The following is a 55,474-nucleotide window of genomic DNA, read 5'->3' as shown; positions in this document are numbered from 1 at the left end:
CCCCACCTTGCGCGAGCATTCAACTGGGTGTTTGGTGGCGCGTACACAAAGGCCAACCCGTTTTTGGTTGACAGGAAGGACCTGCGCGGTTTGGACAAGCCTGACGAGCCATTTCATGAGTGGGCCTAAGCTACGTTACCGCCCCATTGCCTGCGATGCAGAGTCATGGTTTGGATATCTCCTCCGTCTGGCCAACGAGAACGCCATCGGCGGTGTCACCATCCTGGCGACGATGCTTGACCTAACGCCTGATCGCCTCTTCAGGGCACCGCCTGCCTCCATTCTTGAGCGCCTTTTCAGTTCCACTGAAGAGTTCGGGGGTGAGCTTCAAGCAGGGTATCGCGGCTACTTCAAGATGCGCAGTAGGGTCTGTCCAGAGTGCCTTCGCACAGACCAAACGCCGTATATGCGCGCTGCTTGGGATAGCCCTTCGGTCCTTCTGTGCAGCATACACAACGTCATCCTGAATGACAGGTGTCCCAGCTGTGTAAGGCCCTTGAAATACGGCCGTCCGAGCCTGGCAAGCTGCAAGTGCGGGCGCGCGCTAGGCTCTTGGCCAAGTCGGCGGGCTCCGCCATGGATGCATGAGATGTATGAGCTCATGGGCTGCAGTGAGCTCCTCCACGAGCATCGCGCGGTGTTTGACACGCTTCACCCCAAGGACAACGCCTGTGCCGGAGCTCTCCATCGGCTATGCAGGTTGGCGCCATCCAAAACTGGGCCCGGAAGAGTGCCTCGGTACAAGTACCTGTCGAGTGAGGACATGCCCGCCCTTGAGCGAGTCTTTGGGGATGGGAAAACCTCTCTGTTCCAGCGCCTTGTGGCGCTCCAATCAGCGGGCGTTCGCTCCGAAGATGCCGGGGTACTTGAAGACTCGGAGGTCGCGCTTGTCTGGAAACAGATCCGCCGCGACCGCGTACAGGCACGCACGCTGGGGAGAAGCCGATTGCCCACCAGCGCTAGTCAAGAGCATGTCTCTAAGCGCTTCATCATGCGAGCGACCAGGCTTCATCCAACTGCGATTGACTATCTGGTCTCTTCGGGATTGCTCAAGGGAGCAATGACCAACAAGCGACTTCCTCAGTTTCCCAACGCTGTTCTCGTCCCGCGAGGCGAGTTCCAAGGACTACTCGCCTTGTTGAGCAGCACGATGACCATTAAGGAGGCCTCTGAGTTCGCGCAAACAGATACCCTCACCATCCGAGCTTTGGGAAGAGTCGGCGCCTTCCGTGTCTTTCGGCTAGGTCGCGCTGAGTACGTGTTTCGGGTTCACACCAGCGACTTGGCCAGCCTGATCAGGAGGTTGACTCACGTGGCAGTGCGCAGAAGAAAAGTAGCGGGCGAATTGCTGGAGTTTGCTGTCGCTATCGCTCTATGCCGAAAGCGAGCTCCGGCGAAGCTCCCGCAGTTGCTAGAAGACCTTCTCTCCGGCCGGTTAGAGGCTCAAGTCGTGCAGAGTAACGCCATCTTTCTCGGCGACGTTTTCGTATCCGCGGCAGACCTCGCGGCATGGTTGGAAGTCTCTTAGGCGCTGAAGCATGCTCGGGACCACGCGCTTTCTGGTGAGGCCCCCACCGCTTCCCGGCGAGTCTTTATCCTCATGGCGGCAACGCTTGGGGTGGGCGAATGGATATCGCCTGTATCCCGTCAAGGATGAACGAACGAGGCGTACAGACCCAGACCTCCAGGTCAGTGAGGCTGAAGCAGCGTGGCTTGAAAACCTGTCCATGACCAGTCGAGACAGGATTCAGGGCCTGACTTTACGAGGCGCCACCCTCGTGCCTGCAGGTCGGGCGCGCCATCCGATCTGGGTGATCCCATGTCGAACCCAGAAGACGGGTAGGTGGGGGTCGGGCGTGTGCCCCGCCTGCCTGGACAATGACGAGGTCCCCTACATGCGTCTTCAATGGCGCCTTGGCTATGTGATCGCCTGTCCACGACATGGTCAGTGGCTTCTTGACGCTTGCCCAAACTGCAGGAGAGCCATCTGGCCCACGGGCTATGGAGTAGCTAGTACCCTGCACGCAAGTCACACTTCTCATGCCCACTGTTGGGCATGCGGATTCGACCTTCGTCTTGCTACCCTACCAAGACCGAACGCCGCTGGGTTCGCAGAGAGCACATTACTGACACTGCGATCCCGTTTAGGTGCGGCAGTCGACACTGCCACAAGCGATGAAGCTCTTCTGAAGGGACTTCATGAGTTGTGTCAGTTGGTGATTCGGCTAAACAAAGATGACCGGGGTCAAAAGGAGCACATGGTCGAATTGATGCCGATCGAAGACCGGCGCGCAGCCATTACAAGCGCTCTTGATTGGCTCAAAGACTTCCCGAATGGTCTGCAGGCCGCTGCAAAAGAGTACGGATTCAGCCGTACGAACTTCAACGGTAGGTATGGTTTCTTGCCAGGATGGCTGAGAAAGGTCGTCGATCACGACTTAGCCAAGCAAAAGCGAAGCTCCGCAGGAGCCTGATCGGTTTAGTCCGGCCGATGCCTCAGGAGACGGATCCACAGATTGGGCCTTGAAGGCCCTAACGTGACCACGAGCCAGAGGACGGGGGAAAGCGCGAGGGAAAAGGGCGAGGCTAAGTCAGGCCCTCTTCGACCAACAAGAAATTGCTAGTGAAGCTTTTCTGAAGCCAGATGGGCTGCGCTCCACTCCTTGAGGAAGTGTAGGATCAACCGGCGCAGTTCTCTGGCGTTCAGCGGAACTCCTGAGTAAACATGCCAAGGAGGCTCGGGAAGCACGCCTGCCGGAAGCGCCCACTCCTTCTCAATATCCGCCAAGATCCCTTTGACGAGAACATGCTTGTCCGAGTCCCGGGGCGACGGCATGTGAATCACAGTGAACCGCGAGAGGAGGGGTCTGGATACTGCCCCCAGGTTGTTGGCCGTCCCCCAAAAGATCAATCGGCTGAGATCACATTCGGTCTGCAAGAAGTTGTCGCGCCATCTCTGGGCAGACTCGGGCTCCAGCAGGCCTAACAGGACAGACGGCACGGCCGGACTGTTGAATGACTGGTTGGTGCACTTGTCAAGTTCGTCAAGGAGAACCAAGGCACTGGCGCTTCGGTGCCGGAGCATGGTGTTCAGCAGCGGGGACGGTTCACCCGCAGCCCAGCCTCTTGAGGTGCCAACAAATGGCTTGCTGTCGTTAAGGCCACCGAGGGCGATAGGCATGAACGGTAGAGCAAGCAGCTCTGACAGCCGTCGCACCAGTCGAGTCTTTCCGCATCCCGGCGCCCCAACCAGCAGAACTGGGCTGAGATGAAGCGCCTGAACACCAAAGAGACTTCTTGTCTGGAGCATTGCAGACAACTCATCAACGACCGAGCTAGCCCATGGAAACTCGCCGGCCAATTGGCCAAGCAAGTCACGCAGGTGTTCTGCCGTGGGCATCCTTGCAACTGGTACTGGGCGACAGAGAAACTCGTACTGCCGAACGACCTCCTTGTCTTCTCGGTGAGTGGGTTCGGCGATCTCACCTTTGATGACGCGAAGTTGAAGCGGGCTTTCGCTCGACGTGGAAGTGAGGGAGAGATCTTCGCCAGATTCCCCCGTTACTCCCTCTCTCGATAGGTACTCAACGCCTTGCAGGTGAAGCGCGATTGCTCGTAGCAGGCTGCCGTCCTGGTATGCCTTGGCTTCCTCACTGGCGTCGACCACTCGGAGGCGTTTTGCCAAGCTGTTCCACAAGGCAACGCCAATGCTTCGGAAGAAGTCTGCGCGGTCGAGCTCTGCCCGCAGCTTGAAGCTTCCAACTTCATTGCATGCCAAGGTGGCGATAGCTCGAATCGAAGCCTTACAGTCCTCAGCCTTCCACCTAGCAACTGAACCCTGAAGATCAGCCTCTTGCGCAAGCTCTACGCACTTCAGCAAGAGCTCGGCTGGCTCTTCTGGCAGCTTGGCCCTGCGACCAATACCGGCAGCGTCTGGAAACTGCGTCCTCAGAAACGGGAGGCTTCGAACACCGGTGGAGCCAACGGATGGCCGCCAAGCCTTGGCATCTAGCTCGAGGTCTCTGATCTTGAGTTCGCTCAAGAAGAGCGCTTCGATCAGCCGTGGGCTGCGGCTGTCGCGCGCGCTTGCCGAAAGCCACTCTTGAGTGAACTGTGCTGCGACGTGGCTATCGAGCTCCAGCTTTCCTAGCTTTTCGAGAACTTCGACCGATAGCTGCACATGTCGTGCACTGCCAGGTCGTTCGACTAGCGCAAGCCTGACAAGTTGGTGGAACTCTCTGTAGGTCTTGGGCGCAGATCCTAGATTCGCAGCGATCCTCAGTAAGGGATGCCGGAAAGCAGGAAGCCCCTTCAGACTGGGGCGGGAAATGGCATTCGTAGAACCTGCATCTTCATCAACCATGGCTTTCTCCAAGGAAAGTTAACGGTTGCGGTGCAGGCCGAGCTGTGCGCTGGGCGGTCGGAGAGCAACCCCCGAAGTGGACATTATGTCCAGAACTCAAGACTAGCGGCTACCTCACCCGTAGGCAAGAAGATGTTTGTTGAATCGGATGAATACTGAGGTTCCGGTATCGGCAACAAGACCGCATGGTTCAGCAGTGCCAGGTCGGAGCACATACGTCTGAGCTCACGTTCTTGTACTTCAGCAGTCCCAGCGATTGGCCTGTGGCCGACTACGGCACCTCTGGCGGAGTAAAGCCTCACAAGGATGCCCTTGCGGCGCTTTGAGAAATGGCGTTCCCCGACCCCGTACGAGTCGCCTTTCGCGCGAGCTATCCATGGGAGTGTTGAGGTGCGATGTCCCTGTGCGTAATGCCCGAGGCGTTAGGGCAGCAGTGTCAAAGCGCACTGCGCGTTGCCTCAAAGTGCACGCCGTGAGCCTGTTGGTCAATTTCGCCGGCTACCTAGTGAACATGCTGACCGTGGATCGAGCCAACAGCGGCATCCACGAGGGCATTCATTAGGCGGAGACAGAAATTGGAAGAAGCAGTCGACTATGAACGTCTCGAATCGGTGCTGTAAGCAGCGTAGGCATCATCACCGAAAAGGACCGCCCCAGAGCTATCTGGCGCCTCTGGCCAGAACTGATGAGGTATCGAGGTAAGAGGCAACATCAAGTCGACTCGATGCCTACCGCTGCTCAGTATGTAAGGGGAAAGCCTCGGTGCAGAAATCAATTCGTGACGTGGGTTGTCCCAAGTGACAAGGAACCCAACGGGGAAGAACTTCAAGCATCCAAACTGGACTTGGTTGGCAAACATGTCAGTCATCATCACAGCCGTACGAATAGATACTTGGCGCTGGTAGGGGTACAGCCAGTAGTGGATCTCAATCCCATCTGGCATCGGTAGCGAATCATCGAGCACAAAAGCGCGTACGGAGTCAAGAAGAGCCGTACGTTCGCTACGCTCGATACCTATCGCTAGAAGGTGGCCTAGTACTGCCCTAGCGAGAAGACCTGGCTCAGTCGACACCCGGATGTACGAAGGCAGGTGCAAGCTAGAGGTGACGATCTCAGTGATCGAGTTCGCAAACTCGACAAGGATCGGGTCGTACTTCGATCCAAGTAGCGAGTTGTTGCAGCGACCACAGATCGACCGATAGAAGGTCCCACTTTGCATGTGGCGAGCCCTCTTCCAACTTACCGGCCGATCCAACGACAGGACGTCGACAATCCGAAACAGGTCGACCTGCCTGACCTTCAATGTGCCTTTTGGCGGGACATGGTCGGCGGTGAGCTTCTCAACGCTGCAGCAGATATTGCACTTACCTTGGGGGGGTCCCTGAACTTGCGGCTTAGTGTGGACTTTCATCACCTGCCCTTGAAATCCGATCTGAGAGTACCCCATCGTCCCATCGGTGCCACTGGCCCCCTACCGTCCCTAGGAAAAACACCCCACCTGCACGAGTCCTCAACTGCAACGAAAGGCGGTCTGCAGACTATGTTGGACGTGTGCAGCGCCTAGCCGCGTTAGCCGCATCCAACGCGGAAGAACATAACGAATCAATTGACCCATAGCGCGCAGCCCTCCGGTGAAATGGCTGCATCCCGCGCGTGCGCCTGGTCGCGAAATTGTCTGCAACAGTCGTCCGAAGGGCACCATCAGCGAGACACGCCGGGAGCCTTGACCTGAACCCCGTTCACGATGGCCCCGGGCACTATGACGACCCTTCCAGGCCCCGTCACGCTCTCGGAAATGCCGCGCACAGTCACGGCTCCACCGCCTGCCACAAACACCGGCCCGGTGTTCCCGGTCAGCTCGGCCACCCCCTCAACGCGAACTGCCCCGCTATTGCCAGTCAGGTTCAGAGTCGCCCCAGACCGTACAAGCACATCACCGGTATTGCCAGCAATGGCGGCGCGCACTCCAGGCTGGACCGTAACCCTGTCGAAGTTGCCCGAGTAGCTGCCGCTCCTAGTCACGTTCAGCGGACCCCCAGTGCCCACGTTCACGCTGTCGCAGTCACCAATCTTCTGACCGTTCTGTACTAGGCAGTTCCCAGCGCTCGAAATGGGCGAGTGGGTCAGAACCCCGCGGGGGTTCTAATCCACATTGAGCACTCCCTAACTGTTAGACGATCGCCTATGCGATGTCTGCTACGGAATTTTGTATACAGTGATGTTCAAACCCTCTTCGGACGACGGTGGCTCGAATCGCGCGGTGAAGGCCCGAAATTGCTCGTCTGTAACTTGGTATTCATGGCTTCCTACATTGTTTCGAATGTGCAAGCGCTGAAGGCAAAGTGAGTCATGTGCATCGAGCCAGTGCAGGGTGTGCTGTGCGCTCGCTGCGCGCGCTAAATCAAGTCCCCAAGCGCGACTGAGTCGAGTATTGGCTGCCATATCCAGCACGACGTGATACCCGTCCTGAAGTAGTTTCATGAGCAGGTCTCCAATCGCCGCGCGCCACTGGCGTACCGCCTTAATGTAGTCGTCTAGGCTCTGTAGCTCCGAGGGGTACAGCGTGCTGAGCCACTTGTCTTCGGATACCAGTAGGCCGCAGGGATGTTGAGCCAAAGATCCGGCCAGGGTCGATTTTCCAGAGGCAATCTTTCCGCAGAACATGTGAAGATGTCCTGGGTGCCTTTTTGCAGCAGATGTTTGCATGAATCAGAGAGGCCTACAGGATTTACCCAGAAAAAGAGACACAACGTGGTCGTGTCGTCGCTGTGTCTTCTGTAGTTGATTTTCAAGGTCTGCCATTCTCTCGGCGACCTCTTGCATTTGCAGCGCAACGTCTAGCGTTTGACGTCGTTCAGCATCAATGGCGGCGGCTGCCGTTAACCCAGCGAACAAGTCCGCCCCAGGGATGATGCTCAGCAGCGACCCGGAGAGTGCCGAGCCCGTGGCGCCTAAGCCAGGCGTATCCTCCATCAACCGTCGCTGCAGTTTGCCAAGTTGCCTGTTGAGTTCGACTGCCTCCTTCTCCATAGAGACAATCTGGCTCTCCAGCGACACCGCTTCACCGGCAAGGTCTTCGCAGCTAAGCGTAGCGTCTGCGAGTCGTCTCACCGATGAAGGGGGATCACGTTCGGACGCGGCAACTGTCTGATGGATGCTGATCAGCAAGGCGAGCAACGTCTTCGCGGTGTGTTCGCTGTACACGAGTCACCTAAGAATCGAAGATTGGATGCGCTCGGCGTAAGGCGCTTGCCCATCATCTTGGATCCAGTTGAGAAGTACGTCCCCCTGTGATCTGGTGCCAAGTCGCGGTTTACGGACTACGGCATCGACGGATTCCATCAGAGATGGGCTATACCAGCCACGAGAACGTTGCCACCTAACGGTCCAGAGATCGATCTGCCGATCGAGAACTGTCACTGCTACTGTTGCTCGACCCGCTTGGTCAAATGCCACATCGCTCGATATCGCAGGGGCGTTGGTCGGCAAAGGAAGCGCTACAGCGTCTGAGAATCCCCCTTGGGAAAAAGTGCGACCGTATGCACGCCACGATGAACTCAGTGATGCGTCGCCATGAATCGAAGCGAGCATTGCATTTCCATTGCCATCTGCTTCGATGTCAAAAGCCACCGTGGAAGGTGCTGGCGTTGACGCTAGTGTGACGGCCGGTGTCCAGCCTGTTGGGCTTGTACGGCTGAATCGCAGCTGGGTGCGTGGACCGTCGTCCGCCAGCCAGGCCACCATGGGCGTTTGGCTGTCGACCCAAACCGCTTTTGCGCTGGTGAGCCTGGCCGCAACGGGTTCTCCCGGGCGTGGGCTCACTTGCTCGGGCGAAGTCCAGGCACGATCCCCGGTGCGAAAAGCGACGCTAACGGCATAACTTGAGTCAGGTAGCTGGTGCGTCCAGGTCAGGACGCCGCGCCCTGTAGTTTGCATACTGAAAGCCGTGAGAGACACTGAGCCGGTTGAGTAACTTGCTAGGTCCCGAGCAGAGGTCCACCCGAGACTTGGCTGTTGCTCACTGTAGGCGATCGCCCGAGAGTTATCCGGTCGTAGCAGCCGCCAAACTGCTACAGCAGTGCCGGTTGAATCGACCTCGATCTCTGGATCCTCATGGAAGCCGTTGGCAGCGTCGATGACCTCGGGCGCTTGCCATCCGAAGCCCGGGACATACCGTCTGGATCGGACACCAGGGCTGACTCCTCGGTTGACCCATACAGCCACAGCCTGTCCGCTTGGAGTGATCGCTGCGTCCAGTCTAGAGGCGTCATCAGCATCGTCGAAACCCCCTATTCTCTCTGGTGCTTGCCACGCTCCTTCGGGAGATCGGAGTGCAGCGTAAAGGCCGTCCCCGGTAACCCGCCACAGCGCAATCGCATGCCCTGTCGAGGCCACTTCCAAGGCGTGGTCTGTGGCGTTCGCTGATTGGGAAAAATCAATTGGCCGTGCTGCACTCCATATCCGGTTGTCAGAAGAATCCCCTGAAGAAGATATGACAACCCCGGGATCACCCCCGCAGGCTGCCAGCCCAAAGATGCTAATCATTGCGCCCACGAGCCACGGCTTGTTACGGCTCGCTTTACATGTTTGGACCATGCGCTGTCCCCCTGACTGCTTTCTTGTCTAACTTGATTTCTGTGGTCGCCTAGATGTAGCAAAGCACATTCGGCGCCTGCGTCTCTGATGGTCACTGAGCGGTCTGCAACAGCACTTGTTTTGCCGGAAGAGAGACCCTCGCATGACGGAACACAACCTGGGCTTCAACCCGCGCGCACCAACGACCGCGCGCGTATAAGTCGTGAACAAACGTTGCGTAAAGATGTTCCCCAAGGCGGACCGTGGTCCTCACCTCAACCCGATCCCATAAACGAATTGGGTAGAGGTGTTTGGATTGCACCTGCGTGTTAATGACGCTCGTTCGGGAGCGCATCAGCGACCAGATCAGACCGTGCTTGGTGTAGTAGTGCACTTGTGCGTACTCCACGAGGGCGAGATACCGGTCGGTTCGCATATGCAGGATCCCGACGTCAGCGGGCCCCGCGACGAACCAGCTCTGCGTGTGATTGAGTGCATCAAGACCCTGTGATCGGCGCTGCCGTTCTTGCATGCGATCTATCCATCCATGGGCGGCTGAGCCGATCCAGCGCATAAGTGTCAGCATCTCAGCGTTCCTCCTGGCGTGCCCTAATAGCTCGCTCGCAGCCAATTTCGACGGGGCAGCCATGCGGGGCACAAGACTCGAGACTGCACTCACGGCAGATGGCATAGGCCTCCTTTCTTGACTGAGGCATGCTTTGCAGGACCTTGGCAATCAGCTCTGCCATGGTCTTTTGCTCACCGGGATCGAGAGCCGATGTCAGTCGGCCGATGAGTTGGTGTCGCCTAGCATTCATCGTGAGGCGCAAGCGCTCGCCTTCCTCGGTCAAATGAAGCGCTACCGTTCGGGCGTCGTTTCCATCTTTTTTCTCCACCAGCCCGCGCTGCACCAGTTTCTCTACAAGACGAACGGCGCCTGGATGAGTCAGGTGGAGGATTTCGGCCAACCTGCCGATGGACAGGCCCGGATATGAGTGAGCAGTGACAATGGCGCCCACCGCGGAGTCGCCTAGGTCTTGATGAAAGGAAGAGTTTTCGTAGAGCGCGTCTTGAACGGCTCGTGATAACGCGCCCACCAGGTTCTCCAGTGCTGGCCCAGGGTGAGTTTTTTTGCTCATAGCAAGCCTTTCTCCATCAATTCGAGGGGGTCTTGTAGATCCACTGACCCTATGTATCCACCGCCGCGGTCTTCGGCGTTGTGGACTGCGTAGCCCAGCATGGCACGGGCTTTTCGGTCGTAACGGCGAGCCACGCTCGGGGGCGTGGTGAGGAAATGGTTCTCTTCAGGACGCAGCCAGCCCACCACATAGCTCAGATGTAGCCCTCGTCGCCAGTGGTCGGTTTTGTTGGCGCCGCCGCCATGAATGGTGGAGCCGAGATAAATCACGGCATCGCCAGCAGCCATCTCTGCAACTTCGACCTCGTGCTCCATCGGCACCCTGGTGCGGTCCCAACAATGGCTTCCGGGCACCACGCGCGTTGCGCCGTTGTCGCGTGTGAAGTCAACCAGTGCGATCACGCTGCCAACTTCCACGTCGTGGCCTGCCTTGGGGCAATGAACCCAGACGTCGTCGTCGCGGTGCAGAAGTTGATTGCGCGCGCCGCTACCGCGGTCGAACAAGTGCGCCAGATTGAGCTGGTACGTGGCTGCGTTCGCGAGGAGAACGCCATCACACAGAGCCATGTACGTGGGGTGACACAAAACGTGTTCAACAAATGGCTCGCACCAGCCGGTCAGGCCAGTCAGATGGCGGGTGTGTCTCCCATAAAAGCCAGCTACGCCAAGACTCATGAACTCGCGCTGAGTGGATTGCTCGGCCAGTCTGGGGTCAAGTGCCCTGTTCATGGCATCAAGCGATGAACGATCCAGAAGGCCGGTAGCGACGACGGCGCCATGCTCGTGCAAGGCGGCCAGCAGACCGGCGACATCGCTGGCGGATCGGTGGGGGATTGGCATGGCGCTCTCCTTAAATGTGTGACGCACGCATATTATGAGCGATGCACATAAAACGCAACAAGTAGCGCATTGATCCGATGAGCGGTGAAGGCTGGGTGATAGCGAGTACGTCGCACTTGTGGGCCGTGGCCGAGGTCTGCTGCCTTGGCCAGCTGGCGACCCAGGTTCTGCATGGCCGTGGCATGGGCATTGGAGGCTCGCAAGGCCACCACCTGCATGCGAAGACGTGAAGCCACCGTGTAGGGAGCCAAGGTTGTGAGCGAGTCAGGCGCTTATAACTTTGACGTCTCGATGAATTCATCTATGAAGCGGGCAGCTCTAAGTTGGTGTGTTCCCTTGGAGTACGCCACGCGGAAATTTGACGCTGCCCACCCGGCCGCGGCGGCGAGCCGCCGCCCACCAGCGAGACGGCGCTGGCGCTGTGGTGCGGGGCAGCGGTGGGGCGCCGGGCCCAGTGCCGCGGGTCGAAGCGCCCGGCCAGCGACGCGATGGCGGCGGCTTCCAGCGCCTCGTCGGTGCTCATTGGCGGCAGCAGACCGGCCAGGCGGCGGGCCAGCAGGGACTTGCCCGTGCCGGGCGGACCGACCAGCAGCAGGCTGTGGCCGCCGGCGGCGGCGATTTCCAGCGCCCGCCGGGCCGTGGCCTGGCCTTTCACGTCGGCGAGGTCCAGGCCGTCGTCCCCGCCGGGGGGGGCCGGGGCGGTGTTCAGGCGCGCCCAGCCCTCGTCCTCAGGCGGGGGCCCGGCGTCGGCCCCGGGCCGGAAGCGCGCCACCACGTCGAGCAGGTGGCGCGCGCGGTACACCGCCACGTCCGGCACGAGCGCGGCCTCCTCGGCGCTGCCGGGCGGCAGCACCAGGCGGGCGCCGCCGTGGCGCTGCGCCAGCCCCATGGCCAGCGCGCCCCGCACCGGCCGCAGCGCGCCGCCGAGCGACAGTTCGCCGGCGAACTCCCAGCCGGCGAGGCAGTTGGCGTCGAGATGCCCGGCGGCGGCCAGGATGCCCAGCGCGATCGGCAGGTCGAAACGGCCCGAGTCCTTGGGCAGATCCGCCGGCGCCAGGTTGACGGTGATGCGCTGGTTGGCCGGGAAATCCAGCCCGGCGGTGGCGATCGCCGAGCGCACCCGCTCGCGCGCCTCTTTCACCTCGGTGTCGGCGAGGCCGACGAGCGTGAAGCTCGGCAGGCCGTTGGCGAGGTGGGTTTCCACGACCACCGGCCGCGCGTCGAGGCCCAGCAGGGCGCGGCTGTGCACCAAAGACAGTCCCATGACAGCGATTCCCCGAGGTGGTGCGCCGTCCGCGGCCCCAAAGCGGGGCGTCTCGGCCGGCGCGAATGCACGGTGTTGGTGCGCCGGTGCCGCCTAGGCGGTGGGCGCGGGGCATCGTAGGCGTTGGCCGTCCGCCTTACGCCACGGGGTACTGGCGCTGGCACGGTCCCTGCTTGGGGCTGTAAGCGATTGATTCACGTCCGTGGTGCCCCCGCGGGCCAGTCGACAACCTCCGGCGTCGGCCCCGCGGTCGGCCCCCTCCAGACTCACAGAGGACTCACAGCATGAAAATGGTTTCCGCCATCATCAAGCCGTTCAAGCTGGACGAGGTGCGCGAAGCGCTCTCCGGCATGGGCGTGCAAGGCATCACCGTCACCGAAGTCAAGGGCTTCGGTCGCCAGAAAGGCCACACCGAGCTGTACCGCGGCGCGGAGTACGTGGTCGACTTCCTGCCCAAGGTGAAGATCGAAGCGGCCGTGGCCGACGAGCTGGTCGATCGCGTCATCGAAGCCATCGAAGGTGCTGCACGCACCGGAAAGATCGGCGACGGCAAGATTTTCGTCACCTCCCTCGAACAGGTGGTTCGCATCCGCACCGGCGAGACCGGCAAGGAAGCGCTCTGATCCCCGCCCCCATCACCGAAAGATCACGGTCATGAAAAAACTCATCGCATCGCTGTTGCTGGGCGCGGGCCTGGCATTCGCCGGCCTGAGCGCCGTGGCGCAGACGCCCGCACCGGCGGCTGACGCCCCGGCGGCGGCCGCTCCCGCCGCCCCCGCTGCGGCCCCCGCCGCTGAAGCGCCGGCCGCTGCCGCCCCTGCCGCGGCCGCCGAGGCACCTGCCGAAGCCGCACCCGCAGCCCCCAAAGAAACCGTCGACAAGGGCGACGTCACCTGGATGATGATCTCCACCGTGCTGGTCATCATGATGGTCGTGCCCGGCCTGGCCCTGTTCTACGGCGGCCTGGTGCGCAGCAAGAACATGCTGTCCGTGCTGATGCAGGTGATGGTGGTGTTCTCGCTGATCTCGGTGCTGTGGGCCATCTACGGCTACTCGCTGGCCTTCGGCGGCGAGGGCCTGATCATCGGCAACCTGTCCAAAGCCTTCCTGCTCGGCGTCACGCCCGAGTCGCTGGCCGCGACCTTCACGCCCGGTGTGATGATCCCCGAGTACATCTTCATTGCCTTCCAGGCCACCTTTGCGGGCATCACCTGCGCCCTGATCGTCGGCTCCTTCGCCGAGCGCATCAAGTTCAGCGCCGTGCTGCTGTTCTGCGCCCTGTGGTTCACCTTCAGCTACCTGCCGATCGCCCACATGGTGTGGGGCGCCGGTGGTTACCTGTTCGGCAAAGGCGCGCTGGACTTCGCCGGCGGCACCGTGGTGCACATCAACGCGGCCATGGCCGGCCTGGTGGGCGCGTACCTGATCGGCAAGCGCATCGGCTACGGCAAGGAAGCCATGGCCCCGCACAGCCTGACCCTGACCATGGTTGGCGCCTCGCTGCTGTGGGTGGGCTGGTTCGGCTTCAACGCCGGCTCCAACCTGGAAGCCAACGGCGGCACCACGCTCGCCTTCATCAACACGCTGGTGGCCACCGCCGCCGCCGTGCTGGCCTGGTGCATCGGTGAAGCCCTGAGCAAAGGCAAGGCGTCCATGCTGGGTGCGGCCTCCGGCGCCGTGGCCGGCCTGGTGGCGATCACCCCGGCCTGCGGCACCGTCGGCCCGATGGGCGCGATCATCATCGGTCTGATCTCCGGCTTCCTGTGCCTGTGGGGCGTGACCGGCCTGAAGAAGATGCTGGGCGCGGACGACTCGCTCGACGTGTTCGGTGTGCACGGCGTCGGCGGCATCGTCGGTGCCCTGCTGACCGGCGTGTTCTCCGCCGCCTCGCTGGGCGGCGTCAAGGGCGACGGTTACTCCATCGGCGGCCAGCTGATCGTGCAGGCCGAGGGCGTGGTGATCACGATGGTGTGGTCGGCGGTCGTGGCTTTCATCTGCTACAAGATCGTGGACATGATCGTCGGTCTGCGTGTCACGGAAGAAGCCGAGCGCGAAGGCCTGGACATCAGCTCGCACGGCGAAACCGCCTACAACCGCTGATCCCGGACCCGGTGCGGCGCCCCGCGCGCCGCACCCACCGGTTCCCGGTCAACAACACCCGCGTGGCCCCGGCCCGCGGGTGTTGTTGTTTGGGGCGCCGGGGTATGCGGTGGAGCCAGCGCCTAGGCTGTGGGCCGCCCCACGCCGGGGCCCGGGAGCCCCGCCATGCCTTGCCACCCTTGCTGCGCCGCCGTCGCGGCCATCCTCCTTGCCTTCACCACCGCGGCCACGTCCGCCTGGGCTGCCAGCGCCTCCGCCGGCGCTGAGGCCACCCCCGCCCAACCGCCACGGGTCGCCCGGGTCAAGGTCATGCCCGGCGGGTCCGCCGAGACCGAGGCCGAGCGCGACCGCCGCCTGCGCCGCGAATGCCGCGGGCGCCCCAACGCCGGCGCCTGTCTGGGCTACGCGCGCTGAGGGGCGCCCCCACGGGGCGGGGCGCCTCAAGCCCGCCGTGAAAGAAATTCAAGCCGGCGGGCCGGGGGGCGCCGCTACCATCGCGGGCATGTCGCATACCCCCCCGGACCACCCCGGCGAGCTGGTCGACCGCGTGCGCGCGGCCGCCGCCGACCGCACGCCGCTGGCCATCGCCGGCGGCGGCACCAAGGCTTTTTGCGCACCGGCCGCGCCGGTGGGCACGCCGCTGTCCACCCGCGGCTACGCCGGCATCGTGAGCCACGAGCCGACCGAACTGGTCATCACCGCCCGCGCCGGCACGCCACTGGCCGAGCTGGAGGCGGCGCTGGCCGAGCACGGGCAGTGCCTGCCCTTTGAGCCGCCGCATTTCGGCGCGGGCGCCACGGTCGGCGGCATGGTGGCGGCCGGGCTGGCCGGTCCGGCGCGCGCCGCGGCGGGCGGGGTGCGCGACTACGTGCTGGGGGTGCGCCTGATCAACGGCCGCGGCGAGTTGCTCACCTTCGGCGGACAGGTGATGAAAAACGTGGCGGGCTACGACGTGAGCCGCGCGCTGGCCGGCACCTGGGGTCAGCTGGGTCTGATTGCCGAGGTGAGCCTGAAGGTGCTGCCGGTGGCGCCGGCCGAGGCCACGCTGGGGTTCCGGCTGGCCCAGCACGACGCGCTGGAGCAGCTGCACCGCTGGGGCGGTCAGCCGCTGCCGCTGAACGCGTCCTGCTGGGTGCGGGATGACACCGCACCGGGCGCTCCCGAGCGGCTGTTCGTGCGCCTGCGCGGCGCGGTGGCCGCGGTGGACGCGGCCGTGGCCCGCCTGAGCCGCGAGGCCGGCGGCGAGCGCGTGGACGACGCCACCGCCCGCGCCGACTGGGCCGCCTGCCGCGAGCAGGCGCTGCCGTTCTTCACCGCCCCCTCGCCCGACCACGGCCTGTGGCGCGTGTCCGTGCCGCAGACCGCGCCGGTGCTCGACCTGCCCGGCCCGGTGCTGGTGGAGTGGCAGGGCGCGCAGCGCTGGCTGTGGGCGCCCAACCCCGCCGGGGACGCGATCCGGGCCGCCGCGCGCGCCGCGGGCGGTCACGCCCAGCTGTTCCGCGCCCCGGCCAGTGGCGCCGCCGGCGTGGTGCGCACCGAACCCGTGGCGCCCGCGCTGGCCGCCATCACCCGGCGCCTGTGCGCCGCCTTCGACCCCGACGGCCTGTTCGCCGGCGGCGCCGCGCGCTGACGCCATCCCGCCCGACCATGCAAACCCACCTGTCTCCCGAATTCGCTGCCCGCGCCGACGGCCGCGCGGCCGAAGCCATCCTGCGCAAGTGCGTGCATTGCGGCTTCTGCACCGCCACCTGCCCGACCTACCAGCTGCTCGGCGACGAACTCGACGGCCCGCGCGGACGCATCTACCTCATCAAGCAGGTGCTCGAAGGGGCCGAGCCGACCCGCAAGACCCAGCAGCACCTCGACCGCTGCCTGACCTGCCGCAACTGCGAGACCACTTGTCCCAGCGGCGTGGACTATGGCCACCTGGTGGACATCGGCCGCGCCATCGTGGACGAGAAGGTCGAGCGACCGGCCGGCGAGAAGGCGCTGCGCTGGCTGCTCAAGGAAGGCCTGCCCTCGCCGCTGTTCGGCTCGGCCATGAAGCTGGGCCAGGCGGTGCGCGGCGCCCTGCCCGCCGCGCTGAAGGCCAAGGTGCCGGCGCCGCGCCCGGCCGGCGCCTGGCCCACCCGCACCCACGCCCGCCGCGTGCTGATGCTGGCCGGCTGCGTGCAGCCCAGCATGGCGCCCAACATCAACGCGGCGACCGCCCGCGTGCTCGACGCCGCCGGCATCCAGACCGTGGTGCCGCCCTCGGCGGGCTGCTGCGGCGCGGTGAAGTTCCACCTCAACGACCAGGTCGGCGGGCGCGACCAGATGCGCGCCGCCATCGACGCGTGGTGGCCGCACATCGAGCAGGGCGTGGAAGCCATCGTCATGAACGCCTCCGGCTGCGGCGCCACCGTCAAGGAGTACGGCCACCTGCTGCGCGACGACCCGGCCTACGCCGACAAAGCCGCCCGCGTCAGCGCCCTCACCCGCGACCTCAGCGAGCTGCTGCCCGACCTCGTGCCCGCGCTCAAGGCGCGCCTGCGCCGCCCGCCCGACGCCGCCCAGCTCGTCGGCTTTCATCCCCCTTGCACGCTGCAGCACGGCCAGAAGCTGCGCGGCGGCGTCGAACAGCACCTTGGCGCGCTGGGCTTCAGCGTGGCCGTGGCGCGCAACGAGTCGCACCTGTGCTGCGGCTCGGCCGGCACCTACTCCGTGCTCAACCCCGAGCTCGCCACCCAGCTGCGCGACCGCAAGCTCGGTCACTTGGGCGAGCTGCGTCCGGCCGTCATCGCCAGCGCCAACATCGGCTGCATCACCCACCTGCAAAGCGGCACCGACACCCCGGTGCGCCACTGGGTCGAACTGCTCGACGAGGCCCTGGCCGACTGAGCGGCCCCACACCGGCCCGCCGCATGATCCCCGCGCTGGCCACCCTGCTCGTGTTCCAGTTGCTGGGCGAAACGCTCGTGCGGCTGGCCGGCTGGCCCGTGCCCGGCCCGGTGGCGGGGCTCGCCCTGCTGCTGCTCGGGCTGGTGCTGCGCCCGGCCTGGATCGAGGCCCTGCGCCCCACCGCCCAGAACCTGCTGCAGCACCTCTCGCTGCTCTTCGTGCCGGCCGGCGTGGGCGTGATGCAGCACCTGCAGCGACTGGGCGACGAGGCGCTGGCCATCGGCGTGGCGCTGGTCGTCAGCACCCTTGTCGGCCTGGCCACCACCGCGCTCACGCTGGTGTGGCTGATGAAGCGCCACCGCGCCAGCTGACCCCGCCCACGATGCCCCCGCCATGACCAGCGCCGCCCCACCCGTCAGCCCCGACGCCCCGCAGCGCCTGGCCGACATCTGGGTCTACCTCTCGGCCACGCCCCTGCTGGGCCTCACCCTCACGCTGCTCGTCTACCACAGCGCGTTCCTCGTCTACCGCCGCACCGGCTTTCACCCGCTGGCCAACCCGGTGGCGATCGCCGTGGCCGTGCTGGCCACGCTGCTGTGGGCCACGGCCACGCCCTACGCCACCTACTTCGAGGGCGCCCAGTTCGTCCACTTCCTGCTCGGCCCCGCCACGGTGGCGCTGGCGGTGCCGCTGGTGGAGCAACTGCCGCGGCTGCGCCGCCTCGCGGTACCGCTGCTGGTGTCGCTGGTGGTCGGCACCCTGGCCGCCACGGCCAGCGCCATCGGCGTGGCCTGGGCGCTGGGCGCCTCGCGCGCCACGCTCGCCTCGCTGGCGCCCAAATCCGTGACGTCGCCCGTGGCCATGGGCATTGCCGAGCAGATCGGTGGCCTGCCCTCGCTCACCGCCGTGCTGGTGGTCAGCACCGGCGTGCTCGGCGCGGCCAGCGCGCGCTTCCTGTTTGACGCCCTGCGCGTGCACGACCCGGTGGCGCGCGGCTTTGCCCTGGGCACCGCCGCCCACGGCATCGGCACGGCCCGCGCGTTTCAGGTCAGCGAAGAAACCGGCGCCTTCGCCGGCCTGGCCATGGGCCTGAGCGCCCTGTTCAGCGCCGTCGCGCTGCCCCTCGTGGCGGCCCTGCTGCTGCGTTTCGTCCCCGCTTGACCTGCCCCCGTTCCGCGGGCGGCGCAGCGGGGGGATTCAGGGCCTGTTCACCCCAGCGCCGCTTCGATGTCCTTCGCCAGCTTTTCGGGCGCATCCTGTGGCGCGTAGCGGCGGATCACCCGGCCGTCGCGCCCGATCAGGAACTTGGTGAAGTTCCACTTGATGGCCTTGCTGCCCAGCAGGCCCGGGGCCTCGGCGGTGAGCCAGCGGTAGAGCGGGTGGGCGTCGCCGCCGTTGACGTCGACCTTGGCCATCATCGGGAAATCCACCCCGAAGTTGCGCTGGCAGAAGGTGGCGATTTCCTCGTTGCTGCCCGGGTCCTGCGCGCCGAACTGGTTGCAGGGAAAGCCCAGCACCGCCAGGCCGCGCGGGCCGTAGGTGTCGTGGAGCTTTTGCAGGCCGGCGAACTGCGGGGTGAAGCCGCAGGCGCTGGCGGTGTTGACGATCAGCATCACCTGGCCGCGAAAGCGCTCAAGCGGCACGGGCTGACCGTCGATACCGAGGGCTTCAAAGTCGTGAACGGTCTGGGGCATGCGGGTCTCCGAAAGTGGACCCATGGTACCCCGGGGTACCACCCCTGCCGGGCACGGGGACAAGCGGGCATACTCCCCGCGGTAACAAACCGAAACCACAAAACCGATACCGGCGCGGCCGGGGAGGCACGGCGTGCGCGCGTCATACAACGTCAGTCTGGTGGGGTTCTCACACACCGAAGCGGCCACATTCGAGTCGTTCTTCCGGCTGGCCGCGCGGCGTCCGCCGGCCTACCTCACGCAGGACGAGGTCCTCACGGCCGACGTGCTGGTGGTCAACGGCGACAACCCGCAGGCGATCGATCTGGTGCGGTTCGCGGACCTGTCGGCCCCGGTGCTGCTGATTGGCAGCCACGACGCGGGCACCGGCTGGCTGCTGGTGCGCCGGCCGGTGAAGCTGGTGGGCGTGTTGGGCGCGCTCGACGCGCTGATGCGGGCCCGGCCGTCGGCCGCGCCGGCGCGCGCGCCCACCGCCGGCTTTGCCGCCTCGCAGCTGCACGCGCTGGACGCCAGCATGCGGCTGGCCAGCGGTCGGCGGCGCAACCCCGACACCGAGTTCCCGCCCACGCGGCCCATGGTCCGCGGCGAGGTGCTCGCCGCCGCGGTGCCGGTAGCCCGGCCGAAGCCGGCGGCCGAACCCGCGCCGCGCCGCCGGGCCGACACCGACTTCGCCGGGCTGGATCTGGTGCCCGCCGCCGGAGGGGCCGCGGACGACGACCTGCCGCCCACGCCGCGGGGCGAGGCCCTGCTGGTGGCGCAGAACCTGGTGGAAGGCCGCATCCTGCTCAAACGCTTCCGCAAGTACGGCCTGGAGGTGGACTGGTCGCGCGAGCCGCAGCAGGCGCTGGCCATGATGCGCGCCCATCCCTACCGGCTGGTCGTGATCGACCGCGTCACCGGCCAGCCCGATGGTCTGCAGATCTGCCGCGAGGCCAAACAGACCAAAGGGCCCAAGGGCGCGCCGGTGGTGATCATGTTTGCGCCCTCGATCGGCAGCATGGAGCGCATGAAGGCAAGCCTGGCCGGCAGCGACGCCACGCTCTCGCGCTCGGTCAGCGAATCGGACCTGTACAAGGTGCTGGGCCAGCACCGGCTGGTCAGCCTCAACGGCTTCGCGCCGACCAACGTCGGCGGTTTCTGAGCCGCGCGGCGGCGGCGCTCAGCCGTGCAGGTCGTCGCGGCGGGCGATCTCCAGCAGCCGCTCCAGCTCCACCGTGTGGTGGCGCTCGTTGTGGCGCTGCCACAGGCCGATCAGGAACATCGTGGCGGCCACCAGCAGGCCGAAGGCGGTGATGGCGGCAAACGCCGACCAGCCGATGGCGGTGGACAGCGCGTACAGGCCGCCCAGGCCCAGGATGCAGGCCTGTTCGTTGAAGTTCTGCACCGCGATCGAGCGGCCCGCGCCCATGAGGTTGTGGCCGCGGTGCTGCAGCAGGGCGTTCATCGGCACCACCAGGAAGCCGCCCAGGCCCCCGAGCAACACCAGGAACGGCGCGGCGAGCCACACGTTGTCGATCACGTTCATCAGCATCACCAGCAGGCCCATGCCGATGCCCAGCGGGATGACGCGCGTGGCCTGGTCGAGCCGCATCCGCACCGAGGCGACCACGGCGCCGACCGCCGTGCCCAGCGCCACCACGCCCACCAGCGACGACGCCTGGGTGGTGGAGTAGCCCAGCGCGGCGGCGGCCCAGGCCAGCACGATGTAGCGCAGGTTGCCGCTCACGCCCCAGAACAGCGTGGTCGTGGCCAGCGAGATCTGGCCGAGCTTGTCGCGCCACAGGCGGCTGTTGCAGCGCCAGAAGTCGGGCAGCAGGGCCAGCGGGTTGGACGGGATCGGCCGCGGCGTCACGCCGGTCAGCGGGATGCGCAGGTTGAAGGCCGCGGCCAGCGCGTACACGCCCACCAGCAGCGCGATCGCGACCTCGGCCGGCCGGTCCAGCCCCGAATCAATGCCCGGCAGGTCGATCGCCATGAGGTGGCCCGACACCCACGGCCCGACCAGCTGGCCACCCAGCAATACGCCCAGGATGATCGAGGCGATCGTCAGGCCCTCGATCCAGCCGTTGGCCTTGACCAGCTGGGAGGGCGGCAGCAGCTCGGTGAGGATGCCGTACTTGGCCGGCGAGTAAGCCGCGGCACCCAACCCCACCAGGGTATAGGCCAGCAGCGGGTGCACGCCGAACAGCATGAGCAGACAGCCCGCCACCTTGATGGCGTTGCTGATAAACATGACCTGACCCTTGGGGCGCGCGTCGGCGAAGGCCCCCACGAACGGCGCGAGCACCACATAAAAGAACGCAAACATCGGCACCAGCGCCGCGCTCTGCCATTCGGGCGCGCCGCGCGAGCGCAGCAGTTCGATCGCCGCGACGAACAGCGCGTTGTCCGCCAGCGAGCTGAAGAACTGCGCCGTCATGATGGTGTAGAAGCCGCGCTTCATGGCGATGATTTTTGGGCTCGGCGGCGGCTGTTCGGGTCGCGACACGGGCCGCGGGCGGGCGCGGCGCGCAACTTTTGTGCGACAGTGACGGGTGTCTCCAACGGGTGGCCGGTTATAGCACGCGCCCCCCGTCCACCCGGGTCGGCCGGGCCGCCGCGCAGGGGCTTCCCGGCGCCGCGGTGCGGTCGGTCACGCATACCCTTACCCCGTTCCCATGCCGCGTCCGATCCTCGCCACGGTCCACACCGCCGCTCTGCGGCACAACCTCCAGCGCGCCCGCGCCGCAGCGCCCGATGCCCGGGTCTGGGCGGTCGTGAAGGCCAACGCGTATGGCCACGGCATCGAGCGAGCCTTCGACGGGCTGCGCGGTGCCGACGGCTTCGCGCTGCTGGACCTGGCGGAGGCCGAGCGGCTTCGCGCGCTGGACTGGCGCGGGCCGATCCTGCTGCTGGAGGGTGTGTTCGAGCCGCGCGACCTGGAACCGTGCTCGCGCCTGGGTCTGTGGCACACGGTGCACAGCACCGAGCAGATCGACTGGCTGGCGGCCCACAAGACCCACACCCCCCACCGCGTGTTTCTCAAGCTCAACTCCGGCATGAACCGCCTGGGCTTCACGCCGGCCGCCTTCCGCAGCGCGTGGGCGCGGCTCAACGCGATGCCGCAGGTCGACGAGATCTCGCTGATGACCCACTTCAGCGACGCCGACGGCGCGCGGGGCATTGCCCACCAGGTGGCCACGTTTGAGGCGGTCACGGCCGACCTGCCCGGCGAGCGCAGCGTGTGCAACAGCGCGGCCATCCTGCGCCACGCGCGGGGCCCGCTGCGCGGCAGCGCCGGCGGCACCCTGGCGGCTGACTGGGTCCGTCAGGGCATCGCGCTGTATGGCGGTGCGCCCGACCACCCCGAACACACCGCCGCTCACTGGGACCTGCAGCCGGCGATGACGCTGGCCAGCCGCGTGATCGGTGTGCAGTCGCTGCAGCCCGGCGACACCGTGGGCTACGGCTCGACCTTCACCGCGCCGGCGCCGATGCGCATCGGCGTGGTGGCCTGCGGCTATGCCGACGGCTACCCGCGCCACGCCCCCACGGGCACACCGGTGCTCGTGGATGGACGCCGCACGCGGGTGGTGGGGCGCGTGAGCATGGACATGATCACCGTGGACCTGACCGGGCTGGACAGCGCCGGTCTGGGCAGCGAGGTGGTCCTGTGGGGCCGCGCGTCGAGCGGCGCCGTGCTGCCGGTGGACGAGGTGGCGCACGCCGCGGGCACCATCGCCTACGAACTGACCTGCGCGGTGGCGCCGCGCGTGCCGTTTGCCGTGGACAGCGCGGCGGGCGGCGCGTGAGCGCGGGCGGCGCGAGCCCGGCCTCGCCGGGGCGGCACCTGGGACCGGCGGCCTTCTCGGTGGTGATGGGCCTGTCCGGGCTGGCCTTGGCCGCCCTGCGGGCCGAACCGTGGTGGGGCCCGGCCGCGCGCGCCGCGGCGTTGGGGGTGGCGGTGGGGGCGGCGGTGCTGGCCGTCGGTCTGGTCGTCGCCGGCGGCTGGCGGGCCTGGCGCCACGCGGATGCCTGGGCCGCCGACTGGGCGCACCCGGTGCGCCACGCGTTCGTGGCCGCGGTGCCGGTCGCGCTGCTGCTGCTGGCCACGCTGGGCGTGGCCCTCGACGGCCCCGGCCCGGCCTGGCGGGCGCTCTGGATGGTGGCCTGCGCCGGGCAGCTGGCGGTCACGGTGGCGGTGCTGGGGCGGTGGCTGCGCGCCGCACCGGCCGAGCCGGGCGCGCTCTGGCCGGGCATCACGCCGGTGCTGTTCATCCCGATGGTGGGCCACGCGGTGGTGCCGCTGGCGGGTGTGCCGCTGGGTCACCCGCTGTGGTCGGCGGCGCAGTTCGGCGTCGGTGCGTTTTTCTGGCCGGTGGTGCTGGCCTTGCTGCTGGCGCGGCGCCTGGCGCATGGCCCGCTGCCGCTGCCGATGACGCCGGCCTGGTGCATCCTGCTGGCGCCGCCGGCGGTGGTGGGGCTGGGCTTGCTCGCGCTGGGCGCGCCGACGGCGGTGGCGGTCGGGGTCTGGGGTGTGGGCGGCTTCGTGTTGTTGTGGTTGCTGACGCTGGTGCCGCGCCTGCGCACGGTGCCGTTCGGCTGGCCCTGGTGGGGCTTGTCGTTCCCACTGGCCGCCTTCGCCGCGCTTACGCTCCAGCTGGCGCAGGCCGTGCCGGCGGCCACCGGCTGGCGCGTGGGCGGGCTGGTGTTGCTGGCGCTGGCCGCGGTCGTGATCGGCGGCTTGCTGGTGGCCACCGGCCGGGCGCTGGTGGGTGGCACGCTGCTCGTGCCGGAGGCGCCGCCTCAGCGACCGGGCGAGCAGGCCGCGAAGCCGTAGCGCTCGCAGAACGGGTTGCCCCACACCGGCAGCCAGGCCGGGATGTCGTGGAACTCGCGCGCGACCGTGGCCAGCACCGTGTCGCGGAAGGGCTGGAAGCGGAAGCCCGCGCCGTCCACCGCCCAGAAAGCCACGCCCGCCACCTCGAAGCGCTTCACCGACACCCGCTCGAAGTACGGCGCGAAGTCAGCCAGGTCGGGCTCGTCGTACAGGAACACGCGGATGGGCTGGCCGTCGTAGCGGCGGAAATCGATGAGCTGGTCGTCCTGGCGCGCGTGGTGGCGCCCCACGCCGAACACCGGCACGTACTGGCCGTGGTGGAAGGCGAGCATGGCCGCGGGGTTGTAGGTGCGGGCCATCAGCGTGGCCCCGGCGGGCAGGTCGGCGCGCAGCGCGGCCACCACGGCCGGCGTTTCGCGCAGGAACACCGCCCGGTCGTGCAGCCGCGTGTGGCTCCACCAGGCCAGCGGCGCCAGCGCCACCGCCAGCACGGCCACGAGGTGCGGTGCCGACAGGGCCAGCGTGAAGCGCCAGCTGCGCCGCAGGCTGTGCACGTCCAGCCGCAGTCCGGCCCAGGCCACGAACAGCGGCACGAAGCCCAGCACCCAGTGCAGGCCCACCGTGCGCCGCAGCGACACGATCAGGAACAGCGCCAGCGGGAACAGCCACAGCACCGCCAGCGCGGTCCGCACCCGGGGCGACACGGCGGCCACCGGCCGTGCCAGCGCGCCCTGCCACAGCAGCCAGGGCGTGAGCAGGTAGGCCGCCATGCCCAGGTACACCGCCAGCGTGCGCCACGACCACGCGCCGCCCTCGTTGCGGTTGAACACGTTGAACATCACGTTGCTCCAGCCGTGCCAGGCGTTGAAGCCCAGGTTCAGCGCGATCGCCGGCAGCGCCGCCACGAACACCACGAAGGGCGCCCACCAGCGCGCGCGCCGCCAGCCGAAGGCGTGGGCCGCGTAGGCGAAGCCGAGCAGCGCGGCGAAGTACTTCGACAAAAAGGCCAGCCCCAGCAAGCCGCCGCACAGCAGGTACCAGCCCACCGGGCGCTCGCTCGCGTCGGCGCGCAGCCACGCCCAGGCCGAGAGCGCCATGAACAGCACCAGCGGCGTGTCGGTCGTCACCAGCACGAACATCCAGCTCCAGGGCATCACCAGATACACCGCGCCGGCCAGCCAGGCGCTGGCCTCGCGCTCCTCGGGCAGGTGGCGCCGCAGCAGGTCCACGATGCCCAGCGCGATCAGCGGCGTGACCAGCACCGTCGCGCTGCGCAGCACCAGCGGGTGCTCGCTCACTGTGCGCAGGGCCGCCAGCAGCCAGCCCACCATCGGCGGGTGGTCGGAGTAGCCCCAGGCCGGGAACACGCCCCACTGATAGAAGAAGGCCTCATCGCCGGTGATCGGAAACACCGCGGCCAGCAGCAGCTTGAGCGCCAGCGTGCCCGTCAGGCTGAGCCAGAACAGCCGCCGCGCGGCGGCCAGGGAATGCTCGGGCGCGCGCATGCGGGGCTCAGCCTTTCACCGCCAGCAGGCTCACGCCGGCCACGATCAGCGCGCAGCCGACCACCCGCGCCCACGACAGCGGCTCACCAAGCCAGAGCACACCCAGCGCCACCGTGACCACGAAGCCCAGGCTGACCAGCGGGTAGGCCAGCGACACGTCCAGCCGCGACAGCACCCACAGCCACAGCACCGCGCTGGCGCCGTAGAGCGCCAGACCCAGCCACACCAGCGGGCTGGTCAGCGCCTGCGCGTAGGTGGCGGCCACGTCGGCGCCCGGCGGCGGCGCCAGACCGCGCTTCATCACCAGCTGCGCCGCGGCGGACAGCAGCACACAGAACACGGCCAGGGCGATTGCGGTGGATTTCATGGCGTCAACAGGCCTTCGGTCAGAAACCGGTGGTGGCGGCCAGGCCGATCAGGCCCATCACCACCACCGTGATCCAGCTGAACGGGTCGCGCAGCGCAAACTGCAGCGGGTCTTCGCCGTGCAACTCGCGCCGCCCCGTCTTGAGCCAGATGCGCATCACCCACAGCAGCAGCACCGGCGCGGCCGCCCACAGCCAGTCGGGGTGGGCGTACAGCGCGCGGCTGTTCGGGCTGTCCACGTACAGCGCCAGCACCAGCACCGCCAGGAAACCCGCCGACAGGCCCATCGCCCGCAGCGAGGACAGGTCGCGCGCCTGATAGCCGCGTCCCGGTGCGAGCGATACCTCGTCGTCCTGCACGACCTCTTCCAGCTCCGCGCAGCGCTTGACCAGCGCCAGGCTCAGGAACAGGAAGATCGAGATCGCCAGCAGCCAGTTCGACAGGTCCACACCGGCGGCCACCGCGCCGGCGCCGATGCGCAGGGTGTACAGCGCCGACAGGACCAGCACGTCCACCAGTGGCACGCGTTTGAGCGCCAGCGAATAGGCCAGCGTCACCGCGGTGTAGAGCGCCAGCATCAGCGCGAAGCCGGTGGACACCGCCAGCGCCAGCGCGAACGCCGCCACCGTCATGACCGCGCCCAGGGCGACCGCGCGGGCGATCGACAGCGTGCCGGCGGCCAGCGGGCGCCGGCGCTTGAGGCGGTGCACGCGGTCGTTGGGCAGGTCCAGCAGGTCGTTGAGGAGATAGGTTGCCGAGGCGCACAGGCCGAAGGCCACGAAGGCCAGCAGGACCGCGCCCCAGGTGGCCGGGTCAAGCGAGTGCGCGGCCAGCAGCGGCACGAACAGCAGCGCGTTTTTCGACCACTGCTTGAGGCGGATGGCGCGCAGCAGCGTGCCCAGCGACAGCGCCGGGCGCTCGTATACCCGGGCCTGCGGGTGCGTGCGGCGCAGTGCGGCCAGCACCGCCGGCGGCGCGTTCACCGCAATCGCCTCGCGCGCGCCCGCCCACACCGGCAGGTCGTCGCGGCTGTTGCCGGCGTAGGCCCAGGCCTCATGCCCGTGGGCGCGGGCGTGGGCCTCGATGGCGGCGCGCTTGCGCTCGCGGCTGAGGTTGCTGGCGTCGTCGGCCGTGCCCAGGGCGTCGTCGAAGCAGCCGAGGTGGTCGGCGATGGCACGCACCGTGCGGGCGTCGGACGCGCTGGCCAGCACCACGCGGCGACCGTGCGCTCGCTGGTCGCGCAGGTCGGCCAGCAAGTCCTCGCGCCAGGGCAGGCGCGCCGGATCGGGCTGCACCGCGTCGGCCACGCGGCGCTTGAATGCCGCCTTGCCGCCGAGCAACCACAGCGGCAGCTGCGGCAGCCGCCACGGCTGCTCCCGCAGCAGCAGGGCCACCGACTCGTGCAGCGTGTCGCTGGGGGTCAGCGTGCCGTCGAGGTCGACGTACAGCGGCAGGTCGGGGGCGGGGCTGGGCGGGTTCAAGAAGCGGTCCGACGGGGAGGTCGGCCGATTCTAGGTGGCGGGCGTGTCAGAGACCCAGCCAGGCCCCGGCGCGGGCCATCAGGTCGAGTGCGATGTGGCCCAGCGAGACGGTGTAGGCCAGCGCGGCCGCGCCGACCGCGGTGGACAGCAGCAGCGCCACGCCGTCGCGCGCCATCCAGCCCAGACTCAGCAGCACCAGGCTCACGCTGGGCAGCACGTTGCCGAACGGCAGCGGCAGGAAGATGACCCCCGCCATCAACACGATCCACGCGCCCCACAGCGGGCGGGTGGTGCGATGGCTCCAGACCTGCCAGCGCGGGCGCAGCCAGCGCTGCGAGCGCTCATGCAGCCACGCCAGCCCGTGCAGGCAGCGCCGCGTCCAGGTCTCGTTGAGTTCCAGCGCGCCCACCCGCGCGGGCAGGTTCACGCTGTCGTGACCGCGCGTCCAGGCCCAGGCCAGCAGCAGCAGCACGAAGCTCAGCACGGTACCGGCGCCCGCGATCGGGATGACGGTGAGCGAGGCCATCAGCATGAGCAGCACGGCCACGGAGGCGTCGCCGTGCAGCTCCAGCAGGTCACCCACGTTCAGGCGCAGGTCGGGCCCGCGCGCGGCCTCGTCGCGCAGACGCCGGGCGATGGTGTCGTTCATGCCGGTCGGGCCCCGCCCATGGCGCGGCCGGCGCGCGAGGCGAGCCAGTGCGCCGCGATAGCCGCCACCAGCATCACGACCAGCCCGATGCCCCAGCCGATCCACACCAGCGCGGCCAGCCAGCCGCCCACCCCGCCCAGCATCGGCAGCACCTCGCCGAGCCATCGCACCGTGTCCAGCCACATCGTCTGCAGCGCCTGCACGGCCGCCGGATCGATCCAAAGCGCCAGCCACGGCGGCACCGGCCATTGCGCGACCGCGCCCGCGGCCTGCGTGGCCTGGCCGGACGCCAGCGCCGACAGTGCCCATTCGGTCAGACCCGCGGTGGCCGCGGCCAGCCCGGTCCACACCAGCGCCACCAGCGCAAAACCGGCCCAGATCAGCGTTTTCATGGATCAATGTCCTTTCGAGGATTTGGGGAGGGGTCGGCGCCGCCAGGCCCGCACCAGCGCGTCGAGCATTGCCTGCTCGCCCTCCACCACATGCCCATCGGCGCGGGCCACGTCTTCACACAGAGTCAGCACCCGCTCGCGCAGTTCCGGGTCGGTCACCTCGCCCAGCAGGCGCGCGCTCACCGGCGCGGCCAGCGCGTGGGCGCCGCGCCACGCGCCATCGGCCGCACGCAGCAGGTCTTCGCAGAACGTGTCGACCACCGCGCGCAAGGCCGCCATGCTCAGGCCCAGGCGCTGCGGTGCGTGTTGCCGCTGCAGCGCCCGCCACTCGACCGCGCGGTGGTGGCCATCGGCCACCAGCGCCATGGCCAGCACGCGGGCGGCGGCCTGCGGGCTGTTGGGCGGGTAGGGGGCGAAGGTGCTGGTCATGCCATGGGGTGTGTCTTGCGGGAGCCGCGAGCTTACGGCTCCGAGGTTTCTGAAAAAACCAGAGAATCGCGAACAGATGTTTCCGTTCGTGCGAAGCGTCAACCACCCACCTGGGGGCACCGTGGCCGATCTCAACTACCGCCATCTGTATTACTTCTGGGTCGCCGCCAAGGAAGGCGGCGTATCGCACGCCGCCGCCCGGCTGGGCATGGCGGTGCAAACGGTCAGTGCCCAGATCAAGCTGCTGGAGCAGTCGCTGGGCCACGCGCTGTTCAAACCGGCGGGGCGCGGGCTGTCGCTGACCGAGGCCGGGCAGGCGGCGCTCGGCCTGGCCGAACAGATCTTCGCGCTCGGCGAGCGGGTGCCCGAGGCGGTGGAACACGCCGCGCGGCGCCGCGGGGTGCGGCTGGTGGTCGGCATCTCCGACGGCTTGTCCAAGCTGGTGGTGCATGACCTGCTCGCGCCCTTGCTGGACCACGAGGGCCTGCACCTCATCTGCCACGAAGACGAGTTCGACGACCTGCTCGGCGATCTGGCCCTGCACCGGCTCGACGTGGTGCTGGCCGACCGGGCCGCGCCGCCCAACCCCAACCTGCGGCTGCACACCCACGCCCTGGGCGCCTCGCCCATGGCCTGGTACGCGCCGCCGGCGTGGGCCGACGCAGCCTCCGAGGGATTTCCCGCCAGCCTGGCGCGGGTGCCGCTGCTGCTGCCGAGCCACCACAGCTCGGTGCGCGTGCCGATCGACGGCTGGCTTGATCGTCAGGGGTTGCGTCCGCGCATCGCCGGCGAGTTCGAGGACAGCGCCTTGCTGGTCACCTTTGGCGCCGCCGGCATGGGCGCGTTCCCGGCCGCCGAGCGCATGCGCGGGCGGCTGGAGGGCTCGTACGGCCTGCGCTGGATCGGGCCCTGCGAAGGCGTGCGCGAACCGGTGTTCGCGATCGCCACCGCGCGGCAGGTGCCACACCCGCTGGTGCAGCGACTCCTCGGCGGGTCGCCGGTCGCCTGACCCCGGCCCGCGGGAATCAGCCCTCGGCCATCGGCCCCTGGGATCGTCAGGCCACGGCCGCGGCGCGCGCCCGGTCGGCCCGCGGGGCCACGCTGACCGTGTCGCCCTCGCGCAGGTTGAGCGCGGCGAAGGCGGCGGTGGCCAGGCGGGCCTCGATCAGGTCGCGCTCGCCGTTCACCGGCTCCAGCTCCAGTCGCACCACCGGGTCGAGCACCAGCGCGCGGCGCAGCACGGCCGCCACCGCGCCCGCCGGCACCGGTGCGCCCGCGGGCAGCGCGCGCACGTCGAGCTCGTGCGGCCGCAGCGGCGTGCCGCCATCGCCCAGCAGCGGGACGCCGCCGAGGAAGCTGGCCACGAAGGGCGTGGCCGGGTGTTCCCACACGGCGCGCGGCGTGCCGACTTGTTCGATGCGGCCGTGGTTCATCAGCACCACGCGGTCGGCCACCTCCAGCGCCTCTTCCTGGTCGTGCGTCACGAAGATGCTGGTGACATGCAGTTCGTCGTGCAGGCGGCGCAGCCAGCGGCGCAGCTCCTTGCGCACCTTGGCGTCGAGCGCGCCAAAGGGCTCATCGAGCAGCAGCACCTTGGGCTCCACCGCCAGCGCGCGGGCCAGCGCGATGCGCTGGCGCTGGCCGCCGGAGAGCTGCGAGGGGTAGCGGTCGGCCAGCCAGTCGAGCTGCACCAGACTGAGCAGGTCGTGGACCTTGGCGCGGATCTGTGCCTCGCTGGGGCGCTGGCCGCGGGGTTTCACGCGCAGGCCAAAGGCGACGTTGTCGGCCACGGTCATGTGGCGGAACAGCGCGTAGTGCTGGAACACGAAGCCAACCTGCCGGTCGCGCACGTGTTTGTCGGTGGCGTCCTCGCCGGCGAAGCGGATGCTGCCGTGGTCCGCGGTCTCCAGCCCCGCGATGATGCGCAGCAGCGTGGTCTTGCCGCAGCCCGACGGGCCGAGCAGGGCGAGCAGCTCGCCGGATTCGATGTCGAGGTGGATGTTGTCCAGCGCCTGGAAGCTGCCGAAGCGCTTGGTCACGTCGTGGATTTCGATGCTCATGGGAGTCTCCGGTCGCGGCTCAGGCCGCGGCTTTCACGGTCAGCGCGGCGGGCGCGGGGGCTTCGGGCGGCAGCGCCGCCGCGGCTTGCAGCTCACGGTCGTGGCGCCATTCGACGACGGTCTTGATGGCCAGCGTGAGCAGGGCCAGCAGCGCCAGCAGCGAGGCCACGGCGAACGCCGCCACCGACTGGTATTCGTTGTAAAGGATCTCCACGTGCAGCGGCATGGTGTTGGTCTGGCCGCGGATGTGGCCGGAGACCACCGACACCGCGCCGAACTCGCCCATGGCACGCGCGTTGCACAGGATCACGCCGTAGATCAGGCCCCACTTGATGTTGGGCAGCGTCACATGCCAGAAGGTCTGCCAGCCGCTGGCGCCGAGCACCTGCGCGGCCTGCTCTTCGTCGCTGCCCTGCGCCTGCATCAGCGGGATCAGTTCGCGCGCGATGAAGGGGAAGGTCACAAACACGGTGGCCAGGATGATGCCGGGCACGGCGAAGATGATCTTGATGTCGTGCGCCGCGAGCCAGGGCCCGAGCCAGCCCTGCGCGCCGAACACCAGCACGTAGATCAGGCCCGCCACGACCGGCGACACCGAGAACGGCAGGTCGATCAGCGTGATCAGAAAGCTCTTGCCGCGGAAGTCGAACTTGGCCACGGCCCAGGCCGCTGCCACGCCGAACACCAGGTTGAGGGGCACGGCCACCGCGGCCGTGATCAGCGTCAGGCGGATCGCGGCCCAGGCGTCGGGTTCCTTCAGCGCCTCCCAGTAGGCGTCCCAGCCCTTGCGCAGCGCCTCGGTGAACACGGCCGCCAGCGGCAGCACCAGAAACAGCGCCATGAAGCCCAGCGCCAGCGCAATCAGCGCCACGCGCACGACGCGCGATTCCTGGGTGTGCCCTGTGTGGTTGTTGCGGTGCGAAGCGCTCATGCCGTGTCTCCCGCGCGGCGGCGCTGCCAGCCTTGCAGCGCGTTGATGATCAGCAGCAGCACAAAGGAAATGACCAGCATCACGGTGGCGACCGCGGTGGCGCCGGCGTAGTCGTACTGCTCGAGCTTGCCGATGATGATCAGCGGCGTGATCTCCGACACCATGGGCACGTTGCCGGCGATGAAGATCACCGAGCCGTACTCACCCACCGCGCGCGCAAACGCCATGGCGAAGCCGGTGAGCAGGGCCGGCGCGATGGTCGGCAGGATCACCCGCGCAAAGGTCTGCCAGCGCGTCGCACCCAGGCACATCGCGGCCTCTTCGAGCTCCTTCTCCGCGTCTTCCAGCACCGGCTGCACCGTGCGCACCACGAAGGGCAGGCCGATGAAGATCAGCGCGATCACCACACCGCCCGGCTGGAACGCCAGCTGGATGCCCAGCGGCTCCAGGTACTGGCCAATCCAGCCATTGCCCGCCAGCAGCGCGGTCAGCGAAATGCCGGCCACCGCGGTGGGCAGCGCAAACGGCAGGTCCACCAGGGCGTCCACCACCTTCTTGCCCGGAAAGCGGTAGCGCACCAGCACCCAGGCCACCAGCAGGCCGGCGAACAGGTTGACCGTGGCGGCGATCAAAGACGCGCCGAAGGTCAGCCGGTACGACGCCAGCACGCGCGGCGCCGTCACCGCTTCCCAGAACTGCGGCCAGGTCAGGGTGAAGGTCTTGAACAGCAGCGCCGACAGCGGGATCAGCACGATCAGGCACAGGTAGAACAGCGTGTACCCGAGCGTGAGATGAAAGCCCGGCAGCACGCGGCGCCTGGGGCGCGCCGCGGCGGCAACGGCCGGCGGGGAGAGGGTGGCGGTGGTCATGGGATGTTGGGGACTCAGCGCCGCGCGCGGCGGAGGATCACCGGGGGCACCACGGAACCGGCTGGGCCGGGCCGTGGGTGCCGCCCCCGGGAGGGGGTCGCGCGGCGCGCGGCGGGGGTGCGTCTTTATCGGACGGTGTAGATCTGGTCGAAACGGCCGCCGTCGTTGAAGTGGACCTTCTGCGCCTCGGCCAGCGAGCCGAAGTACTGCTCCACGGTGAACAGCTTGATCGGCTTGAACGCGGCCGCGTATTTCTTCAGCACCGCCTCGTTGCGCGGGCGGATGTTGTGCTTCGCGGCGATTTCCTGGCCTTCGGGGCTGTAGATGAAGTCGAGGTAGGCCCGGGCGTCGGCGGCCGTGCCTTTCTTGGCCACGGTGCGCTCGACCACGGCGACCGGGTTCTCCGCCACGATCGACACGCTCGGGTGGATCGCGTCGACACGGCCTGCGCCGAACTCGCGGTCCACCGAGACCACCTCGGACTCGAAGGTGATCAGCGCGTCACCGATGTTGCGCTGCAGGAAGATGCCGGTGGCGTCGCGCCCGCCGCGCGCCAGCACCGGCACGTTGGCGTAGAGCTTCTTCACGAAGTCGGCCGCCTGCTCGTCGGTGCCGCCCTTGCTGCGCACATAACCCCAGGCGGCCAGATAGGCCATGCGGCCATTGCCGCCGGTCTTGGGGTTGACCACGATCACCTTCACGTCGGGGCGGATCAGGTCGTCCCAGTCCTTGATGTTTTTCGGATTGCCGTTGCGCACCAGGAACAGCATGGTCGAGGTGGTGGGCGCGGCGTTGTTCGGGAATTTCTGGCGCCAGTCCTTGGCCACCACGCCGCGCTCGGCGAGGAAGTCCACGTCGGTCGTCGTGTTGAAGGTCACCACGTCGGCTTCCAGGCCGTCGGCCACGGCACGCGCCTGCGCGCTGCTGCCGGCGTGCGACTGGTCGATGCGGATGTCCTTGCCGGTGGTCTTTTTCACGTGGGCGGCGTAGGCCACGTTGAGGTCTTTGTAGAACTCGCGCGCCACGTCGTAGGACACGTTGAGCAGCGAGGTCTGGGCCGAGGCCAGGCCGGCGGCGCCCAGAGCCAGGGCGGCGACGGCGTAGCGGAGGAGGGCGGTGTTCATGGTCGGTCCTGGGGTGGGCCGGACGCGCGCGTCCGGCGGAGGTGGCGGAAGGGTTCGGATTCTGGGCGCCAGGCCTCAGAACACAAACGACAGTTTTCTTGTTTCTTTATGCGGCCTGGGGAATATGGTTCGCCGCGGCGGGCGCCAGCGAGGTCAACAGCGCCCGCCCCAGCGGCCAGTCGCCGAAGCCGGCCTCCACGTTGATGTGGCCCGCCCCCGGCAGCCGCACGAATTCGCTGCCCCAGGCGCGGGCGTAGGCCCCGGCCAGCCGGATGGGGCAGTAAGGATCGTTGTCGCTGGCCACCAGGATGTGGCGGTATGGCAGCCGCTGGTAGGGCACCGGCGCGAAGTCGGCCAGCGCGCCGCGGCGCTCCGGGTCGGCCGGCGCCACCAGCAGCGCACCGGCGATGCGCGACACCACCTCGGCGGGCAGGTGCACGGTGGCGATGCAGCCCAGGCTGTGCGCGACCACCACCACCGGCCCGCCGGCGGCTTCGATGGTTTCGGCCACCCGCGCCACCCAGGCATCGCGCCGCGGAGAGACCCAGTCGTCCTGCTCCACGCGCCGCGCCCCCGGCACCTCGCGGGCCCACAGGCTCTGCCAGTGGCGCGGCCCGGAATTGCGCCAGCCGGGCACGATGATCACGCAGGCCCGGGTCACGGCCGAAGCACCAGACGATCAAACACGCCGCCGTCGGCGAAGTGGCGCTTGCTGGCCTGCTCCCAGCCGCCGAAGGCCTCGTCGATGGTGAACAGGTTGAGCTTGGGCAGTTGCTTGGCGTACTTGGCCTGCGCCTTGGCCGAGGTCGGGCGGTAGAAGTGTTTGCCGATCAGGTCTTGCGCCTCTTCGGTGTAGAGGAATTCGAGGTAGGCCTGGGCCACCGCACGCGTGCCTTTGCGGTCGACGTTCTTGTCCACGATGGTCACTGGCGGCTCGGCCAGGATCGACAGCGAGGGATACACGAAGTCCACCCGGTTGCCGAACTCCTTCTCCAGCAGGTAGGCCTCGTTTTCCCAGCTGATGAACACGTCGCCCTGGTTGCGCTGGGCGAAGGTGACCGAGGAGCCGCGTGCGCCGGTGTCGAGCACGGGCACGTTGGCGTAGAGCTTGGCCACAAAGTCGCGCGCCTTGTCCTCGCTGCCGAACTTGCGCTTGGCGAATTCCCAGGCCGCGAGGTAGTTCCAGCGCGCGCCGCCCGAGGTCTTGGGGTTCGGGGTGATGACCTTCACGTCCGGGCGGATCAGGTCGTCCCAGTCCTTGATGCCCTTGGGGTTGCCGGCGCGCACCACGAGCACGATCGTGGAGGTGTAGGGCGCGCTGTTCTTGGGCAGGCGTTTCTGCCAGTCCTTGGGGATCCACTGGCCGTTGGTGTGCAGCGCGTCGATGTCGCCGGCCAGCGCCAGCGTCACCACGTCGGCCTCCAGCCCGTCGATCACCGAGCGGGCCTGCTTGCCCGAGCCGCCATGCGACTGCTTGATGGTCACGTCCTGCCCGGTCTTGGCTTTCCACTGTTTGGCGAACGCGGCGTTGACGTCCACGTAGAGCTCGCGGGTGGGGTCGTAGCTGACGTTGAGCAGGGTGACCGGGGCGGGCTGGGCGAAGGCCGGGACGGCGGCCAGGCCCAGACCGAGGGTGGTGGCCGTGGCGGCGAGGGTGTGCAGCAGGTGGCGGCGGGTCGACATGGTTCGTTCCTTGATGAGCGCAAATCGGTGGCGGGGCAGCGGCGGGTCCGACAACGGGCCGCACCGCGAGGAAGCGCATGCTCCGCCGATCGCTTCATATTGGGAACGAATACGTTTTTGGTTGTTTATTACCTAAACATCTGTGCGCACCGTGCTGTGGGTGTTGAAGGTCGGTTGCCTCGGCGGGTGCACGGTTGCGCAGCGTGACCAAAAGCGTAATGAGGATCCAGCCAAGGCATTGATTTACTTGGCTTTTTGTGATCTCCGCGCGTTGTTGTCTGAGCGGAGAGAAAACAACGCTTGCCGGGATGCATGGGTGGGCCGGCCCCCGCGGCGAGTCCGCCCCGCTCCCTGGCTCGCAGGGGCTGTTGAATCACCGCTGCAGCGGAAATCCGTCCGCCAGCGCCTCCCGCAGCCAGGCCACGAAGGCCGCCACCGCGCGCGGCACGTGGGTGCTGTAGGGGCGGATGGCGTAGATGTGGGGGCTGAAGCTGCCGACGGCGCGCCAGTCGGGCAGCACCTCCACCAGCCGGCCGGCCTGGAGTGCGGCCTGGGCGCTGAAGTCCGGTACGAGGGCGATGCCCAGGCCGTCGATGGCGGCGTCGCGCAGGGCCTCGCTGTTGTTGGCGCCGAAGGGTCCGGTCACGGGCACGGTGATGCGCGCCGGGGCGGTCGTGGCGCTGGCGGCGGCGGCCGGTTCGAAATGCCACGCGGGGGTTTCCTGGGCGCGCGGGTAGTGCAGGCAGTCGTGCACGGCCAGGTCGTTGGGCGCGGTGGGCGTGCCGCGGCGGCGCAGGTAGGCGCGGCTGGCCACCAGCACCGAGCGGGTTTCGCACAGCGTCCAGGCGACGTGGGTGTCGGGCGGCGCCGCGGTGTGGCGGATGGCCAGGTCGAAGCCTTCGGTGGCCAGCGAGCTGAGCCGGTCGGAGAGCTCCAGCTCGATGCGCACCTGCGGGTGCGCGCGCAGGAAAGCGGGCAGCCGCGGCACCAGCTGCTGGCGCGCCAGCGCCACCGGCGCCGTCACCCGGACCCGCCCGGCCGGCACGGCGGCCAGGTCGCGCACGCTGGCGAAGCTCTGGCGGATCTGCTCGAAGGGCTCGCGCAGGCCGTCCACCAGTCGCTGGCCGGCCTCGGTCAGGCGCACGCTGCGGGTGGTGCGCTGCACCAGCGACACGCCGGCCGCGCGCTCCAGCGCGGCGATGCGCTGGCTCATGGCGGCCTTGCTCACGCCCAGGCGCTGGGCGGCGGCGGTGTAGCTGCCCTGCTGCGCCAGCACGGTGAGCCAGTGCAGGTGCATCCAGAGGTGGTCGGCTTTTTCGTCAATCATGGTTTGATTGTTCATGAATTCGAACAATGCGTTCAGGCCGCTGGTCTGGCGGGCGGGGGCATCGCTGCCTACACTGGCCCGGCGCCGTCGCTTCTGACGAAACCATCACCCCGTTCGCCCCCCATTCACCCCGCATTGCCCCAGCCCGGAGGCCCCCATGTCTGCCCAACCCACCGCCATCGCCCACTTCATCAACGGCCGCGTCGCCGCCGGCAGCTCGCCGCGCGCGCAGGACGTGACCAACCCCGCCACGGGCGCGGTCACCGGCCGCGTGGCGCTGGCCAACGCGGCCGACGTGGGCGCGGCCGTGGCCGCTGCGCAGGCCGCCTTCCCCGCCTGGGCCGACACGCCGCCCATCCGCCGCGCGCGGGTGATGTTCAAGTTCCTTGAGCTGGTGAACCAGCACAAGGACACGCTCGCCAAGATGATCACGGCCGAGCACGGGAAGGTGTTCACCGACGCGCAGGGCGAGGTGGCGCGCGGCATCGACATCATCGAATTCGCCTGCGGCATCCCGCAGCTGCTCAAGGGCGACTTCACCGACCAGGTCTCCACCGGCATGGACAACTGGACGCTGCGCCAGCCGCTGGGCGTGGTGGCCGGCATCACGCCGTTCAACTTCCCGGTCATGGTGCCCATGTGGATGTTCCCGGTGGCCATCGCCGCGGGCAACACCTTCATCCTCAAGCCCAGCCCGATCGACCCCACGCCCAGCCTGTTCATGGGCGAGCTGCTCAAGCAGGCCGGCTTGCCCGATGGCGTCTACAACGTGGTGCAGGGCGACAAAGAGGCGGTGGACGCGCTCCTGGTTCATCCCGACGTGAAGGCCATCAGCTTCGTCGGCTCCACCCCGATCGCCAACTACATCTATGAAACCGGCGCGCACCACGGCAAGCGCGTGCAGGCCCTGGGTGGCGCCAAGAACCACATGGTCGTGATGCCCGATGCCGACCTCGACCAGGCGGTCGATGCCCTGATCGGCGCGGCCTATGGCAGCGCCGGCGAGCGCTGCATGGCCATTTCCGTGGCCGTGCTGGTGGGTGACGTGGGCGAGCGCATCATGCCCAAGCTGATCGAGCGCACGAAGGCGCTCAAGGTGCTCGACGGCATGAACCTCGCCGCCGAAATGGGCCCCATCGTGACCGAGGCCGCGCGCCAGCGCATCACCGGCTACATCGAGGCCGGTGCCAAGGAGGGCGCGACGCTGCTGGTGGACGGCCGCGGCTTCGACGGCGCGAAAGCCGGCGCCGGTTGCGACCAGGGTTTCTGGATGGGCGGCACGCTGTTCGACCACGTGACCACGGACATGAAGATCTACCGGGAAGAGATCTTTGGCCCGGTGCTCTCCTGCGTGCGCGTGCCCGACTTTGCGCAGGCGGTGCAAATCATCAACGACCACGAATTCGGCAACGGCGTGTCCTGCTTCACCCGCGACGGCAACGTGGCCCGCGAGTTCGCCCGGCGCATCCAGGTGGGCATGGTGGGCATCAACGTGCCGATCCCGGTGCCCATGGCCTGGCACGGTTTCGGCGGCTGGAAGCGGTCCCTGTTTGGCGACATGCACGCCTACGGCGAGGAGGGCGTGCGCTTCTACACCAAGCAAAAGAGCATCATGCAGCGCTGGCCGGAGACGACGGCCAAGGGCGCCGAATTCGTGATGCCGACGGCGAAGTGACGTCCCCCCTGCGCGCCCGACGGCGCTTCCCCCCGGTGGGGGGACGCAGCCGGAGGACCGGCCAAGCCGGATCCTCGGCTGCCGCGGTATCTTCGCCGGCTGGCCACCCAGCAACCGAGCCATAGCGAGACAAGGCATGAGCAGCGACACCACGTTTGACTACATCGTCATCGGCGCGGGCACGGCCGGCAGCTTGATGGCCAACCGGCTGAGCGCGGACGCGTCGAAGCGGGTGTTGCTGATCGAGGCCGGGCGGCGCGACGACTACCACTGGATTCACATTCCGGTGGGTTACCTCTACTGCATCGGCAACCCGCGCACCGACTGGCTCTACCAGACCGAGCCGGATCCCGGTCTGAACGGCCGGCGCCTGCGTTACCCGCGCGGCAAGACGCTGGGCGGCTGTTCCAGCATCAACGGGATGATCTACATGCGCGGCCAGGCCCGCGACTACGACCAGTGGGCCACGCTCACCGGCGACGAGTCGTGGTCGTGGTCGAAGGTCTTGCCTTATTTCAAGCTGCATGAAGACCACCACGGCGGCGCCAGCGGCTGGCACGGCGCACGCGGCGCGGTGGCCGATCTGCTGGCCGGCGAGCGCCCCGGGGCGGCCGACGACCCCTGGCGCAGCCTGATGCGCGGCCGCGGCGCCGGCGGCGAATGGCGCGTGGAGAAGCAGCGCCTGCGCTGGGACATCCTCGACGCCTTCGCCCAGGCCGCCCAGCAGGCCGGCATCCCCGCCACGCCCGACTTCAACCGCGGCAGCAACGAAGGCGTGGGCTATTTCGAGGTCAACCAGCGCGCCGGCTGGCGCTGGAACACCGCCAAGGCCTTTCTGCGGCCCACCTGCTACGGCCGCCCCAATTTCGAGCTGTGGACCAACGCGCAGGTCGCGCGGCTGGTGGTCGACACCGGCGCGGACGGCGCGCGGCGCTGCACCGGCGTGCAGGTGTGGACCGGGCAGGAGATGGTCACCGCGCACGCGGCGCGCGAGGTCATCCTGTGCGCCGGTGCGGTCGGCACGCCGCAGATCCTGCAGCTCTCGGGCATCGGCCCGGCCGCCCTGCTGCAGCAGCACGGCATCCCGGTCGTGCACGACCTGCCCGGCGTGGGCGAGAACCTGCAGGACCACCTGCAGATCCGGGCCGTGTTCAAGGTGCAGGGCACGACCACGCTCAACACCCTGGCGAACTCGTGGTGGGGCAAGGCGCGCATCGGGCTGGAATACGCCTGGCGCCGCAGCGGCCCGATGAGCATGGCGCCCAGCCAGCTCGGCGCCTTCACCCGCAGCGCGCCCGACCGGCCCTACCCCAACATCCAGTACCACGTGCAGCCGCTCAGCCTGGACGCCTTCGGCGAGCCGCTGCACCGCTTCCCGGCGTTCACCGCCAGCGTCTGCAACCTCAATCCCACCAGCCGCGGCCACGTGCGGATCACCAGCCCGCGTTTCCAGGACGCCCCCGCCATCGCGCCCAACTACCTCAGCACCGCCGAGGACCGCCAGGTCGCGGCCGAGAGCCTGCGCGTGACGCGGCGCATCGTCGCCCAGCCCGCGCTCGCGCCGTTCCGGCCGGAAGAGTACAAGCCGGGCCCGCAGTACCAGAGCGACGAGGAACTCGCGCGGCTGGCTGGCGACATCGCCAGCACCATCTTCCACCCGGTCGGCACTACCCGCATGGGCCGCCCCGACGACCCGATGGCCGTGGTCGACAGCCACCTGCGCGTGCGCGGCGTCGCCGGGCTGCGCGTGGTGGATGCCGGCGTGATGCCCACCATCACCAGCGGCAACACCAACAGCCCCACGCTGATGATCGCGGAGCGCGCGGCGCGCTGGATCATCGGCGGGGAGTGAAATAAGCCCCCCCACGCTCCGCCGCTGCGCGGGTCGCTGCCCCCCGGGGGGCTGATCCGGCTGGGGGCGGCCCGGCGCCGGATCGTCAGGCCCCCACGCTCCGCCGCTGCGCGGGTTGTCGGTTGGGTGGTGTGGCCTGACGGTCAGCGCAGGCGGCCGACGTAGCGGTTGTCGCGCGGGGTGCCATCGCCGCCGGGGGTGGTGGGCGTGCCGGTGCGGGACTCGGGGAAGCCGCTGGGGGCCGCGCCGGCGGGGGTGGGCGGGGTCGCGCGCAGGCCGGCCGGGGCGTCGGGCGCGGTGCGGCCGGCGCGCAGCGCGTCGGCGGCGGCTTCGAGCAAGGGGCGGCGGGGCGAGGTGTGGCCCATGTCGGCGATGCCGGCCTCCAGCCGGTCGGCCAGCGCGAGCAGGTCGGCGTGGCCGTCGGCCCGACCCTTCTCGCGGGCGAAGCGCACGATCTCGCGGGCGTAGTCGGGGTTCACGGCCAGCCACTCGGTGTCGGTGACCCGGCCGGTCTTGCGGCGCAGCAGCACGTGCAGGTGCGCTGCGATGCCGAACAGCTCGGTGGCGCTCATCGCTCAGTGCCCCAGCTGTTCCTGGTGCAGCGCGACGTCCAGCCCGGCGCGCTCGTCCACCTCGTGGACCCGCAGCGACACCACGCGCGACGTCACCCACAGCACCACGGTCGTCATCACCAGGCTGTAGCCCAGCACCGCCACGCAGGCCAGCAGCTGCGTGGCCACGCTGGCCGACAGGCCGCTGATCGCCGGCTCGGCCAGCACGCCCGTGAGCAGCGCGCCCACGAGCCCGCCCACGCCGTGCACGCCGAACACGTCCAGCGAGTCGTCGGCGCGCAGCAGGCGCTTGAGCGCGGTGGCGCCCCAGTAGCAGGCCACGCCGGCCACCAGACCGATCACCAGCGCGCCGCGCAGGGTCACGAAGCCGGCCGCCGGCGTGATCGCCACCAGGCCCGCCACCACGCCCGAGCACAGGCCCAGCAGCGTGGCCCGCCGGCGCGCCAGCCACTCGGCCGCCATCCACGACAGCGCGCCCGCGGCCGCCGCCAGGTGCGTCACCGCCAGCGCCAGACCGGCGCGGCCGTCGGCGGCGAGCGCCGAGCCGGCGTTGAAGCCGAACCAGCCCACCCACAGCAGGCCGGTGCCCGCCATCGTGAGTCCGAGGTTGAAGGGCACGAACGGTTCCTGCCCGTAGCCGGTGCGCGGGCCCAGCGCGTAGGCCACCACCAGCGCGGCCGCGCCGGCGTTGATGTGGACCACCGCGCCGCCGGCGAAATCCAGCGCACCGAGCTTGGCCAGCCAGCCCTCGGGCGACCACACCCAGTGCGCGATCGGCACGTACACCGCCAGCAGCCACAGCGCGGCGAACAGCAGCAGCGCGCCAAACCGCATCCGCTCCACCAGCGCACCGACCACCAGTGCGCAGGTGATCACCGCGAAGCTGAGCTGGAACATCGCAAAGACCGACTCCGGCAGGTGCGGCGCGATCGCGTTGACCGCCACCTTCGGTCCCGCCGCCACGTAGTCCAGCCCGGCAAAACCCACGCGTTCCAGGCCGCCGATGAAGCCGGCCGCCGCGCCGCCGGGCGTGAAGGCCAGCGAGTAGCCCAGCGCAAACCACAGCACGCTGACCACCGCCGCGATGCCCAGCACGCTCGCCATCGTGTTGATCACGTTGAACCGCCGCACCATCCCGCCGTAGAACAGCGCGATGCCCGGCAGCGTCATCAGCAGCACCAGCGCGGTGCTCACCATCAGCCAGGCGGTGTCGGCACCGCGCAGGGTGGACGCGTCCACCAGGCTGGCGCCGTCGGCGGCCAGCGCGGGCAGGGTTGGCAGCAGCAGGGCGCCGGCGGCCGCGGCCCGGCGGGCGGCCCACCGACGGGCGGCATGCAAGCGAGAAGCACACAAACGGGGCATGGCGTCACCTTTCCGAGGAGATGCCTGCGGTTTTGCACGGAGCGTGCCAAGCCTGCGGGGTGCCCCGGGTAAGCCCCGATGCACTGGGGTGGTGCGGGATTTACATTTCCTTCACTCGCAGGCGCACCGCGCCGCAGCGCGGGGGACCGAGGAGACAACCGAGTCCAGAACCATTCCACCGGCACAGGAGCCCTGCAGAGGCCGCCGGAGCGCTGAACACCGACCCCGATGGGTCGGTTTTTTTTCGCCCCTGTCCCCCGGCGACAATCGTCGCGATGGACCTGCTGCTCGTCTCACTCGCCTCCCTGTTCGCCGGCTTTGTGGACTCGATCGTGGGCGGTGGCGGCCTGATCCTGGTGCCGGCCTTGTTTGCCGTGTTCCCCACCACCCACCCCGCCACGCTCTTCGGTGTGAACAAAGGCGCCTCGGTCTGGGGCACGGCGGCGGCCACCCTGCAATACGCCCGTCGCGTGGACATGCCGTGGCACGCGTTGCTGCCGGCTGCGGCCGTGGGCTTTGCCGGGTCGATGGCCGGCGCCTGGACCGTGACCGTCATCGCGCCGGACTTTCTGCGCCGGGCCTTGCCCCTGGTGCTGGTCGGTGTGCTGATCTACACGCTGGCGCGCAAAGACCTCGGCCGTCACCACGCACCGCGGTTCAGCGGTCGCCGGGAAGCCGCAGCCGCCTGCCTGATGGGGGTGACCATCGGCTTCTACGACGGCTTCTTCGGCCCGGGCACCGGCAGCTTCCTGGTGTTCCTGTTCGTGCGCTGGCTGGGCTACGACTTCCTGCACGCCAGTGCCAGCGCCAAGCTGATCAACACCGCCACCAACCTCGCTGCCCTGATGCTCTTCGCCTGGAAAGGCCATGTCTGGTGGCACTTCGTGCTGGCCATGGCCGTGGCCAATGTCGTGGGCAGCCTGTTGGGCACCCGTCTGGCGCTCAAGCACGGCAGCGGCTTCGTGCGCGCTGCCTTCATCCTGGTGGTGTCGGTGTTGATCCTGAAGACGGGCTACGACGCGTGGTTCAAGGCCGTCTGACGGGGCCGGTCACGTCTTTTTGATCCCGGCCAGCTTCTTCGTGACCACCTCGAAGCGCGAGATCAGTGCCTCCACTTCCTCGCCCGTCAGTCCGAAGGCCCGTGCGGCATCGATGAGCTGATCCTGCTTGAGCAGGCCAAACTCGTCGCAGATGTGCTTCGGAATGGCATCCGGCCAGAGCGCCACCATGGTGCGTGTTTGCGGGTGCATGAAGATCCGGTCATCCCGAACCTTGGGTCCGAACGCGGTGTCCCAGTCAACCGCTTGGACGGTGTCGGGCTGCTTGCCCGTGACGATGTACTGACCGGGAGCCCGGTCGTAGTCGCCGATGAGCATGCTCAGAAGGTGGATACGAATGTAGTCCTCGCGGAATCGTGGGGTCACCTTGTCCTTCCACATATCCATCCAGATCACGTCGTCTCGCATCGACTTCTGCCACAGCTCATTCAGGGACAGGTTGTTCTGCAGCCGCTTGAGCAAGGTCGAGCCCCGCACGAGGGGAGCCACCAGACAGGCTTGCCCACCCCCCATGCCGAGCGTGAGTTTCGGCGTGACATCCCAATGGAGCAACTCGTGGGCAATATGGCTGGCCAACAGACACCGCATCTCCAGCCGCGGCATGCGCGGGTCAATCCCGGTCATTTCATGGAGCAGGCGGAGATCGACTCCCCCAGCACGCGGGTAGCACTTGTAGAGGTACTGGCCTCCCTCCGGGGAAGTGAACTCCGCGACCAGGGCCTTGCTGACGCCGCTCTCTCTGATGTTGCCGGGGGGGAAATTCAGCGTGGGCCTGCTGTACGTGGGCCAGGTCTGGTCGATAAACGGAATGCCCGCGGCTGTCCACGCCAACTGCGTGTCGGTGGCCATTTCTTTGGACATCCCCGCCTGGATCAGCAGGTCGAAAAACACCTCCTGCTGGCGCGCGGGGGGCCAATGCCAGTCGATGCGCTGGCCGGACGGCGCCGCGCTCTGGCCGCCAGAGGCGTGACCCGCAGCCGGGTACAGCAGATGGAAGGCGTAGTCGGTGAAGGCGTGGATGTAGGACAGCGTGGTCTGTGTCACGCCATCGATCGCGCCTTTGACGACCGAATGGGCGCTGGTTTGCGGCGCGTCGGCGGGTACCGGGGTTTCGCGCGGAAACGAGGGGTCGATGTCGGTGCGCGTGGCCTTGATCTGGGCGAGGATGCGCGCGTGTTTTTCGGGCGTCCAGCGGGGCCGGTGCGACATGACCGTCCCGGGGATGCGCGTGGATCCCGACGACGGTCCGCGCGGGCTGGGCATGCGGAACACCGGGTTTTGCCAGGTGAAGGAATCGCCGTGGCCCTCTGACAGAAAGCCGCCCGCGTCGGACGTGGTGTTCGTGGTGCTGCTGTTGAAGTGCATGGTGCAAGCCTTGAGGTGATTTGGGGCCGTGGCCGTCAGAGCGATTGCTGCCAGTGCAGCGCCTGGGATGCGGCCGAGCGCATCACGCCACCGAGGGCCTGGACGACGTCCGGATCGATGGACGCGTCTGTGCTGAAGGCGTAGATCAGATCGCCATCGCTCACCCCGAAGGCGGCGGTGGACGACTGACGCCTCAGTTCCACGTTTTGCGCCACGACCTCGCGCAGCACGTCGGGCAGGTGGTCGGGCGGGATCGGGCCGAACAGGCAGCAGACCGTGACGCGGTTGTCATTCGTGCTGTCCGGAATCACGGTGAAGTCCACCTCGTCGACTTCGAGGCGGAGGGTGTCTTTCGTGTGGTCGGGCGACTTCTTGAAGCCGGGAATCTTGAGCAGGGCGGTTTCGAGATCAGGGAGTTTCATAGCGTGGTGCGGGATCCGGTCGAGAGCCATCTCCCCATGGGTTGGGGAGAGAAGCGTTCCAGAGATCGCCGTACCGCGGTATCCCACCCACGGCCTAGCGTGGGGGATGGCGGGTGTGGGGAGGATGATCCGCCGGCGCGGGGCGGATCAAGGGGCCGAGGGCGCTGCCGGCGGCCAGGGCAGTTCGCTCGCCTTGCGCGGCGTGCCGATCGGGGCGCTGGCGCGGCCCTGCTGCACGGCGGCGATGTCCTCGGGGCTGGGGTACTGGTCCATCAGCAGGTAGTCGAAGACACGGCGGGCGATCGGCGCCGCGGCCGCCGCGCCAAAGCCCGCGTTTTCCACGATCACCGCCAGCGCCACCGTGGGCGCGTCCACTGGCGCGAACGCCACGTACAGCGAATGGTCGCGCTCGTGCTCTTCGAGCTTCTTGGCGTCGTAACGCTCTTTCTGGCCGATGGTCACCGCTTGCGCGGTGCCGGTTTTGCCGCCGCTGGCGTAGCCGGCCCCGGCAAACACCCGCGTGGACGTGCCCTCGGTCGTCACCGCCTGCATCGCGCGCAGGATGGTGGCCACGTGCTCCGGCTTGTAGCCCAAGGATTCGCCGGCAGCCCGCGGCAGGTCCCGGCGCTCGCGGGTGATCATGCTTTCGGTGGCGCGGGTGAGGTGCGGGCGGTGGCGCGTGCCGCCGTTGGCCAGCGTGGCCATGGCGTTGGCCAGTTGCAGCATGGTGAAGCTGTTGTAGCCCTGACCAATACCCAGCGAGATGGTCTCGCCCGCGTACCATCGCTGTTGCTCCGGGCGCTTGTAGGTGTTGCGCTTCCAGGCCTGGCTGGGCAGCACGCCGCGCACCTCGCCCTTGAGGTCGATGCCGGTGATCTGGCCGAAGCCCAGCGGCTTCATGAAGTCGTGCATCAGGTCCACGCCCATCTCGTTGGCCAGCGTGTAGTAGTAGACGTTGCTCGACTTGACGATGCTGCGGTGCAGGTCCACCGCGCCCAGACCGCTGTCGCCGTGGCTGCGGAAGCGGTGGTTGCCGAACATCCAGAAGCCTGGGTCATTGATGACCGTGCTGGCGGTGCGTTTGCCGGTTTCCAGCGCGGCCAGCGCCATGAAGGGCTTGTAGGTGGAGCCGGGCGGGTAGGTGCCGCGCAGGGCGCGGTTGAGCAGCGGCCGGTCGATCGACTCGTTGAGCGCGCGCCAGTTGTCCACGTCGATGCCGTCGACGAACAGGTTGGGATCGAAGGTGGGCTTGGACACAAAGGCCAGGATTTCGCCGTTGCGCGGATCGATGGCCACGAGCGCGCCGCGGCGCTCGCCGTAGAGCGTTTCCACCAGGTGCTGCAGCTTCAGGTCGATCGACAGCACCACGGTGTCGCCCGGGGTGGCCGGCGTGGCGGCGAGCGAGCGAACGGCGCGGCCGCCGGCCGAGGTTTCCACGCGCTCGAAGCCGGTGGTGCCGTGCAGCAGGTTTTCGTAGTGCTGTTCCACGCCGAGCTTGCCGATGTAGTCGGTGCCGCGGTAGTTGGCCTGGTCTTCTTCCGGCCAGTCGGCCATCAGCTCTTTTTCGCGCTGGTTGATGCGCCCGATGTAGCCCACGACGTGGCTCGCGGTCTCCCCGTTGGGGTACTGGCGCAGCAGCCGCGCCTTCACCTCCACGCCCGGAAAGCGGTAGCGCTGCGCCGTGAAGCGCGCCACCTCCTCGTCACTCAGGCGCGTGCGCAGCGGCAGCGAATCGAAGCGGCGCGACTCCTCCATCAGCCGCTTGAAGCGGCGCACGTCACGCGGCTCGATCGCCACCAGCTGACCGAGGGCGGCGATGGTGTCTTCCAGGTTGTCGACCTTGGAGGGCGTGATCTCCAGCGTGTAGGCGGAATAGTTGGTGGCCAGCACACGGCCCTCGCGGTCGACGATCTGCCCGCGGTTGGGCACCACCGGCAGCACCGCCGTGCGGTTGCTTTCCGCTTGCGCGAGGTACTCGTCGTGGCGCACGACCTGCAGCCAGATCATGCGCGCCACCAGCAGCCCAAACGCCACCAGCACCGCCAGCGCGATCACCACCACGCGCCACTTGAAGTGCGCGAGATCGGCTTCGACGTTGCGCAGTTCGGTCACAGCGGTCGGTCTTCGTCGGGGTCGGGGGCGCGCCGCTGCGGTGCCAGCAGCAGCACGGTGACCAGCGGCCACAGCAGCGATTCGATCACCGGCGCCAGCAGCGTGTCCAGCCCCGGAAAGGTGCCGCCAGCCGCCAGGCGCACCGCCAGTTGCAGCAGCGCGGCCACGACAAACAGCGGCAGCACCTGCAGCGCCTGCTGGGGCACCGGGAACCACAGCAGCCGGCGGTGAATGGCGATGGCGCCGAAGCCCAGTACCGTGTAGGCCAACGCGTGCTGGCCGAGCAGCGCGCCCTGGTGCACGTCCATCGCCAGCCCGAACGCGAACGACACGCCCACGCCGATGCGCAGCGGCTGGTGCACGCCCCAGAACACCAGCACCACGGCCAGCAGGTCGGGCACCCAGGCCGCGCGGCCCCACAGCCCCATGTTGAGCAGCATGTTGAGCAGCAGCGCGCCGATCAGGCTCGCCCAGATGAACACCGGGTTGGCCGGCAGCAGCAGCTGCTGGCCCGGTCGCATGATCATGGGGCGCCTCCGTTCTTGGGCGCGGGGCCGCTGCCGTGGCCGGCGTCGGCGGTCGTGGGACCGGCCACCGGCGCCAGCACCAGCACGTGCAGTGCGCCCTCGACGCGGGCCAGCGGCTCCACCCGGATGCGGGCGAACGACGACTCCGCCTGCCGCTCGACCTCGGTCACCTTGGCCACCGGCAGGCCGGGCGGGTACACGCCGTCCACGCCGCTGGTGGTGAGCAGATCGCCCTCGGCGATGTCGGCGGTCGCGGCGGTGTAGCGCAATTCCAGCCCGTCGCCGCTGCGCGAGGGCGCGCCGTGGGCCACGCTGCGCACGCCGGAGCGCGCGTTGAGCACCGGAATCGCCTGATCGCGATCAATCAGCAGGCTCACTTCCGACACCAGCGGGTACACGCGCGTGACCTGCCCGAGCACGCCGCTCTCATCAATCACCGGCGAGCCGGCCACCACGCCGTGGGTCTGGCCGCGGTCGATCACGACCTTGCGCGCATAAGGATCGGCCGCGTCGAACAACACCTGCGCGCCCATCCCGCGTGTGCCACTGCGCTCGCGCATCGACAACAGCGAACGCAGCCGCTCATTTTCCAGCGTCAGCTGCTCGACCTGCTGGCTGCGCGCGGCCTGCTCGGCCAGGCGCTGCCGGGCCTGCGCCTCGGCCGCCTGCGCCTGGCTCAGTGCGGTGAAGTAATCGCCCGCCCCGCGGGCCGCCGCCACCGGTTGCAGCGCCAGCCATTGCAGCGGGTAGAGCACCGTGGCCAGCGCCGCGCGCACGGGCTGGGCCACGCGAAAGCGCTGGTCGGCGACCATCAGGAACAGCGCGAGCGCGCTGAACACCATCAGCTTGGACAGCGCCGACGGGCCCTGTTTGAAAAACGGGGGCGGCGTGCGGTCCAGCGTGCCTAGTGGCATGGGGACAGTGGGCGGCGAAGCGGCGGACGGGGCATCAGCACGGGCACAGCGGCCGCGGGAGGCGCGGTGCCGTCATGCCCGGCGACGCCGGTCGCACGCTCATGGTTCATTCGCTGGTGAAGATCGTGCCCAGGCGCTCCATGCGCTCCAGGGCCATGCCGCAACCGCGGACCACGCAGGTCAGCGGCTCTTCGGCCACCAGCACCGGCAGGCCGGTTTCCTCGGCCAGCAGGCGGTCGAGGTCGCGCAGCAGCGCGCCGCCGCCGGTGAGCATCATCCCGCGCTCGGCGATGTCGGCGCCGAGTTCGGGCGGCGTGTGCTCCAACGCCATCTTCACGGCCGACACGATGTTGTTCAGCGGGTCGGTCAGGGCTTCGAGCACCTCGTTGGACGAGATCGTGAAGCTGCGCGGCACGCCCTCGGAGAGGTTGCGTCCCTTGACCTCCATCTCACGCACCTCCGAGCCGGGGAAGGCCGAGCCGATTTCCTTCTTGATGGCTTCGGCCGTCGGCTCGCCAATCAGCATGCCGTAGTTGCGGCGGATGTAGGCGATGATGGCCTCGTCGAAACGGTCGCCGCCGACGCGCACGCTGCCCTTGTAGACCATGCCGCCGAGCGAAATCACACCGACCTCGGTCGTGCCGCCACCGATGTCGACCACCATGGAGCCCGACGCGTCGGACACCGGCAGACCAGCGCCGATCGCCGCGGCCATCGGTTCCTCGATCAGATACACCTCGGATGCGCCCGCGCCGAGCGCCGACTCGCGGATGGCGCGGCGCTCGACCTGCGTGGAGCCGCAGGGCACGCAGATGATGATGCGCGGGCTCGGCTTGAACATCGAGCGCGGATGCACCATCTTGATGAACTGCTTGAGCATCTGCTCGGTGACGGTGAAGTCGGCGATCACGCCGTCCTTCATCGGGCGGATCGCCTCGATGTTGCCCGGCACCTTGCCCAGCATCGCCTTGGCCTCGTGACCCACCGCCTGGATGGTCTTCTTGCCCTGCGGGCCGCCCTCGTGGCGGATCGACACCACCGAAGGCTCATCGAGCACGATGCCCTTGTTGCGGACGTAGATCAGGGTGTTGGCGGTGCCGAGGTCGATGGCCAGGTCGGTCGAAAACTGCCGACGGAACGCTTCAAACATGGTGGGGGAGTCCTGTGGGGCACGGGCGCGACGTCGCGCGCCCATCGCCGGAAATGGGGCCGCGAGAAGGGGTGGAAAACGTTTCCAAGTGTTTGATTTATCGACGAAAACCGGCGTGCGCCGGGGCGCTTCGTCAAACCTTGGATAATACCGCATCCCCTGTGCATAACTGCACGCTCGCGAGCGCGTGGCGGCGCGCCGACCGGCGGCACCGGCCGCGCCCGACGCCCGCCCGACCCTCCCATCCGCCATGTCCCTGACCCTCCAAGACATCGGGCGCATTGCCCACCTGGCCCGTCTGGCGCCCGACGACGCCCAGCGCGAGAAGCTGCTCGGGCAGCTCAACGGCTTTTTCGACCTCGTCGAGCAGATGAAGGCGGTCGACACCACCGGCGTGGAGCCGCTGGCTCACCCGACCGCCGTGATGGAGGACGTCGCGCTGCGCCTGCGGCCCGACGTGGTGAGCGAGCCCAACAACCGCGAGGCCAACCAGCGCAGCGCCCCGGCCGTCGAGCGCGGCCTGTTTCTCGTGCCGAAGGTGATCGAATGAAGGCGCTTCACGACATGGGCGTGGCCGAACTCGCGCAGGCCATCGCCGACGGACAGACCAGCAGCGTGGAGGCCACGCAAGCCCTGCTGGCGCGCGCCCGCCAGCATCAAGGCCTCGGTGCGTATCTCGCGATCGACGACAGCGTGTCCCTGGCGCAGGCGCGCGCCGCCGACGCGCGCATCGCCGCTGGCGAGCGCACCCCGCTGCTGGGCGTGCCGATCGCCCACAAAGACATCTTCGTCACCCGCGACCTGCCCACCACCGCCGGCTCGAAGATGCTGGCCGGCTACCGCAGCCCGTTCGACGCCACCGTGGTCGCGCGCCTGGCCGCCCAGGGCGCCGTGACGCTGGGCAAGCTCAACTGCGACGAGTTCGCGATGGGCGGCAGCAACGAAAACTCCGCCTTCGGCCCCGCGCGCAACCCCTGGGACCCGGCGCGCGTGCCCGGCGGGTCTTCGGGCGGCTCGGCGGTGGCCGTCGCCGCCCGGCTGGCGCCCGCCGTGACCGGCACCGACACCGGCGGCTCGATCCGCCAGCCCGCCAGCTTCTGCGGCGTCACCGGCATCAAGCCCACCTACGGCCGCTGCTCGCGTTACGGCATGGTGGCCTTCGCCTCCAGCCTCGACCAGGCCGGCCCGATGGCGCGCAGCGCCGCCGACTGCGCCACGCTGCTCACGGCGATGGCCGGGCCCGACCTGGACCGCGACGCTACCAGCCTCGACCGCCCGGCCGAGGACTACAGCCGCCTGCTCGGCCAGACCTGGGGTGAGGGACGCGACGGCGCCACCGCGACACAACCCCTCAAGGGGCTGCGGATCGGCCTGCCCCGCGAATTTTTCGGTGAGGGCGTGGCCGCCGACGTGCTGGCGGCCGTGCGCGGGGCCCTGGCCCAGTTCGAGGCGCTGGGCGCCACGCTGGTCGACGTCTCGCTGCCCCGCACCGAGCTCGCCATCCCGGCCTACTATGTGATCGCGCCGGCCGAGGCCAGCTCCAACCTCAGCCGCTTCGACGGCGTGAAGTTCGGCCACCGCGCCGCCCAGTACACCGACCTGCTCGACATGTACCAGCGCAGCCGCACCGAAGGCTTCGGCCCCGAGGTGCAGCGCCGCATCATGATCGGCACCTACGTGCTCTCGCACGGCTACTACGACGCCTACTACCTCAAGGCGCAGCAGATCCGCCGCCTCATCGCACAAGACTTCCAGCAGGCGTTCGCCCAGTGCGACCTGATCGCCGGTCCCGCCGCCCCGACCGTGGCCTGGGCCCTCGGCGAGAAGGCCGACGACCCGGTGGCGAACTACCTCGCCGACATCTTCACGCTGCCCGGCAGCCTTGCCGGTCTGCCCGGCATGAGCGTGCCGGCCGGCTTTGGCCAGGGCGGCATGCCCGTGGGCCTGCAGCTCATGGGCAACTACCTGAAGGAAGCCGAACTCCTGCAGGCCGCCCACGCGTTCCAGCAGGCCACCGACTGGCATGAGCGCGCACCTGCGCTTTAACCACCCCCGCGCCGCCTTCGGCGCCACCCCCTCAAGGGGGCGTCACCAGCGGCCCGGCAGAGCCGGTTCCGCGGTGACCCTGGAACGGTGTGTTCGCGCGACGAGCGTGTCTTGAAAGAAGGTATCCGAGATGAACCAGAAAGCCTCGAAAGAAGCCTCCCTGCTGGTGCAAGGTTACGAAGTCGTGATTGGCTTTGAAACTCACGCCCAGCTCGCCACCCAATCCAAGATCTTCAGCCGCGCGGCCACCGCCTTCGGCGCCGAGCCCAACACCCAGGCCTGCGCGGTGGACCTGGCCCTGCCCGGGACCTTGCCGGTGATGAACCGCGAGGCCGTGGCCTGCGCCATCCGTTTCGGCCTCGCCGTCGGTTCGCACATCGCCGAGCGCAGCATCTTTGCCCGCAAAAACTACTTCTATCCCGATCTGCCCAAGGGCTACCAGATCAGCCAGTACGAGATCCCGGTGGTGCAGGGCGGCGCGGTGTCGTTTTTCCTGGGCGATGAGAAGAAGACCGTCCGCCTGGTGCGCGCCCACCTGGAAGAAGACGCCGGCAAGTCATTGCACGAAGATTTCGTGGGGCAGTCGGGCATCGACCTCAACCGCGCCGGCACGCCGCTGCTGGAGATCGTTACCGAGCCCGACATCCGCTCCAGCGCCGAGGCCGTGGCTTACGCGAAAGAGCTCCACAAGATCGTCACCTGGATCGGCATCTGCGACGGCAACATGCAGGAAGGCTCGTTCCGCTGCGACGCCAACGTCTCGGTGCGCAAACCCGGCGCGCCGCTCGGCACGCGGCGCGAGATCAAGAACCTGAACAGCTTCAAGTTCATGCAGCAGGCCATCGATTACGAGGTCCGCTGGCAGATCGAGCAAATCGAGGACGGCTTCGAGATCCAGCAGGCCACCGTGCTGTTCGACCCCGACACCGGCGAGACGCGCGCCATGCGCACCAAGGAGGACGCGGCCGATTACCGCTACTTCCCCGACCCGGATCTGCCGCCGCTGGTGATCGCGCGCGACTGGGTGGACGAGGTCAAGGCGGCCATGCCCGAGCTGCCGCGGCAGATGGCCGAGCGCTTCGTCGCCCAGTACGGCCTGCCCGAGTACGACGCCACCACGCTGACGCAGAGCCCGGCCATGGCTGCCTACTTCGAGACCGCGGCCCAGGCCAGCGGTCAGGCCAAGCTGGCCAGCAACTGGGTGATGGGCGAGGTCTCGCGCCGCCTGAACACCGAGGAGCGTGGCATCAGCGACGCGCCGGTGAGCGCCGCGCAGCTCGGCGCCCTGATCCAGCGCATCGCCGATGGCACCGTGTCCAACAACGCGGCCAAGCAGGTGATGGATGCCCTCTGGCGCGGCGAAGGCAGCGACGTTGACGCCATCATCGACGCCAAAGGCCTCAAACAGGTCAGCGACAGCGGCGCCATCGAAAAGATCATCGACGAGGTCATGGCGGCCAACGCGCCCATGGTCGAGCAGTACCGCGCCGGCAAGGACAAGGCCTTCAACGCGCTGGTGGGCCTGGTGATGAAGGCCAGCAAGGGCAAGGCCAACCCGCAGCAGGCCAACGAGCTGTTGCGCCGCAAGCTCGACGGCGGCGGTTGACCGGTCGGGGCAACGCGCCCGGCGGGCGCGTCAGCGGTCGTCGGTGGCCACGCCGTTGGCCATCCACAGGCGCCGCAGGCGCCCGCGTTCTTCGTCGAAACGCGCGTTGATGCGCTGTTTCTCGGCGATCTGTTCCTGCAGGAAGCGCTCCTGCGACTTGGTTTGGGCGATGTTGTCCTCCAGGTTGCGCCGGAGCCAGGCCGGGGCCTTGCTGGGGTCGCGCTGGTAGAACTCCATCTCGGTGTCGATCTCGGCGCGGCGCTTGACCAGGTCTTCCGAGCGTTTTTTCACCGCCGCGATCACCTCGTCCACCTGGGCCAGCGCGTCGGCGCGCTCCTTGTCGTGCACCGCCGGTGTGGGGTAGCGCACCAGCAACGCGCGCTCGCGGCGACGCTCTTCCGCGACCCGCGACGTCCGCTCTTCCTCGGCCCGCTTGTCGGCTTCCAGCCGCGCCCGCTCCTCGGCGGTGTAGCTCGGCGGGATCACCCGCTTGACCGTGCCGGTGTTGGACCGCTGCTCCTGCTCGCGGTCCAGGCAGGCGGTGATCGGCCGGTCGGAGGTGTGGCGCCGGCCTTGGGCGTCCACGCAGGTGTAGATGGCACCGCTCTGGGCAGCCGCCCACAACGGCGCCAGCATCAGGGCGACGCCGGAGGCCAGTTGAAGCGGAAAGGGGCGGGTGCGCATAGGGAGGGGAGTACTTTCAGGCGACACCGTACCGTTGTCGGTAAGCCAGCACACGCTCGCGGTGCTGATCGGCCTCGCCGCCCGGATGGGCGGCCAGATACTGCAGCAAATCCGTCAGCGTCGCAATCGCGCATACCTGCAGCCCCAGTTGGTGCTGCACATACTGCACCGCGCTGTGGTCGACGTCCCGCACCGCGCCATCGGGGCCAAGCTCGGTGGCTTTTTCCTGGCGGTCCAGCGCGATGGCCACCGCGTGGGGCGTGGCGCCGGCGGCGCGGATCAGAGCGATCGATTCCCGGGCGGCGGTGCCTGCGCTCATCACGTCGTCGACGATCAGCACCCGCCCCCGCAGCGGCGCGCCGACCAGCGTGCCGCCTTCGCCGTGGTCCTTGGCTTCCTTGCGGTTGTAGGCAAACGGCACGTTGCGCCCCAGCCGGGCCAGTTCGACCGACACCGCCGCGCCCAGCGGAATGCCCTTGTAGGCCGGGCCGAAAATCATGTCGAACTCGATGCCGCTGGCCATCAGCGCCTTGGCGTAACATGCCGCCAGCCGGCCGAGCTTGGCACCGTCGTCGAACAGCCCGGCGTTGAAGAAATAGGGACTCAGGCGCCCGGCCTTGGTCTTGAACTCGCCGAACTTCAGCGCGCCGGCCTCCACACAGAACTGCACGAATTCCTGCGCCAGGGCGCTGCTGTCGCCCGCCTGAACCACCATGGCTCACCCCTTGTTCACACTCACCAGCCTCAACCTCAACGGCATCCGGTCGGCCTCCACCAAGGGGCTGGAAACCTGGCTGGCGACGCACGCGGCGGATTGTATGGCGGTGCAGGAAGTCAAGGCCCAGGCGCCCGACGTGGCCGGCCGCTTCGAGGACTTGGCCGGGCTGCGCGGCCACTTCCACTTCGCCGAGAAAAAGGGTTATTCGGGCACCGGTGTCTACACCCGCCACACGCCCAGCGACGTGATCACCGGCTTCGGCGTGCCGGAATTCGATGCCGAGGGCCGTTACACCGAGCTGCGTTTCGACAAGCCTGGCCGGCGCCTGTCGATCATCAGCGCCTACTTTCCCAGCGGCTCGTCCGGCCCCGAGCGGCAGGAGGCCAAGTTCCGCTTTCTTGACGCCTTCTATCCCCACCTGATGGCGCTGAAGGCCGAGCGGGAATTCATCCTGTGCGGCGACGTCAACATCGCCCACACCGAGCGCGACCTCAAGAACTGGCGCAGCAACCAGAAAAACAGCGGCTTCCTGCCCGAAGAGCGCGCCTGGATGACGCGCCTGCTCGGCGAAGGCGGGCTGGTCGACGTGTACCGCCGCCTGCAGCCCGACACGACCGACGCCTGCTACACGTGGTGGAGCAACCGCGGCCAGGCCTACGCGAAGAACGTGGGCTGGCGGCTGGACTACCACCTCGCCACGCCGGCCCTGGCCTCGCTGGCGCGCCGCGAGGCCATCTACAAAGACCAGAAGTTCAGCGACCACGCGCCCATCACCGTCGAATACGGCTTCGCGCTCTGAACCGCCGCGCCCCGCTGCCCCGCCTGCCCGCCATGCTTCGCTACCTCACCATCCCCGTCACCGCCTTCGCGCAAAACTGCTCGCTCGTCTGGTGCGACGAAACCCGGGACGCGGCCGTCATCG

Annotated in this window: 53 protein-coding genes and 3 pseudogenes (2 of these 56 cut by a window edge); 24 read left to right on the top strand and 32 right to left on the bottom strand. The window is 68.2% G+C overall.

The window, feature by feature from the left end; genetic code table 11:
- The 5 genes and pseudogenes from AC2D80_RS12890 to AC2D80_RS12870 form a co-directional block, all read left to right on the top strand.
- On the top strand, positions 1-129 hold the end of the coding sequence (locus tag AC2D80_RS12890; RefSeq protein WP_484633426.1) for a TniB family NTP-binding protein. The gene continues 768 nt to the left of window position 1, outside the view; only the last 129 of its 897 coding nucleotides appear in the window; its start codon lies beyond the left edge, outside the window; the stop codon is at positions 127-129.
- Positions 116-451 (top strand): annotated as a pseudogene (locus tag AC2D80_RS12885) (TniQ family protein); the annotation flags it as partial. The gene AC2D80_RS12890 and the pseudogene AC2D80_RS12885, both read left to right, overlap by 14 nt.
- A gap of 312 nt (positions 452-763) precedes the next feature.
- On the top strand, positions 764-1,528 hold the full coding sequence (locus AC2D80_RS12880; protein WP_484633593.1) for a hypothetical protein: 765 nt from the start codon (positions 764-766) through the stop codon (positions 1,526-1,528).
- 10 nt (positions 1,529-1,538) lie between these two features.
- A pseudogene (locus tag AC2D80_RS12875) lies at positions 1,539-1,937 on the top strand (TniQ family protein); the annotation flags it as partial.
- Positions 1,938-2,258: 321 nt separating this feature from the next.
- The gene (locus tag AC2D80_RS12870) at positions 2,259-2,474 is read left to right on the top strand and encodes a hypothetical protein (RefSeq protein WP_484633592.1); all 216 of its coding nucleotides are present in this window, start codon (positions 2,259-2,261) and stop codon (positions 2,472-2,474) included.
- A gap of 146 nt (positions 2,475-2,620) precedes the next feature.
- Here AC2D80_RS12870 and AC2D80_RS12865 read toward each other — a convergent pair whose 3' ends face one another.
- The 7 genes and pseudogenes from AC2D80_RS12865 to AC2D80_RS12835 form a co-directional block, all read right to left on the bottom strand.
- On the bottom strand, positions 2,621-4,363 hold the full coding sequence (locus AC2D80_RS12865) for an AAA family ATPase (RefSeq protein ID WP_484633425.1): 1,743 nt from the start codon (positions 4,361-4,363) through the stop codon (positions 2,621-2,623).
- Positions 4,364-6,559: 2,196 nt separating this feature from the next.
- Positions 6,560-7,027 (bottom strand): P-loop nucleotide/nucleoside kinase family protein, encoded by a 468-nt coding sequence (locus tag AC2D80_RS12860; protein WP_484633424.1) that lies wholly within the window; start codon positions 7,025-7,027, stop codon positions 6,560-6,562.
- Positions 7,028-7,072: 45 nt separating this feature from the next.
- Complete coding sequence (locus AC2D80_RS12855; RefSeq protein ID WP_484633423.1) at positions 7,073-7,567, bottom strand: hypothetical protein; 495 nt, start codon at positions 7,565-7,567, stop codon at positions 7,073-7,075.
- Positions 7,568-9,050: 1,483 nt separating this feature from the next.
- On the bottom strand, positions 9,051-9,470 hold the full coding sequence (locus AC2D80_RS12850; protein ID WP_484633422.1) for a thioesterase family protein: 420 nt from the start codon (positions 9,468-9,470) through the stop codon (positions 9,051-9,053).
- Positions 9,471-9,525: 55 nt separating this feature from the next.
- Positions 9,526-10,077 carry a MarR family winged helix-turn-helix transcriptional regulator gene (locus AC2D80_RS12845; RefSeq protein ID WP_484633421.1) on the bottom strand — a complete coding sequence of 184 codons (552 nt, stop codon included), beginning with the start codon at positions 10,075-10,077 and terminating at the stop codon, positions 9,526-9,528.
- A complete protein-coding gene (locus AC2D80_RS12840) occupies positions 10,074-10,916 on the bottom strand; it encodes a phytanoyl-CoA dioxygenase family protein (protein ID WP_484633420.1) in 843 nt (280 codons plus the stop codon). Before AC2D80_RS12840 ends, AC2D80_RS12845 begins: the two co-directional genes overlap by 4 nt.
- A 370-nt stretch (positions 10,917-11,286) precedes the next feature.
- Positions 11,287-12,180, bottom strand: a pseudogene (locus AC2D80_RS12835) (YifB family Mg chelatase-like AAA ATPase); the annotation flags it as partial.
- A gap of 284 nt (positions 12,181-12,464) precedes the next feature.
- On the opposite strand from AC2D80_RS12835, the gene glnK reads away from it, so the two are divergent.
- The 7 genes from glnK (at position 12,465) to AC2D80_RS12800 (ending at position 18,321) form a co-directional block, all read left to right on the top strand.
- Positions 12,465-12,803 (top strand): P-II family nitrogen regulator, encoded by a 339-nt coding sequence (glnK, locus tag AC2D80_RS12830; protein ID WP_484633419.1) that lies wholly within the window; start codon positions 12,465-12,467, stop codon positions 12,801-12,803.
- Between the two features lie 31 nt (positions 12,804-12,834).
- Complete coding sequence (locus tag AC2D80_RS12825; RefSeq protein ID WP_484633418.1) at positions 12,835-14,280, top strand: ammonium transporter; 1,446 nt, start codon at positions 12,835-12,837, stop codon at positions 14,278-14,280.
- Between the two features lie 165 nt (positions 14,281-14,445).
- Positions 14,446-14,694: a hypothetical protein gene (locus AC2D80_RS12820; protein WP_484633417.1), complete on the top strand. Its 249-nt coding sequence runs from the start codon at positions 14,446-14,448 to the stop codon at positions 14,692-14,694.
- An 88-nt stretch (positions 14,695-14,782) separates the two neighbouring features.
- Positions 14,783-15,910, top strand: a complete 1,128-nt coding sequence (gene glcE, locus AC2D80_RS12815; protein ID WP_484633416.1) for a glycolate oxidase subunit GlcE — start codon at positions 14,783-14,785, stop codon at positions 15,908-15,910.
- Positions 15,911-15,927: 17 nt separating this feature from the next.
- Entirely contained in the window at positions 15,928-17,160 is a 1,233-nt protein-coding gene (gene glcF / locus AC2D80_RS12810; protein WP_484633415.1) for a glycolate oxidase subunit GlcF, read from the top strand.
- Between the two features lie 23 nt (positions 17,161-17,183).
- Entirely contained in the window at positions 17,184-17,531 is a 348-nt protein-coding gene (locus AC2D80_RS12805) for a CidA/LrgA family protein (protein ID WP_484633414.1), read from the top strand.
- 22 nt (positions 17,532-17,553) lie between these two features.
- The gene (locus AC2D80_RS12800) at positions 17,554-18,321 is read left to right on the top strand and encodes an LrgB family protein (protein WP_484633413.1); all 768 of its coding nucleotides are present in this window, start codon (positions 17,554-17,556) and stop codon (positions 18,319-18,321) included.
- Positions 18,322-18,368: 47 nt separating this feature from the next.
- On the opposite strand, the gene AC2D80_RS12795 is transcribed toward AC2D80_RS12800, so the two are convergent.
- Complete coding sequence (locus AC2D80_RS12795; RefSeq protein ID WP_484633412.1) at positions 18,369-18,854, bottom strand: glutathione peroxidase; 486 nt, start codon at positions 18,852-18,854, stop codon at positions 18,369-18,371.
- Between the two features lie 133 nt (positions 18,855-18,987).
- Between AC2D80_RS12795 and AC2D80_RS12790 the strand changes: the two genes are divergently transcribed.
- Positions 18,988-19,995: a hypothetical protein gene (locus tag AC2D80_RS12790; RefSeq protein WP_484633411.1), complete on the top strand. Its 1,008-nt coding sequence runs from the start codon at positions 18,988-18,990 to the stop codon at positions 19,993-19,995.
- Positions 19,996-20,013: 18 nt separating this feature from the next.
- Here the strand turns inward: AC2D80_RS12790 and lplT are convergent, their stop codons facing one another.
- A complete protein-coding gene (gene lplT / locus AC2D80_RS12785; protein ID WP_484633584.1) occupies positions 20,014-21,297 on the bottom strand; it encodes a lysophospholipid transporter LplT in 1,284 nt (427 codons plus the stop codon).
- A 214-nt stretch (positions 21,298-21,511) separates the two neighbouring features.
- On the opposite strand from lplT, the gene alr reads away from it, so the two are divergent.
- Complete coding sequence (gene alr, locus AC2D80_RS12780) at positions 21,512-22,645, top strand: alanine racemase (protein WP_484633410.1); 1,134 nt, start codon at positions 21,512-21,514, stop codon at positions 22,643-22,645.
- Entirely contained in the window at positions 22,642-23,673 is a 1,032-nt protein-coding gene (locus AC2D80_RS12775) for an SLAC1 family transporter (protein WP_484633409.1), read from the top strand. Before alr ends, AC2D80_RS12775 begins: the two co-directional genes overlap by 4 nt.
- Here the strand turns inward: AC2D80_RS12775 and AC2D80_RS12770 are convergent.
- From AC2D80_RS12770 to AC2D80_RS12745, 6 genes are read right to left on the bottom strand one after another with little or no spacing between them, the layout of a single operon-like run.
- Positions 23,640-25,178, bottom strand: coding sequence for a glycosyltransferase family 39 protein (locus AC2D80_RS12770; RefSeq protein WP_484633408.1), 1,539 nt, complete (start codon positions 25,176-25,178; stop codon positions 23,640-23,642). The genes AC2D80_RS12775 and AC2D80_RS12770 overlap by 34 nt on opposite strands.
- Positions 25,179-25,185: 7 nt before the next feature.
- Positions 25,186-25,545 (bottom strand): DMT family transporter, encoded by a 360-nt coding sequence (locus AC2D80_RS12765; RefSeq protein WP_484633407.1) that lies wholly within the window; start codon positions 25,543-25,545, stop codon positions 25,186-25,188.
- A gap of 19 nt (positions 25,546-25,564) precedes the next feature.
- Positions 25,565-27,025, bottom strand: coding sequence for a UbiA family prenyltransferase (locus AC2D80_RS12760; RefSeq protein WP_484633406.1), 1,461 nt, complete (start codon positions 27,023-27,025; stop codon positions 25,565-25,567).
- Positions 27,026-27,071: 46 nt separating this feature from the next.
- Complete coding sequence (locus AC2D80_RS12755; protein WP_484633405.1) at positions 27,072-27,674, bottom strand: exopolysaccharide biosynthesis protein; 603 nt, start codon at positions 27,672-27,674, stop codon at positions 27,072-27,074.
- Positions 27,671-28,066, bottom strand: a complete 396-nt coding sequence (locus tag AC2D80_RS12750) for a hypothetical protein (RefSeq protein ID WP_484633404.1) — start codon at positions 28,064-28,066, stop codon at positions 27,671-27,673. Before AC2D80_RS12750 ends, AC2D80_RS12755 begins: the two co-directional genes overlap by 4 nt.
- A 3-nt stretch (positions 28,067-28,069) precedes the next feature.
- Positions 28,070-28,495 (bottom strand): TerB family tellurite resistance protein, encoded by a 426-nt coding sequence (locus AC2D80_RS12745; RefSeq protein ID WP_484633403.1) that lies wholly within the window; start codon positions 28,493-28,495, stop codon positions 28,070-28,072.
- A gap of 76 nt (positions 28,496-28,571) precedes the next feature.
- Between AC2D80_RS12745 and AC2D80_RS12740 the strand changes: the two genes are divergently transcribed.
- A complete protein-coding gene (locus tag AC2D80_RS12740; protein ID WP_484633402.1) occupies positions 28,572-29,504 on the top strand; it encodes a LysR family transcriptional regulator in 933 nt (310 codons plus the stop codon).
- Between the two features lie 46 nt (positions 29,505-29,550).
- Here the strand turns inward: AC2D80_RS12740 and AC2D80_RS12735 are convergent, their stop codons facing one another.
- The 7 genes from AC2D80_RS12735 to AC2D80_RS12705 all read right to left on the bottom strand — a co-directional run bounded on the left by AC2D80_RS12735 (position 29,551) and on the right by AC2D80_RS12705 (position 36,489).
- Positions 29,551-30,555 carry a sulfate/molybdate ABC transporter ATP-binding protein gene (locus tag AC2D80_RS12735; protein WP_484633401.1) on the bottom strand — a complete coding sequence of 335 codons (1,005 nt, stop codon included), beginning with the start codon at positions 30,553-30,555 and terminating at the stop codon, positions 29,551-29,553.
- 19 nt (positions 30,556-30,574) lie between these two features.
- Positions 30,575-31,486, bottom strand: coding sequence for a sulfate ABC transporter permease subunit CysW (cysW, locus tag AC2D80_RS12730; protein WP_484633400.1), 912 nt, complete (start codon positions 31,484-31,486; stop codon positions 30,575-30,577).
- Complete coding sequence (gene cysT / locus AC2D80_RS12725) at positions 31,483-32,355, bottom strand: sulfate ABC transporter permease subunit CysT (protein ID WP_484633399.1); 873 nt, start codon at positions 32,353-32,355, stop codon at positions 31,483-31,485. The genes cysW and cysT overlap by 4 nt, the downstream gene beginning before the upstream one ends.
- Before the next feature lie 125 nt (positions 32,356-32,480).
- Positions 32,481-33,479, bottom strand: coding sequence for a sulfate ABC transporter substrate-binding protein (locus tag AC2D80_RS12720; protein WP_484633398.1), 999 nt, complete (start codon positions 33,477-33,479; stop codon positions 32,481-32,483).
- A gap of 106 nt (positions 33,480-33,585) precedes the next feature.
- Positions 33,586-34,140 (bottom strand): RBBP9/YdeN family alpha/beta hydrolase, encoded by a 555-nt coding sequence (locus AC2D80_RS12715; protein WP_484633397.1) that lies wholly within the window; start codon positions 34,138-34,140, stop codon positions 33,586-33,588.
- The gene (locus AC2D80_RS12710; protein ID WP_484633396.1) at positions 34,137-35,162 is read right to left on the bottom strand and encodes a sulfate ABC transporter substrate-binding protein; all 1,026 of its coding nucleotides are present in this window, start codon (positions 35,160-35,162) and stop codon (positions 34,137-34,139) included. The genes AC2D80_RS12715 and AC2D80_RS12710 overlap by 4 nt, the downstream gene beginning before the upstream one ends.
- A 373-nt stretch (positions 35,163-35,535) precedes the next feature.
- Positions 35,536-36,489 carry a LysR family transcriptional regulator gene (locus tag AC2D80_RS12705; RefSeq protein WP_484633395.1) on the bottom strand — a complete coding sequence of 318 codons (954 nt, stop codon included), beginning with the start codon at positions 36,487-36,489 and terminating at the stop codon, positions 35,536-35,538.
- A 157-nt stretch (positions 36,490-36,646) separates the two neighbouring features.
- Between AC2D80_RS12705 and AC2D80_RS12700 the strand changes: the two genes are divergently transcribed.
- Both AC2D80_RS12700 and AC2D80_RS12695 read left to right on the top strand, forming a co-directional pair.
- Positions 36,647-38,164: a CoA-acylating methylmalonate-semialdehyde dehydrogenase gene (locus AC2D80_RS12700; RefSeq protein ID WP_484633394.1), complete on the top strand. Its 1,518-nt coding sequence runs from the start codon at positions 36,647-36,649 to the stop codon at positions 38,162-38,164.
- 136 nt (positions 38,165-38,300) lie between these two features.
- On the top strand, positions 38,301-40,016 hold the full coding sequence (locus AC2D80_RS12695) for a GMC family oxidoreductase (RefSeq protein WP_484633393.1): 1,716 nt from the start codon (positions 38,301-38,303) through the stop codon (positions 40,014-40,016).
- A 143-nt stretch (positions 40,017-40,159) separates the two neighbouring features.
- On the opposite strand, the gene AC2D80_RS12690 is transcribed toward AC2D80_RS12695, so the two are convergent.
- On the bottom strand, positions 40,160-40,588 hold the full coding sequence (locus AC2D80_RS12690; protein ID WP_484633392.1) for a hypothetical protein: 429 nt from the start codon (positions 40,586-40,588) through the stop codon (positions 40,160-40,162).
- Positions 40,589-40,591: 3 nt separating this feature from the next.
- Positions 40,592-41,950 (bottom strand): ammonium transporter, encoded by a 1,359-nt coding sequence (locus tag AC2D80_RS12685; protein WP_484633391.1) that lies wholly within the window; start codon positions 41,948-41,950, stop codon positions 40,592-40,594.
- Between the two features lie 275 nt (positions 41,951-42,225).
- Between AC2D80_RS12685 and AC2D80_RS12680 the strand changes: the two genes are divergently transcribed.
- Positions 42,226-42,990 (top strand): TSUP family transporter, encoded by a 765-nt coding sequence (locus AC2D80_RS12680; protein ID WP_484633390.1) that lies wholly within the window; start codon positions 42,226-42,228, stop codon positions 42,988-42,990.
- Positions 42,991-42,999: 9 nt separating this feature from the next.
- Here the strand turns inward: AC2D80_RS12680 and AC2D80_RS12675 are convergent, their stop codons facing one another.
- The 6 genes from AC2D80_RS12675 to AC2D80_RS12650 all read right to left on the bottom strand — a co-directional run bounded on the left by AC2D80_RS12675 (position 43,000) and on the right by AC2D80_RS12650 (position 49,498).
- Positions 43,000-44,373 carry a hypothetical protein gene (locus tag AC2D80_RS12675; protein ID WP_484633389.1) on the bottom strand — a complete coding sequence of 458 codons (1,374 nt, stop codon included), beginning with the start codon at positions 44,371-44,373 and terminating at the stop codon, positions 43,000-43,002.
- A 35-nt stretch (positions 44,374-44,408) separates the two neighbouring features.
- Positions 44,409-44,795 carry a type III secretion system chaperone family protein gene (locus tag AC2D80_RS12670; protein WP_484633388.1) on the bottom strand — a complete coding sequence of 129 codons (387 nt, stop codon included), beginning with the start codon at positions 44,793-44,795 and terminating at the stop codon, positions 44,409-44,411.
- Positions 44,796-44,942: 147 nt separating this feature from the next.
- Positions 44,943-46,907: a penicillin-binding protein 2 gene (mrdA, locus tag AC2D80_RS12665; protein ID WP_484633387.1), complete on the bottom strand. Its 1,965-nt coding sequence runs from the start codon at positions 46,905-46,907 to the stop codon at positions 44,943-44,945.
- Positions 46,904-47,434 carry a rod shape-determining protein MreD gene (gene mreD / locus AC2D80_RS12660; protein ID WP_484633386.1) on the bottom strand — a complete coding sequence of 177 codons (531 nt, stop codon included), beginning with the start codon at positions 47,432-47,434 and terminating at the stop codon, positions 46,904-46,906. Before mreD ends, mrdA begins: the two co-directional genes overlap by 4 nt.
- Positions 47,431-48,348 (bottom strand): rod shape-determining protein MreC, encoded by a 918-nt coding sequence (gene mreC / locus AC2D80_RS12655; protein ID WP_484633385.1) that lies wholly within the window; start codon positions 48,346-48,348, stop codon positions 47,431-47,433. The genes mreD and mreC overlap by 4 nt, the downstream gene beginning before the upstream one ends.
- Before the next feature lie 106 nt (positions 48,349-48,454).
- Entirely contained in the window at positions 48,455-49,498 is a 1,044-nt protein-coding gene (locus tag AC2D80_RS12650) for a rod shape-determining protein (RefSeq protein WP_484633384.1), read from the bottom strand.
- Between the two features lie 250 nt (positions 49,499-49,748).
- Between AC2D80_RS12650 and gatC the strand changes: the two genes are divergently transcribed.
- From gatC to gatB, 3 genes are all read left to right on the top strand, one after another.
- The gene (gene gatC / locus AC2D80_RS12645; protein WP_484633383.1) at positions 49,749-50,048 is read left to right on the top strand and encodes an Asp-tRNA(Asn)/Glu-tRNA(Gln) amidotransferase subunit GatC; all 300 of its coding nucleotides are present in this window, start codon (positions 49,749-49,751) and stop codon (positions 50,046-50,048) included.
- A complete protein-coding gene (gene gatA, locus AC2D80_RS12640) occupies positions 50,045-51,544 on the top strand; it encodes an Asp-tRNA(Asn)/Glu-tRNA(Gln) amidotransferase subunit GatA (RefSeq protein ID WP_484633382.1) in 1,500 nt (499 codons plus the stop codon). Before gatC ends, gatA begins: the two co-directional genes overlap by 4 nt.
- A 130-nt stretch (positions 51,545-51,674) precedes the next feature.
- Complete coding sequence (gene gatB, locus AC2D80_RS12635; protein WP_484633381.1) at positions 51,675-53,150, top strand: Asp-tRNA(Asn)/Glu-tRNA(Gln) amidotransferase subunit GatB; 1,476 nt, start codon at positions 51,675-51,677, stop codon at positions 53,148-53,150.
- A gap of 30 nt (positions 53,151-53,180) precedes the next feature.
- Here the strand turns inward: gatB and AC2D80_RS12630 are convergent, their stop codons facing one another.
- Both AC2D80_RS12630 and pyrE read right to left on the bottom strand, forming a co-directional pair.
- A complete protein-coding gene (locus tag AC2D80_RS12630) occupies positions 53,181-53,834 on the bottom strand; it encodes a DUF4124 domain-containing protein (RefSeq protein WP_484633380.1) in 654 nt (217 codons plus the stop codon).
- A gap of 16 nt (positions 53,835-53,850) precedes the next feature.
- Complete coding sequence (gene pyrE, locus AC2D80_RS12625; protein ID WP_484633379.1) at positions 53,851-54,549, bottom strand: orotate phosphoribosyltransferase; 699 nt, start codon at positions 54,547-54,549, stop codon at positions 53,851-53,853.
- A gap of 10 nt (positions 54,550-54,559) precedes the next feature.
- Here pyrE and AC2D80_RS12620 point away from each other — a divergent pair, with 10 nt between their 5' ends.
- Both AC2D80_RS12620 and AC2D80_RS12615 read left to right on the top strand, forming a co-directional pair.
- A complete protein-coding gene (locus tag AC2D80_RS12620; protein ID WP_484633583.1) occupies positions 54,560-55,351 on the top strand; it encodes an exodeoxyribonuclease III in 792 nt (263 codons plus the stop codon).
- Between the two features lie 32 nt (positions 55,352-55,383).
- Positions 55,384-55,474, top strand: the 5' portion of a protein-coding gene (locus AC2D80_RS12615; RefSeq protein WP_484633378.1) for an MBL fold metallo-hydrolase. It continues 560 nt past the right edge of the window; the window shows 91 of its 651 coding nt (coding positions 1-91); its start codon is at positions 55,384-55,386; its stop codon lies off the right edge, out of view.

The organism is Hydrogenophaga sp. T66 (genome assembly GCF_057219855.1).
Note: the sequence above shows the minus strand (reverse complement) of the source record. Positions and strands in the feature narration are given on the sequence as shown.

Excerpts from the sequence above, each read along its gene's own strand:
- AC2D80_RS12880 (WP_484633593.1), top strand. The coding sequence starts at position 764 with ATGCCCGCCCTTGAGCGAGTCTTTGGGGATGGGAAAACCTCTCTGTTC.
- AC2D80_RS12870 (WP_484633592.1), top strand. The coding sequence starts at position 2,259 with ATGGTCGAATTGATGCCGATCGAAGACCGGCGCGCAGCCATTACAAGC.
- AC2D80_RS12865 (WP_484633425.1), bottom strand. The coding sequence starts at position 4,363 with ATGGTTGATGAAGATGCAGGTTCTACGAATGCCATTTCCCGCCCCAGT.
- AC2D80_RS12860 (WP_484633424.1), bottom strand. The coding sequence starts at position 7,027 with ATGTTCTGCGGAAAGATTGCCTCTGGAAAATCGACCCTGGCCGGATCT.
- AC2D80_RS12850 (WP_484633422.1), bottom strand. The coding sequence starts at position 9,470 with ATGCAAGAACGGCAGCGCCGATCACAGGGTCTTGATGCACTCAATCAC.
- AC2D80_RS12845 (WP_484633421.1), bottom strand. The coding sequence starts at position 10,077 with ATGAGCAAAAAAACTCACCCTGGGCCAGCACTGGAGAACCTGGTGGGC.
- AC2D80_RS12840 (WP_484633420.1), bottom strand. The coding sequence starts at position 10,916 with ATGCCAATCCCCCACCGATCCGCCAGCGATGTCGCCGGTCTGCTGGCC.
- glnK (WP_484633419.1), top strand. The coding sequence starts at position 12,465 with ATGAAAATGGTTTCCGCCATCATCAAGCCGTTCAAGCTGGACGAGGTG.
- AC2D80_RS12825 (WP_484633418.1), top strand. The coding sequence starts at position 12,835 with ATGAAAAAACTCATCGCATCGCTGTTGCTGGGCGCGGGCCTGGCATTC.
- AC2D80_RS12820 (WP_484633417.1), top strand. The coding sequence starts at position 14,446 with ATGCCTTGCCACCCTTGCTGCGCCGCCGTCGCGGCCATCCTCCTTGCC.
- glcE (WP_484633416.1), top strand. The coding sequence starts at position 14,783 with ATGTCGCATACCCCCCCGGACCACCCCGGCGAGCTGGTCGACCGCGTG.
- glcF (WP_484633415.1), top strand. The coding sequence starts at position 15,928 with ATGCAAACCCACCTGTCTCCCGAATTCGCTGCCCGCGCCGACGGCCGC.
- AC2D80_RS12805 (WP_484633414.1), top strand. The coding sequence starts at position 17,184 with ATGATCCCCGCGCTGGCCACCCTGCTCGTGTTCCAGTTGCTGGGCGAA.
- AC2D80_RS12800 (WP_484633413.1), top strand. The coding sequence starts at position 17,554 with ATGACCAGCGCCGCCCCACCCGTCAGCCCCGACGCCCCGCAGCGCCTG.
- AC2D80_RS12795 (WP_484633412.1), bottom strand. The coding sequence starts at position 18,854 with ATGCCCCAGACCGTTCACGACTTTGAAGCCCTCGGTATCGACGGTCAG.
- lplT (WP_484633584.1), bottom strand. The coding sequence starts at position 21,297 with ATGAAGCGCGGCTTCTACACCATCATGACGGCGCAGTTCTTCAGCTCG.
- alr (WP_484633410.1), top strand. The coding sequence starts at position 21,512 with ATGCCGCGTCCGATCCTCGCCACGGTCCACACCGCCGCTCTGCGGCAC.
- AC2D80_RS12770 (WP_484633408.1), bottom strand. The coding sequence starts at position 25,178 with ATGCGCGCGCCCGAGCATTCCCTGGCCGCCGCGCGGCGGCTGTTCTGG.
- AC2D80_RS12765 (WP_484633407.1), bottom strand. The coding sequence starts at position 25,545 with ATGAAATCCACCGCAATCGCCCTGGCCGTGTTCTGTGTGCTGCTGTCC.
- AC2D80_RS12755 (WP_484633405.1), bottom strand. The coding sequence starts at position 27,674 with ATGAACGACACCATCGCCCGGCGTCTGCGCGACGAGGCCGCGCGCGGG.
- AC2D80_RS12750 (WP_484633404.1), bottom strand. The coding sequence starts at position 28,066 with ATGAAAACGCTGATCTGGGCCGGTTTTGCGCTGGTGGCGCTGGTGTGG.
- AC2D80_RS12745 (WP_484633403.1), bottom strand. The coding sequence starts at position 28,495 with ATGACCAGCACCTTCGCCCCCTACCCGCCCAACAGCCCGCAGGCCGCC.
- AC2D80_RS12740 (WP_484633402.1), top strand. The coding sequence starts at position 28,572 with ATGTTTCCGTTCGTGCGAAGCGTCAACCACCCACCTGGGGGCACCGTG.
- AC2D80_RS12735 (WP_484633401.1), bottom strand. The coding sequence starts at position 30,555 with ATGAGCATCGAAATCCACGACGTGACCAAGCGCTTCGGCAGCTTCCAG.
- cysW (WP_484633400.1), bottom strand. The coding sequence starts at position 31,486 with ATGAGCGCTTCGCACCGCAACAACCACACAGGGCACACCCAGGAATCG.
- cysT (WP_484633399.1), bottom strand. The coding sequence starts at position 32,355 with ATGACCACCGCCACCCTCTCCCCGCCGGCCGTTGCCGCCGCGGCGCGC.
- AC2D80_RS12720 (WP_484633398.1), bottom strand. The coding sequence starts at position 33,479 with ATGAACACCGCCCTCCTCCGCTACGCCGTCGCCGCCCTGGCTCTGGGC.
- AC2D80_RS12710 (WP_484633396.1), bottom strand. The coding sequence starts at position 35,162 with ATGTCGACCCGCCGCCACCTGCTGCACACCCTCGCCGCCACGGCCACC.
- AC2D80_RS12705 (WP_484633395.1), bottom strand. The coding sequence starts at position 36,489 with ATGATTGACGAAAAAGCCGACCACCTCTGGATGCACCTGCACTGGCTC.
- AC2D80_RS12700 (WP_484633394.1), top strand. The coding sequence starts at position 36,647 with ATGTCTGCCCAACCCACCGCCATCGCCCACTTCATCAACGGCCGCGTC.
- AC2D80_RS12695 (WP_484633393.1), top strand. The coding sequence starts at position 38,301 with ATGAGCAGCGACACCACGTTTGACTACATCGTCATCGGCGCGGGCACG.
- AC2D80_RS12690 (WP_484633392.1), bottom strand. The coding sequence starts at position 40,588 with ATGAGCGCCACCGAGCTGTTCGGCATCGCAGCGCACCTGCACGTGCTG.
- AC2D80_RS12685 (WP_484633391.1), bottom strand. The coding sequence starts at position 41,950 with ATGCCCCGTTTGTGTGCTTCTCGCTTGCATGCCGCCCGTCGGTGGGCC.
- AC2D80_RS12680 (WP_484633390.1), top strand. The coding sequence starts at position 42,226 with ATGGACCTGCTGCTCGTCTCACTCGCCTCCCTGTTCGCCGGCTTTGTG.
- AC2D80_RS12675 (WP_484633389.1), bottom strand. The coding sequence starts at position 44,373 with ATGCACTTCAACAGCAGCACCACGAACACCACGTCCGACGCGGGCGGC.
- AC2D80_RS12670 (WP_484633388.1), bottom strand. The coding sequence starts at position 44,795 with ATGAAACTCCCTGATCTCGAAACCGCCCTGCTCAAGATTCCCGGCTTC.
- mreD (WP_484633386.1), bottom strand. The coding sequence starts at position 47,434 with ATGATCATGCGACCGGGCCAGCAGCTGCTGCTGCCGGCCAACCCGGTG.
- mreC (WP_484633385.1), bottom strand. The coding sequence starts at position 48,348 with ATGCCACTAGGCACGCTGGACCGCACGCCGCCCCCGTTTTTCAAACAG.
- AC2D80_RS12650 (WP_484633384.1), bottom strand. The coding sequence starts at position 49,498 with ATGTTTGAAGCGTTCCGTCGGCAGTTTTCGACCGACCTGGCCATCGAC.
- gatC (WP_484633383.1), top strand. The coding sequence starts at position 49,749 with ATGTCCCTGACCCTCCAAGACATCGGGCGCATTGCCCACCTGGCCCGT.
- gatA (WP_484633382.1), top strand. The coding sequence starts at position 50,045 with ATGAAGGCGCTTCACGACATGGGCGTGGCCGAACTCGCGCAGGCCATC.
- gatB (WP_484633381.1), top strand. The coding sequence starts at position 51,675 with ATGAACCAGAAAGCCTCGAAAGAAGCCTCCCTGCTGGTGCAAGGTTAC.
- AC2D80_RS12630 (WP_484633380.1), bottom strand. The coding sequence starts at position 53,834 with ATGCGCACCCGCCCCTTTCCGCTTCAACTGGCCTCCGGCGTCGCCCTG.
- pyrE (WP_484633379.1), bottom strand. The coding sequence starts at position 54,549 with ATGGTGGTTCAGGCGGGCGACAGCAGCGCCCTGGCGCAGGAATTCGTG.